Raw genomic sequence first — 49,770 nt, 5'->3', positions numbered from 1 at the left:
GGACCGAGGAGGATTCGAACCCCCGACCCCTTGATTCGTAGTCAAGTACTCTATCCAGCTGAGCTATCGGTCCACTGCTGCGGGATTAAGGCTCCCGGCGTGGCCTGCATTTCGCGTGCCACCTGGCCTATCCGAACCTGCCGCGACCGGCGATTCGTGTAGTGGCGGACCGAGGAGGATTCGAACCCCCGACCCCTTGATTCGTAGTCAAGTACTCTATCCAGCTGAGCTATCGGTCCACTGGAGGCGGGGTTTAATCCTACCCGGTGAGACGCGCAACCCCAAAAACGAATTTAGTTTACAGCCGCCCGGCGCGGTGCAGAGGTTCCCATATAGGTGCCGTCACCTTTTGGCAGGCAGATCTCGAAAACCGTGCCCGACGGCCCGGTTTGCCGCATGTAGACCGCACCGCCATGGCCGCGCGCCAGCTCCTGGGCAATGGCAAGGCCAAGGCCGCTGCCCCCCTTGCGCGCCCCGCCCTGAAAGGGCGTAAAGAGATTGTCCTGCGCCTTCTTGGGCAGGCCCGGCCCGGTATCCTCGATTCGGATCAGCCAGGATTCCTCCTCGTCGCGCGCGGTGATGGTGATCAGCCCCGGCTTACCGGTGGCCGAAATGGCCTGGCGCGCGTTGCGAACCAGGTTCATCACGATCCGGAACAGCTGCTCGTGATCGGCACGCACCATCATGTCGCTTGGAACCGCAGCCGCGATTTCAACCTCGGTTCCACTGGCGGCCAGTGTTTCACTTTCGGCCACATCGCTCGCGATTTCATGCAGAGCCACCCTGGAAAAGGTCGGCGCCGGTTCTTCGGCGCGGCCAAAGGCCAGCGTGCCCTCGCACAAGGACACCGCGCGGGTGATCGAGTTCACCAGCTTGGGCGCCAGCCTGCGCACCAGGGGATCCTCGCTGGTTTCAATGCGGTCGGTGAACAACTGCGCCGAAGTCAGGATATTGCGCAGATCGTGGCTGACCTTGGCCACGGCGCCCCCAAGCTGCGCCAGCCGTTCCTTTTGCTTCAGCGCATGAGTCAATTCGGTCTGCAGCTGCATCAGCGCCTCTTCGGCCTCGCGCAGCTCGGTCACGCCGGCATTGGGCTGGATGATACCACGGGCATCCTCGGGCGCGGCTGCATAGCGCTGCATATAGCCCACGACCCCCTTGATCGGGCGCACCAGGAACACCCGCACCGCCATGAACAAGAGCAGCGCCGTGAAGACCGAGATCACCGCCGACAGCACCAGGATGCGCAGGCCATAATCGATCATCGCCGCGCGCAAGGGGGCCGTCTCCATGGTGATCTCGATCAGCAACCCCGCCTCGCGCACCGGCGCGCCGATCACACGGATGATGCGGTTGCCCGGTGTCACCATGCGTTTCATCGCATCGGCAATCAGGGTAAACGGCCCCGCCATGCGCAGATCGAAGGTGGCCTCGATGGGCTGCGGAATCGGGGAAGACAGCACCAGCTGCCGCATTTCATCCCGGCGCAGAACCACGTTGAAGACCCCGGCATTCTCCAGCAGCTCGGCCTCCAATTCCGTCTCCAGCATATCGTCGGCCAGTAGCGCAAGCGAGGCGATCTGCGCCCGCTCCAGCCGGTCCGCCAGGTAATCGAGGCGGAAACGGGAGACGGAGGGCACAAAGATCATGACTTCGGCCAGCATCACGAAAATCGTGGTCAGAACCAGGAATCTGCCCGACAGCGTATTCAGCATTGCGCCCCTTTCGGACTAGGGGATCCAGCGTTGCACGAACCGGACCACGCGTTCAACCTTGGGATTATCAAATAGACGGGGAGAGAAATAGGCACCGGCCGCCCGTTTGTTAACCTCTCCGATCGTCGGATAGGGCGAGACCATCGCCGCGACCTGGCTCATCTTCATCCTATTGGCCAGAACCAGGGACCAAAGATTGATCAGCTCCCCCGCTTGATGGCCCACGATTGTCACCCCGACAGGGCGCCCCTTGAGCACCATCACCTTGATGAACCCCTTGGCCTTGCGCTCGGCCAGGGCGCGGTCGTTGTGGCTGAAATCGAACCGCGTGACCTCAAGCCGTTCGCCATGTTGCGCGCGCGCTTCGGCCTCGCTCAGGCCGACCTGTGCCAGTTCCGGATCGGTATAGGTGGCGCGGGGGATATGGGCGGTCCTGGCCTTTGACGGTAGGCCAAACAGGCTGGAGCGGATAATCACCCCGGCATGATAGCCCGCCACATGGGTGAACTGCAGCCCGCCCGCCACATCGCCAATGGCATAGACCCTGCGATTGGTGGTGCGCAGGCTGTCATCGACCTTGATGCCGGTCTTGGTCCGGTCGATCCCGGCCTTCGTGAGATCCAAGCGTTCTACGTTGGCCTTGCGCCCGACCGCGACCAGAAGATGCGTCCCCTTGAAGAGGCGCCCGTCCCTGGTTTCCACCTCAAGCGCACCCGCCCGCCCGCGCACCTCGGCGGCAAGGGCCTGCTCGGCAATCTCGACACCTTCGCCGCGCAGATGATCCAGCACGACCTTGGCGGCCTCGGGATCATCCCGGCCCAGCGCGGCGCCGCCTTCAATCACGGTGACCTTGCAGCCGAGCCGCACATGGGCCTGCGCCATCTCCATGCCGATGGGACCACCGCCAATGATCAGCAGATGATCCGGGCGCTCGCGCAGGTCGAACAGGGTTTCGTTTGTCTCATAAGGCACCTGATCGAGGCCGGGAATCGGCGGCACCAGCGGCGCGGATCCCGTTGCGATCACCACCCTCCGCGCTTTGATAACATGGTCGCCCGCTTCCACTTCGCGCGGAGAGATGAACCGGCCGAATTCCCGGATCACCCGCACGCCGAAGCCCTCGAACCGCTCCTGGCTGTCCACCGGAGCAATGGTTTCGATGACGTCGCGCACGTGATCTTTGGCGGCCGCGTAGTCCACCTGCGGCAGCTGATCGGCAACTCCAAAGGCGCTGGACTGCGCCTGACCATAGGCCGCCTTACCACTGGCCAAGAGCGCCTTGGAGGGCACGCAGCCATAGTTCAGGCAATCGCCACCCATCTTGTGCCCTTCCAGCAGGACCACATCAGCCCCCATCTGGCTGGCCCCGGCGGCGACGGACAGCCCCCCGGACCCGGCGCCGATCACCAGAAGATCACATGTGATACGGCTCATGATCAGGCCTCCGGTGTATTGCGGGGCGGTTTGCAGCGCAGGGATTTCACGATGATCGGCATGGCGGCCAGCACGCAGAGGCCCAGAATCGGGCCAATCACATGCGGCTCCCACAGAAGCGACAGGTCCGGGTCTTCGCCGCGATCAAAGACCGCGCCGACGCCGACCCCGATCCAGGTAAAGACGATGGCGCCCGGAATGATCCCCACCGCAGTGGTCCACAGGAAGTTGCCGAACTTCACCCCCACCATGGCGGGCAGCAGATTCGCCACGAAGAACGGCACCGCAGGCACCAGCCGCAACAGCAACAGCACTTCGACCTCGTTCTGGCGCAGCGCATTCTTCAGCATCTGCACCCGGCCTTCGGCGGCCTCGAACCGGGCCGAGAGCATCTCTCCCAATCCCCAGCGCGCCGCCAGGAAGATCCCAGCCGCCCCGATGGTGGCCGAGACGACATTCAGCGCGGTGCCCGTGGCGAGACCAAAGAGGAAGCCCCCGGTCACCGAGGCAACCGCGGCCCCCGGCAGCGAGAAGACGACCATCACGATGTAGATGACGGCAAAGGCTGCAGCGAGGCCCAGCAAGTTCTGATCACGGAACCCCAGCAGCGCCTCGCGATTGTCGCGCAGCGTGTCAAAGGTCACATAGTCTTTCAGCGTCGCCGCACCGATGACGGCAACGATGACCACAAGGATCAGGGGCAAATGCCGGGCCAGGCCGGTCTTCTGCACGCCGGTTTGTGGATCATTGTCGTTGCTCATGGCCTTGCCCTTGTTGTCTCGTCTCGTTTCATAGGGCCAATATGGCGCCTGTGCACGTCCGAGGCATAGCAGTTCACGCCCGCTTGATCACCGGGCATCGTTTTTGTGAGGTTTTCCGCCATTGGCGCCGCTGTTCTGAAATATTCTGTGCCACCGCCGCCCGGCGCGGGCTATGCCCGGAGGCTTTTTTGACATAAATATTGCAATCGGGTGCGAAAAGCCGCGAAAAACCCGACCAATGGGTTTGACTTGCCGCCCGATCCCTCCTAAAGACCGGGCTTCGAGATTTGACCCCGGCAGGCGATTCCGCGCCGCGCCCGATGACATGATGTGGAGACCGGAGCGATGAAACGCACCTATCAGCCTTCGAACCTGGTTCGCAAACGCCGCCACGGCTTCCGTGCGCGCATGGCCACCAAAGCAGGCCGCAAGATCCTGAACGCACGCCGCGCACGCGGTCGCAAAGAGCTGAGCGCATAATAGCGCCACACAAGCTCGCGTTGACGGAATGACACCGCCGAAGGCCCCCAATGTTGGTTCTGCCGACAAGAGGGATATGCCTTCGGCGGTTTCCGTTTGCCCGGATCAATCCGGCTCCCTCCCCGACATCAAGGTTCTGACCAAGCGCCGCGACTTCCTTGCGGCCGCCCGCGCACGCCGCCAGGGCAGCAAGGGCATGATGGTGCAGGGCAGCAATCGCCGTGATGAAGGCGGGATTCGCGTCGGCTTCACCTGTTCCAAGAAGGTCGGAAATGCGGTCGCCCGCAACCGTGCCAAACGCCGCCTGCGCGAAGTGGCCCGGATGGTGCTGCCCACCCATGGCCGCCCCGGCTGGGACTACGTGCTGATCGGCCGCGCCGAAGATACCGCCCAGCGCCCGTTCGAAGAGCTGAAACGTGATCTGATCTACGCGCTGCGGAAAATTCACGGCTAAGCGGCGCCGCGCGGGCTTTTGCTCTGCCAGCGCCACACCTATCTAAGCGTCATGTCGCCCTTTGCCCGCCTCCTTGCCCTGCCCGTGCGCGCCTATCGGCTGCTGTTCAGCCCCTGGGTTGGGCACAACTGCCGTTATCAGCCCACCTGTTCGGCCTATGCGCTGGAAGCGCTGGAAAAACACGGCGCCATCAAGGGCGGCTGGCTGACGCTGCGCCGAATCGGGCGATGCCACCCCTTGGGCGGCGATGGCTATGACCCGGTGCCGGGCAGTGATCCCGAGCACGACAGCAAGACCTGATACGCAGCACCAGTCCGCCATCTCCTTACCACAGCGCCAAACCTCCCGAGGTGGTGGGCGCGCGGGTCGGGATCACATGCCGGTCCAGCTTGCCCAACAAGGTATGATAGAGATCCTCGTAGAACCGAGGGCTGTCGAAATGCCAGCGATGGGCAATGCCCGGATCCTCTCCGAAATCGTCGCGGTTCACCTTGTAATACTCGCCACAATAAAGGTTCACGGCCTTGTCCGGCGTATCCTCGGGAAGCCCCACCCGCCCCAGACGTCGGGACAGGCCCACGCGTTTGACCTCGGAAATCGACAGCACATCGTCGAACGGGCTGAAATAGCTGGTGATCCTGACGGATCTGCGGAACAGGGACGAGGTCGACGGGCTGCCCGTTTTCATCGATTTCTGCGAGATATCGGCCGCCACCATCGCGACCTGGCTGACAATCCAGGCGTTCTGCGCCGTGGCGTGATCGTCATCGGCATAGTCAAACGCCTCCCGCAACAGGAAGCAGCCCATCGAATGGGCCAGCGCATGGATGTTGTAGGCGCAATCGGGCCGCTGCAGTCGCGACAGCGGCCTGATCCCATGGGTGAACAACTTGTCCGCTGCAAGGCGCGCATCGCGGCGGTCCGAGCAATAGCCCAGGACCGATCCGTCGCTCGGCCAATCATAGCTGATCAATGTCCCTTGAAACCCATGCGCTTCCAGCCCGGCCCGGATTTTCCGGTGACGCTCCAGCATGTCGAATTGATCGGTATTGAACCCGTGTACGAAGACGACGATATGCCCCTTTTCAACCAGCTCCCCCGCGTCGTTGCGGATGGCCCCCGCACTCTCCTGCACCGCAGCCATCCAGGCTGCGGACCTGATCTCGTGATCGCGATGCAGCTTGTCTGCACCCGCAGGCACCGCCAGATATTTGACGCCGCCAAGGGCATTTGAATAGGCATCGCCATTGCGTCCGCGCACCGAAAGCAAATAATCCATCAATCATTCTCCCTGAAAATGCGCATAGGGTAGCACAATTTTAACGTGCGGCCGAGCCTGCGGTGCACTCACGCTTGCTTTTTCCTTGGCAAAACCACCTTCACAGGCTAGGGGGCCATCATGCTGGACACTGATCTTGACGAAATCCACCCGCTGTTTGCCGGTGCCCCATCCACCACCGAGTTCAAGAAGCTGCGCAAGCGCATCGTGCGCTACGCGCGCGAGGCGATTGACCAATACGGTATGGTGGAGCGTCGCGCCGATGGCAGCACACCGCGCTGGCTGGTCTGCCTGTCGGGCGGCAAGGACAGCTACACGCTGCTGGCGGTTCTTTACGAGCTGAAGTGGCGCGGGCTGTTGCCGGTGGACCTTCTGGCCTGCAACCTGGATCAGGGCCAGCCGGGGTTTCCGGCAACCGTGCTGCCGGAATTCCTGGAAAAGATGGGGGTACCGCACCGGATCGAATACCAGGACACCTACAGTATCGTCGTCGACAAAGTGCCGCAGGGGCGCACCTATTGTGCGCTCTGTTCCCGTCTGCGACGCGGCAACCTCTACCGGATTGCCCGCGAGGAAGGCTGCTCGGCTGTGGTACTGGGACACCACCGCGACGACATTCTGGAAACCTTTTTCATGAACCTGTTCCACGGCGGCCGCCTCGCGACCATGCCGCCCAAGCTGGTCAATGAAGAGGGAGATCTCTTCGTGTTTCGCCCGCTTGCCCATGTGGCCGAAGCCGATTGTGAAAAGTTCGCGAAAGCAATGAATTACCCGATCATTCCCTGCGATCTTTGCGGCAGCCAGGATGGCCTGCAGCGCCAGCAGGTGAAACAGATCCTCGACCAGTGGGAATCAAACAGCCCCGGTCGCCGTCAGGTGATGTTCCGGGCGCTGATGAATGCCCGTCCCTCCCACCTTCTGGACCCGAAGCTGTTCGATTTTGCGGGGTTGGACCTGAAAAACCCCCGTGAAACCGCAGAATCCGACGAAATTCCCTTGCTGCGTTAACTCCGCGGTCAGAAGCAGCCCCTAATCTCAGCCTGCACACCCGTGCTGAAGGTGAAAGGTCTGCTCATGCCCAATATCCACTCAGGTCTGCTGGCCCGTATGCGGAGAAAGATTGCACCGGCGCTGTTTACGCCTCCCGTGCTGGCCTTTCTCCCTGCGTTGACGCTTGCGACCTTCTGGCTTGGCGGTGAAGCGGCCCTGCTCTGGGTTGCCTTGGGTCTTCCGGTCCTGTTTGCCGCACTTGGTGGCTTTGATCGCTCCCGCAGCCTCGGCACGCCCCGCGACAGCATCACCGGCATGATCCTGCGCGAAGGCTTTGAACATGAGGTCTCCCAGGTGTTCGAGGACACCGCCGATACCGGGTTGCGCTCGGTTCTCTACCTGGTCGAAATCGACGATTTCAAGGATCTGGTGGATCGCTACGGCCAGGAAGCCGGGGATCAGATCATTCAGCGCTGCGGTGATCGCATTGCCAGCACCCTGCGCAACAAGGACACCGTGGCGCGGATCGGCGACAGCAAGTTCGGGATCTGCCTGACACCGGTGTTGCAGCTTGATCTGGAATCCTGCGTGCAGCTGTCCGGCCGCATGCAATCCGCCGTGGAAGAGCCGATTTCGCTCGACGGCACCTCTGTCTACGTGTCCTGCTCCATCGGCTTCTGCCTGCGCAGCCGCGCCCCCGGTGCCAAACCTGCAGATTGGACCGCTGCCGCCGCAACCGCGCTGGCCGATGCACAGCAGAACGGTCCTTCGGGTATCCGGGTCTATTCGGCCGATATCTATCACCGCAACAAGGCGCGCTGCAATCTGCGCGACGAGGCGGCAGAGGCCCTGGAAAGCGGCCAGATCGTGCCCTGGTTCCAGCCGCAGATCTTGACCGATACCGGCCGCGTGTCGGGGTTCGAGGCGCTGGCCCGCTGGATGCACCCGGTACGCGGGCTGATCCCGCCGAACAGCTTCATGCCTGCGCTGGAAGAAGCCGGGCTGATGGAGCGGCTGAGCCAGGTCATGCTGTTTCACTCGCTGACCGCGATCAAGGCCTGGGATGCGGCGGGCGTCGAAGTCCCCTCGGTTGGCGTGAACTTTGCCACCCAAGAACTGCGCAACCCCGGTCTTGCCGACAATATCCGCTGGGAGCTCGAGCGATTTGACCTTGCCCCCGACCGCCTGTCGGTGGAGGTACTGGAAACCGTGATGACCGACCAGCCCGACGATGTGGTGACCCGCAATATCGCCGCGCTCAGCGCCATGGGATGCCGCATCGAACTGGACGACTTTGGCACCGGCCATGCCTCGATTTCGGCAGTGCGGCGCTTCAATATCTCGCGGATCAAGATCGACCGTTCCTTCGTGATGAAATCGGACCGCGACCCCGAACAGCAAAAGCTGATCGCAGCGATCCTGACCATGGCCGAGCGGCTGGAGCTGGAAACCCTGGCCGAAGGGGTAGAGACCGTGGGCGAACATGCGCTCCTGTCGCAACTGGGTTGCGATCACGTTCAGGGCTTCGGGATCGGGCGACCGATGCCCTTTGAGCAGACCCTGGACTGGATCACCGCGCATCAGGCAAAACTGCAGGACGCCCCGGTGATCGGACGCCAAAACCCCTGATCCACAGGAAATCTGGGTGAATCCCCGCATCGGCGGCGCTATGACGCCGCCGATTTTCCCGATTCCACTTGACCTTTGGGGTCCACCCCTGTTGAACCACACCCTGTCATTCCATGCACGAGGTGGCGGTCCCCAATGGACGATCAGAACAAGAATCTCATTCTCGCAACAGCGCTCAGCTTCCTGGTGATTCTGGGTTGGTACAGTTTCTTCCCGCCGCCCGAGCCGGAGCAAACGCCAGAACCGGTCGCAACTGAGACCGCGCCCGCCAGCGCAGCCGCCCCCGCGGCAGGTATCGCGCAAGGCGACAACACCGTCCCCGCGCAGGCGAGCGAAGAGGCCACGGCCCCACGTGCCGCACGCCTTGCGATCGACACCCCCCGCCTGGCCGGCAGCATTTCGCTCCAGGGTGGGCGCATCGACGACCTGGCGCTGAAGGACTACCGGGTCTCGCTGGAAGAGAATGCGGATATCGTTCACATCCTGTCCCCCGTGGGGGAACCGGAAGCCTTCTATGCGCTTTACGGCTGGGCACCGGGCACCGGGCTTGGCTTTGATGACGTGCCGGGCGCCAATACCATTTGGTCTGCAGATGAGGGCCAGACCCTGACGCCGGACAGTCCCGTCACCCTGACCTGGGACAACGGCAAGGGCCTGACCTTCGCCCGGACCATTTCGGTGGATGAGGATTACCTGTTTTCCGTCACCCAGTCGGTTCAGAACGCCAGCGGCGCCACCGTGGCGCTTGCCCCCTATGGAACGCTGGCGCGCCATGGAGAACCGGCCGAGCTGAAGAACTTCTTCATCCTGCATGAAGGCGTCGTCGGCATGGCCGATGGTGAGCTGGCCGAGATCGACTATGACGACATGGTCGATTTCGAGCCCGATCCCCGCGACGGATCCCGTGCGCAGATCAAGCAGATCGAAACCAACGGCTGGATCGGCTTCACCGACCACTACTGGATGTCGACGCTGGTGCCCGCTCCCGGTCAGGGCTTCCGCTCGATCGCAAAATATGACGAGCGCCGCGAGATCTATCAGACCGACATCGTGCTGCCGACGCAGACGCTGGCCGATGGTCAATCCGCCGAAGTCACCACCATGCTGTTCTCCGGTGCCAAGGAATGGGCCACCATCCGCGGCTACCAGAAGGACGGGATCGAAGGCTTCCTGGACAGCATCGACTGGGGCTGGTTCTTCTTCCTGACCAAACCGATCTTTGCGGTTCTGCACTGGCTCAACGCGATGATCGGCAACATGGGCTGGGCAATCATCGGGCTGACCATCTTCATCAAGATCCTCGTCTTCCCGCTGGCCTATAAATCCTACGCCTCGATGGCGAAGATGAAGGAACTGCAGCCGGAGATGGAGAAGCTGAAGGAGCGCGCCGGTGATGACCGCCAAAAGCTCCAGAAGGAGATGATGGAGCTCTACAAGAAGGAGAAGGTCAACCCCGCCGCGGGCTGTCTGCCGATCCTGATCCAGATCCCGATCTTCTTCTCGCTCTACAAGGTGATCTTCGTCACATTGGAGCTGCGTCACGCGGCCTTCTTCGGTCCGTTCCAGGATCTGAGCGCGCCGGACCCGACCTCCTTCATGAACCTCTTTGGCCTGCTGCCCCTGTCTGGCCCCGAGCCGGGCAGCCTGCTGGCAACCGTCTTCATCGGCATCCTGCCCATCCTCTTGGGTGTCTCCATGTGGCTGCAGCAGAAGCTGAACCCCGCGCCCACCGATCCGACGCAAAAGATGATCTTTGCCTGGATGCCTTGGGTCTTCATGTTCATGCTGGGCGGTTTTGCCTCCGGTCTGGTGGTCTACTGGATCGCGAACAACACCATCACCTTTACCCAGCAGTATCTGATCATGCGCAGCCACGGCTATAAGCCCGACGTTTTTGGCAACATCAAATCAAGCCTGAAGCGTGGCCCAAAAGCGGATGAGAAATGACGCAGACCGTCACTGAAATCTGGCGCCACCCGATCAAATCACATGGACGGGAGGCGCTGGAGAGCGTCAAGCTGACCGCCGGGCAGACCATGCCCGGCGATCGCGTTTGGGCGGTAGCCCATGAGGCGTCATCGGCCGATGGCTCCGAATGGGTGCCCTGCTCGAACTTCAGTCGCGTCGCCAAGGCCCCGCAATTGATGGCCATCACAGTGCATTATGATGCGGATGCAGGTACGGTGTCCTTGAGCCACCCGGAGCGTGGCGCGCTGTCGTTCAATCCCGATGCGCCCGAAGACCTGCCCCGTTTCCTGGATTGGGTGCGGCCGCTGATGCCCGAGGATCGTGCAGCCTCGGCCCGGATCCTGCGTGTGCCGGGGCGCGGCATGACGGACACCGATTTTCCCTCGGTGACCCTGTGCAACCTCGCCTCTCACCGCGCGGTGGAGGCCGCGATGGGGCAGGATCTGTCCCCCTTGCGCTGGCGCGGCAATATCTGGTTCGACCTGGGTGAGCCCTGGTCCGAACACGACTGGCTTGGCCGCGAGGTGCAGATCGGCGATGCGGTTTTCGCGGTACGCGAGCGCACGCGGCGCTGCCTGGCAACGACGGCGAACCCGAATACGGGCCTGCGTGACGCCGACACATTGAAGACCCTGAACGGCGCCTTTGGCCATCAGGATTTCTCGGTCTATGCAGAGGTCGTGCGGGGCGGTGATATCCGTCTTGGCGATCCGGTAAAGGTGCTCTGATGCAATTGCAATTTCCCCTGGCCGAGGCGCCGGATGATCTGTCCTCCGAAAAAGGCCGCAAGCTCTTTGCCGGGCAATCGGAATTCCTGAAAGGCGTTGTCGCCATGTCCGGCCTGCCCGATCCTGACCGGGTCGAGGTCTGTTTTGCCGGTCGCTCCAACGTTGGCAAATCGAGCCTGATCAACGCGCTGACCGGCACCAAGGGGCTTGCGCGCGCTTCCAACACGCCGGGGCGGACGCAGGAGATCAACTATTTCACCCAAGGGCCCGACCTCTACCTCGTGGACCTGCCCGGCTATGGCTATGCCAATGCGCCGCTGGCGGTGGTGGAGAAATGGCAGAAACTGCTGAAGCGCTACCTCAGCGGTCGCCAGACCCTGCGCCGCGCCTTTGTGCTGATCGATAGCCGCCATGGCATCAAGAAGGTCGATGAAGAGATCATGGCGCTTCTGGACAGCGCCGCGGTGACCTTCCAATGCGTGATGACCAAGGCCGACAAGGTCAAGGCCAAGGATCTCGACAAGGTGCTGGATCAGGTGCGCGGCGCGCTCTCGAAACACCCCGCAGCCTACCCGGAAATCGTCCTCACCTCCTCGGAGAAGGGCGACGGGATCGCCACCTTGCGGTCTATCATCGCGGGTATCGACTAAAGCGGTCGGCGCCCGTCAGACATGCTGGGCGCCATTCACCTCGATCTCGGCCCCCGAGATATAGGAACTGCCCCCTGAGCACAGGAAGTAGATCGCGGCCGCGACCTCTTCCGGCTGGCCCAGGCGCTGCATCGGCAGCTTTTCCACGATCTGCTCAGTACCCGGTGACAGGATCGCCGTTTCCACCTCGCCCGGCGCGATGGCATTGACACGCACCCCCAGCGGGCCGAAGTCATGGGCCATTTCCCGCGTCAGCGCCGCCAGGGCCGCCTTGGAGGTGGCATAGGCCGCGCCTGCAAAGGGATGCACCCGGCTGCCCGCGATCGAGGTCACGTTGACCACCGACCCCTTGGCGGCGGCCAGCTCATCCTTCAGCCCGCGCGCCAGCACCACCGAGGCAAAGAAGTTCACATGGAACACCTTGCCCCAGGTCATCAGATCCGTGTCCAGCGTGTTCAGCCGCTCGCCGTTCGGCCCCTTGGGCGAAATTCCCGCATTGTTGACCAGCGCATCGAGACGCCCGTTCAGGCGCTCCTGGATCACCCCCACCGCGTTGATGGTGTCACTGGGATCCGACAGATCCAGTTGCACATGGTTTTCCTCCCCGCCGCCCCAGGGGCATTCGCGCGGAAAGGGCTGGCGTGAGCAGGTGATGACCCGCCAGCCTTCGGCATTAAAATGGCGCACGGTGGCATGACCAATGCCACGGCTGGCTCCGGTGAGCAAAAGCGTCTTCTGGCCCATGGGCTGTGTTCCGACCTGATGGAATGGATGCTGCGACCCTATCATTCCCATCCCTCGCTGCAACGGCACACTTGGCAGAAGGCGCAGAACCGCGTAACACGCTTTGCCAAAGGGATCCCAGCAATGAAGAAACAAGATATGAACCGCGATTGGATTGCCACCGCCGAGACTTTGTCCAGCGCCCTGCCCTATATGCAGCGCTACGACGATGCCATCGTCGTCATCAAGCTGGGCGGTCACGCCATGGGCAGCGACGAGGCGATGGAGACCTTTGCCCGCGATGTGGTGCTGCTGCGCCAGGTCGGGGTAAACCCGGTGATCGTGCATGGTGGCGGCCCGATGATCAACGCGATGCTGGAGAAGCTGCAGATCCAGTCGGAGTTCGTGAACGGCAAGCGTGTGACCGATAAGGCCACCATGGACGTGGTGGAGATGGTGCTGTCCGGCCTGGTGAACAAGCGCATCGTGCAGGCGATCAACGCGCAAGGCGGCATGGCCGTGGGCCTGTCGGGCAAGGATGCCAACCTGATCACCTGCGAGGTCACCAACCCGGACCTCGGCTTTGTCGGAACCCCGGTCGAGATGAACCCGACGGTGCTGCGTCATCTCTTTGAAAAAGAGATCATCCCCGTGATTGCCCCCATCGGCGCAGGCCGCGACGGGGAGACCTTCAATATCAATGGCGACACCGCCGCCGGGGCGGTTGCCGAATCGCTCAACGCGGATCGCCTGTTGCTTCTGACCGATGTCTCGGGCGTGAAAAACGCCGATGGAGAGGTGGTCACCGAACTCAAGGCCGCTGATGTCGAGGCGATGACCCAATCGGGCGTGATCGCGGGTGGGATGATCCCCAAGACGGAAACCGCCCTGTCGGCGGTGCGCAACGGGGTGCGGGCCTGTACCATCGTCGATGGCCGCGTGCCCAATGCGGTGCTGCTTGAGCTGTTTACCGATCACGGTGCAGGATCGATGATCCGCGCCTGAGCCCAAGCCGAAATGGCGACTGACCAGAAATGCCCCCCCCCGGGGCGGTTTTTCTTTTGCCGGATCCCAAGGCGGCGCTAGGCTAAAACACCTGCAAGCAAGGACAGGCGATGACGGCTCCCCCACGGTTCCAGGACATACTGAGCGCCGCACAGGGCGTGGATCTGGACGTTTTGGGCACCGTGCATCCAGAGCGCGTACCGGTACAGGGGCTGACGGGTGGCACCCTGATCCTGCTGGGCCTCAAGGGAACACCCACATGGCGCCGCATCGCCGCTGCGCCGGAATTCGCGGACAGCGCCCCCGATCCGCTGGACCGCTGGTCCCGCCGCGTGGTTGACGGGCTTGCGCGCCGGTTTGACGCCGAGGCGCACTACCCCTTTGGCGGGCCACCCCATGCGCCATTCGTGAACTGGGCGCTGGCCTCGGGGCGGGCCTTCACATCCCCGTCGCAAATGATGGTCCATGATACGGTTGGCATGCTGATCTCATATCGCGGAGCGCTCCATTTGCGGCAGGACATTGAAACGCCAACGCCCAGCTTGCGACGGTCTCCCTGCGAGAGCTGTGCACAAAGGCCCTGCCTGAGCGCCTGCCCGGTACACGCATTGATTGACGGAGGCCCCTATGACCTGTCAGCCTGCCACAGTCACCTGGCGGCCCCGGACGGGGTCCCTTGCCTTTCAAACGGCTGCCTTGCCCGGCTTGCCTGCCCCCTCAGCCGGGGCGCAGAGCGCGATCCTGCACAGTCAGCCCATCACATGAGCTATTTTCATATCACATGACCTGCACCTTGATCCTAACCCGTCACGCCAAATCCGCCTGGGACACCAGCGCCCCCAGCGATCACGCCCGCCCGCTGAACAAGCGCGGGCGCGCCTCGGCCAAGGCGCTGGGAGACTGGCTGGGGGATATCGATCAGGTGCCGCAGCAGGTGCTGTCCTCCTCGTCGCAGCGGACGCGGGAAACCTATGAGCTGATGGATCTGCAGGCCCCGGCCGTCTTTACCGAGCGGCTGTATCACGCCAGCTCGGACATCATCTTTCAGGTCCTGCGCGAGGCGACACACCCCAAGACGATGATCCTGAGCCACAATCCCGGCATCGCCGCCTTTGCCCATGCCATCGTGAACCATCCCCCCGATCATTCGCGCTTTGACGACTACCCAACCGGCGCCACCCTGATTGCCCGCTTTGACATCGACAGCTGGGCGGATCTGACCTGGAGCAGCGGCAAGGTGGTGGAGTTCACCGTCCCGCGCGAACTGCTGGGCGCCTGAACGCCCCCCGAAACAAAAAGACCCGCCGGATGATACCGGCGGGCCATTACTCTTCGCAGTGATCCCGGGCGTCAGTGGCCGAGGATCTGGCTCAGGAACAGCTGGGTCCGCTCGCTCTGCGGGTTGTTGAAGAAGGCCTCAGGCTCGTTCTGTTCGACGATCTGGCCCGCATCCATGAAGATCACCCGGTTCGCCACCTGGCGGGCAAAGCCCATCTCGTGGGTCACGCAGAGCATGGTCATGCCCTCTTCCGCCAGTTCGATCATGGTGTCGAGCACCTCCTTGATCATCTCGGGGTCGAGCGCCGATGTCGGTTCATCGAACAGCATGATGCGCGGCATCATGCACAGGCTGCGCGCGATGGCCACACGCTGCTGCTGACCGCCCGACAGCTGACCGGGGTACTTGTTGGCCTGATCCGGGATCTTGACCTTCTCAAGGAAGTGCATCGCGCGTTCTTCGGCTTCCTTCTTGGGCGTCTTGCGCACCCAGATCGGCGCCAGCGTGCAGTTCTCCAGGATAGTCAGATGCGGGAACAGGTTGAAGTGCTGGAAGCACATGCCAACCTCGGAGCGGATCTTGTCGACATTCTTCAGATCCGACGACAACAGCGTCCCATCCACGGTGATCGTACCCTGCTGGTGTTCCTCCAGCGCGTTGATGCAGCGGATCAGCGTCGATTTACCCGAACCGGAGGGGCCGCAGATCACGATCCGCTCGCCCTGGTAGACGGTCAGGTTGATGTCGCGCAGCACGTGAAAGGAGCCGTACCACTTGTTCATTCCGTCGATGGTGATCGCAACCTCGTCGGATACTTGCATTTGTGAAGTGCCAGTCATGTCTTGGCCTCCTTATCGATGATCGGTCGCAAGGCGGCGTTCTAGCCATTGCGAGTATTGAGAGATGCCGTAGCAGACGATGAAGAACAGGAAGGCCGCAAAGCCCAGGAGTTCCCAGTAGACGCCGTTCCATTCGGTCGAAGCCAGGATCGGCCCGCGGATCATGCCCACAAGGTCGAACATCGAGATGACCGAAACCAGCGTAGTGTCCTTGAACAGGCCGACGGCCACGTTCACGATACCGGGGATCGAGATCTTCAGCGCCTGCGGCAGGATGATCAGGCGCATCGCCTGCGGGTAATCCAGACCCAGCGAATCCGCCGCCTCGTACTGCCCTTTGGGCAGGGCTGCCAGACCACCCCGGATCACCTCGGCGATATAGGCCGCCGAGAAGAGGGTGATCATGATCACCACCCGCAGGAACAGGTCCACGGTGGCATCAGGCGGGAAGAAATAGGCCAGCATCACCGAGGCCACGAACAGCAGCGTGATCAGCGGCACGCCCCGCACGAACTCGATGAAGACCACGCAGATCCACTTGATCAGCGGCATGTCCGACTGTCGGCCCAGCGCCAGGGCAATGCCCAGCGGGAGGGACAGGGACACACAGGTCACCCCCAGCATCAGGTTCAGCATGAAGCCGCCCAGATCCCGCGAGGGCACGGCCTGCAGCATGGCATTGTCCGAAGCGCCTTCCGGGATCAGCATCCCGCCCAGCGTCCAGACGATCAATGCCGTCGCAATGCCTCCGAAGAACCCCAGGGCAAAGGAACCACGACCATAGATCTGGAACACCGCGCCAGCGGCCACGAAACCCACGAGGGCAACGATCGGCGCCATGATGGTGCCGCCCCAGATCAGCCAGAAGGCGATGAAGGGGTAAAGGCCGGTGAAGATCAACAGCTTGCGCGGCAGGTCGAAGAACAGCACCGGCGCGGCGGCGACCAGCAGAAGCACCAGCGCCAGGTTCGGACGCCAGTATTGATCAGCGGGGTATTTGAACCCGTAAAGCAGCTGATGCCAGCGTTCGGTCAAGACCGAGAAACAGGCGCCGACCCTGCCATCCAGCACCTCGCGGCACTCGTTCAGCGAGGAGGTCGTCCAGACGCCGTTCACCAGCCAGGGCACGGTTTTCTGCAACAGCAGATAGATCACCGCCAGTGCCACCAGGGTCAGAACCCCGTTGGGAACGCTGGAGAACAGGTTGTCCCGCACCCACTTGACCACACCGGCCTGGCTGGCCGGGGGTGGTGCGGGCGGAATGGTGCCCTTGGCGACAAAGGCAATCGGATTGGTTGTCTTGTCACTCATGGCTCAGCGCTCCTTCAGCTTCACGGAGGCGTTGTAGACGTTCATCACCATCGAGATGACCAGCGACGCAGTCAGGTAGAACAGCATCAGCAAGAGCACGCATTCAATCGCACGGCCCGTCTGGTTCAGGGTGATGCCGCCCAGGGTCGCGGTGATATCCGCATAGCCCACGGCAATCGCCAGCGAGGAGTTCTTGGTGATGTTGAGATACTGCGAGATCAGCGGCGGGATGATCACCCGCAGCGCCTGCGGCAGCACCACCAGGTTCATGATCCGGCCCGGACGCAGGCCCAGCGCGGCCGCGGCCTCGGTCTGACCTTTTGAGATCGCCTGGATACCGGCCCGCACGTTCTCCGCGATGAAGGCACCGGTGTAGATCGACAGCGCAAACCACAGGGCGATCAGCGGCCCGCCGATCTTGATGCCGCCCTGGAAGTTGAAACCCTTCAGCGCGGGCACTTCCCAGGACAGGCCCATGATGACCATCAACAGCAGGAACGGCACCAGCCAGACGCCCAGCACCATGAACAGGGTCTTGGGGCGGACACCGGTCTCTTCCTGCTTGTGGCTCGCCCAGGCCTCGATCTTGCGGGTGGCCACGAAGGAGCCCACCAGAACCGCCAGAACCAGCAGCCAGTTCAGGGCGGCGGATGCAAAGATGCCGCTCTCGAACCAGGGCATCGGGATGTAGACACCCCGGTTGGTAAAGGCAAAGAGATCCAGCACCATGGTCGAGGCGGGGTCATCGCCGCGGAAGGCCCGCGGCCCCGGCAGCGCCGCCGTCATGATGGTGAAGATGATGATGATCCAGATCAGCACCGGGATGTTGCGGAAGATCTCCACGTAGACGGCCATCAGCTTGGAGACCAGCCAGTTGTTGGAGAGCCGCAGAACACCGGCGATCACCCCGAATATGGTGGCGGTGATACAGGCCAGGAAGGCGACCAGAAGCGTGTTCAGGATACCGACAAGTGCTGCACGCCCGTGGCTGTCCTGGTTGTCATATTCGACAAGGCGCTGGTTGATATCGTAGCCAGCCGGATTGCCGAGAAAGTCATAAGAGATATTGAGGCCTGCCGCACGCAGGTTCTGGATCAGGTTGTTGCCCAGATACCAGATCGACAAGGCTAGCAGGAGCGCGGCAATGGCCTGGAAGGTCAACGAGCGATAGCGGGTATCGTTGACCAACATGGACAGCCGAAACTGCTCCTGTGGAGGGTCGGAAAGAGTTGACATGTAAAGAGATCCCCGAGGCAGCGGATTTCATCCCGGCGGGGTTCTTCCCCGCTCCGCAAGATCCGAAGCTTTAAGATGGTTAGGAAAAGGGCGCGGGGTGATCCCGCGCCCTCTCCTTGATGTGTTTAGCGGAAGGGCGGCGAGTACAGCAGGCCACCTTCGGTCCACTGTGCGTTCAGGCCGCGTGCCAGACCGATCGGAGTGTCTTCGCCGATGTTCTTGGCAAAGACTTCGCCGTAGTTGCCGCCGCTGGCGATTGCGTTTTTCGCCCAGTCAGCCGACAGACCCAGCATTTCGCCCAGGGTGCCTTCGGTACCCAGCAGGCGGTTGATTTCCGGGTTGTTGGTGCCTGCGGACATTTCCGCCAGGTTGGCAGAGGTCACGCCCAGTTCTTCGGCTGTGATCAGCGCGTTCAGAGTCCAGCGCACAACGTCACCCCACTCGTGGTCGCCGTGACGGACCAGCGGGCCGAGCGGCTCTTTCGAGATGATCTCGGGCAGCAGCACGTGGCCTGCCGGATCGTCGAAGGTGGCGCGGGTTGCCGCCAGGCCGGAGGCGTCGGTGGTGTAGACGTCACAGGCGCCAGCCAGGTACTGCTGCTGCGCTTCGGCGTTGGTTTCGATCGGAACCGGCTCGTAGGAGATGTTGTTGGAGCGGAAGAAGTCCGCCAGGTTCAGCTCGGTGGTGGTGCCGGTCTGGATACACACGGTGGCGCCGTCCAGTTCCTTGGCGGAGGATACACCCAGGTCCTTGGGAACCATGAAGCCCTGACCGTCGTAGTAGTTGACGCCGGTGAATTCGAACTTCAGGTCAACATCGCGCGAGAAGGTCCAGGTGGTGTTGCGCGCCAGCATGTCGATCTCGCCCGAGGCCAGAGCCGTGAAGCGAGTCTTGCCGGTGGTCGGCACGAATTCAACAGCGGTCGAATCGCCCAGAACGGCCGCAGCAACGGCACGGCAGACGGCGACGTCAAAACCTTCCCATTCCCCGTTCGCATTCGGAGCAGCAAAACCGACCAGGCCGGTGGTGACGCCGCAGTTCAGTTTGCCGCGGGCTTTCACGTCGTCCAGCGTGCCGGCAGCAGCTGCGCCAGCTGCGATGCCAGCAACGGTCAGCGCGCCCAAAAATACGGATTTGTTCATTTTTACCTCTTCCTGATGTTCCGCCTATTGTGGCGGTTTTATTACCGGCAGCGATTGCACCGGAATAGCGTGACCTAGGGAAAACTCCTAAATCGTAAGGGATTTTGGGCGGATTCATAAACAAACGTCAAGGGCACGATCACCAAATTCGATGGACGCATAGCGAACACGCGGGACGATTGGTAAAATTTTTCGCTTTCCGGCAGGCTGCGGCGGTTTTTCGTCTCAAGATGAAAACACGTAGAACTGCTGAGCATGCATGAAGGCAGCGCGCTTCACCTCGGACGATTCCCGGGCTTCCTCATCGACGCCCCACTGCTCTTCCTGCCAGCGCTCATCCAGGCGCGACATCTGCCAGATATCGGCCGCATCACGCCACCCATGGGCCGCCGCAAATCCCAGGATCAAGGATCCGGACATGCAAACGAGATCGTGAAAAGCCGCCATCTGAAAAGGGGTTAGCCCGTGAACACGGCTCCGCAACCCAGCCAGCACCTGCGGATCCTGAGGCGCATGCAGGATACCGCTGCGCAGCTGCAACCGTGCGCCCAGCACCTCATCCGCCCAGTCCAGAGCGGGATCCCATTCCTGCGCTTGCCGGGTCACCAGTTCCTTGGGGCTGTCGGCCCGATAGCACAGCAGATCCGCATCGCCGTAATCCGCCAGCATATCGGCGACTTCGCTGTGCTGATGTGTCACCTTGTCAATTGCCGCATTGGCAGAGCGCGTGAACGGCATGGTCCCGGGATCAACTGATTCGGTCTGTGCCTCCCACTCTGCCGCCACCGCTTCGGCCATCTGCCGGGAGGGCACCACCAGGGCCGCCTTTGCCGGGGTCCGCACGCGCCGCCCGTCCAGCTCCACCGTATAGCCGTCGTCGAGTTCAGCGACAGTGGTTGTCTTCCAGAACCGTTTCGGTGCCCATTCGCTCATACCGTCATACCTTCCAGATCTGTTGCAGCAGCGGGGCCAGTTCCGAGAAACTGCCAATCCTGTGATCCGCCGCCAGCCGTTCCGCCGGGTGGTAGCCCCACTCCACGGCAATTGTGGTCACGCCCGCAGCCCGCCCCATGTCCATGTCAAAGCTGGTGTCACCGATCATCACCGCATGCTGCGGCTCCACCCCGGTTTCAGCCAGCGCCGTTAGCACCATCGAGGGATGCGGCTTGGAGGGGTGATGATCCGCCACCTGGCGGGTCACGAAACAGTCCAACCCATGCGCCGCAATCAGCGCATCCAGCCCGCGCTGGGATTTCCCTGTGGCCACGCCCAGCAGGTAGTCCGGCACCGCATGAAGCGCCTCCAGCGCCTCCCGGGCTCCGGGAAACAGCGGCGAATGCCCGGCACCTGACTGTTCACGCGCGGATTTATAAGCCTGTTTATAGCCTTCAACCAGCGCCGCCTGAACCCCAGCGCCCGCCTGCGGAGCCAGCTCTGCCATCGCCTGCGGCAAGGACAGGCCCACGATCGACAGGATCGCCGCGCGGGAGGGCAAGGGCAGCTCCACGCCCGCAAATGCTGCGGCCATGGCGCCGGTTATGGCGCCCTGACTGTCCGCCAGGGTGCCATCCACATCAAAAAGCACCAGCCGCAGGGGCGCGCTCATAGCAGCCCCTCGAAGGGATCCTCCGCCGCCAGATCCTCGGTCCAGCCGAAGGTCTCCCAGCTGTCCTTCATGTGATCGGGCAGATCGGCGGTCACCGAAATCGTCTTCTTCGTCGTGGGGTGTTCGAACGCCATGCGGCGGCAATGCAGGTGCAGCTTCTTGCTGATGATGCCGCCCAGCTGGGCACCCCAACCATCGCCGAGGTTCTCCTGCCCCGAGCCACCGTATTTGCCATCGCCCACGATGGGATGGCCGATCTCTGCCATATGCGCGCGCAGCTGGTGGGTACGGCCGGTGACCGGCTCCATCGCCACCCAGGAGGCACGCCCCGCCACCCGGTACAGCGTCGCATAAAGCGTATGCGCGCGTTTGGCGCCGGGGGTGCTGTCGATCTCGGAGGGGTGAATGGCGATCATCTTCTCGCCTTCGCCGCTGCGGCCATGGCCGCCTGCCTTCACCAGGCCCGCCTTGATCTCTCCCAGGTAGGGGGTGGGCACGCCGGCGACCAGCGCCCAGTAGATCTTGCGGGTGTTGCGGTGGCGAAAGGCCGCCGTCAGCGCCTGCGCCGCTGCGCGGGTACGCGCCAGCACCAGCACGCCCGAGGTGTCCTTGTCCAGCCGGTGCACCAGGCGCGGTTTCTCGTCATAGTCAAAGCGCAGCGCCTCGGCCAATCCATCCACATGTTTCGTGGTACCGCTGCCGCCCTGCACCGCCAGCCCATGCGGCTTGTTCAGGACGATCACATCGTCGTCCTTGTAGATCACGCAAGAGCGAATCATCTTGGCATCCGCATCCGAGACGCGCCGCTTTTCCGGTTGCGGCGGCTGATGGTCGGCAGAGGGCAGCGGCGGCACCCGCACCGATTGCCCGACCTCGACCCGCGTGCTGGCCTTGACGCGGCCGCCATCAATGCGCAACTCGCCCTTACGGCACATCTTCTCGATCCGGCCCTGGCTCACATGCGGGAACAGGCGGCGCAGCCAGCGATCCACCCGCTGACCTGCGTCCTCTTCGGAAACGGTAATGGTCTGAACGCCGCTCATGCGAATACTCCTCTGGCGGCCATCAGGCCAAGAAACAGACCGCCGACAGACAGCCCCACAGACAGCAAAATATAGAGAGCCGCCTGTCCCATTGCACCCCGTTCGACGAGGTTCGCCGTCTCCAGCGAAAAGGCCGAGAAGGTGGTGAACCCGCCCAGCACGCCGGTCATCACGAAGGGGCTGAGATGGGTCAGCCCCTTATGCGCCGCAGCCGTCGCGAAGACCCCCATCAGGAAGGAGCCCACCACGTTCACGGTGATGATCGCGAGCGGAAACTCTCCATGCCCGAACAGGCGCACCACGCCCAGCCCGGCAAGATAGCGCAAGGCAGCGCCGATAGCCCCGCCAAGGGCAACGTATAAGACGGTTGGATACATGGGCGGTCTGTCGCGCGGCTGGCACGGGATGTCAAGTTTTCCACGTCCTGCCGCGTGCAGGGCCGTACTGCGCAGGAAACATGGCAACCTTCCAGTGGGTAGAAATCTTGTCATGGGCAAAGGGCTCTCTACCTTGATCTGAACACCACCCACAGGAGAGACCATGCCGACCCGTAGATCCCTGCTTGCCGGACTTGCCACTCTGCCGCTACTGCCGCGCATGGGCCTGTCCGCCTCTGCCCCTCACCGCCTGCGACTGGCGCCCGCGCCAATTCAGATTGCGCCTGCGCAATATGGAAAGACGGATCTCTGGGGGGTGAACGGAAGCGTCCCCGGCCCCGCCCTGCGCGCCCGCCGGGGCGAACGGCTGCGGGTGGAGATCGAAAACGCCCTGCCCCAGGCCACCTCGATGCATTGGCACGGCATTCGGATCGAAAACGCGATGGATGGGGTCCCGGGCCTGACGCAGGATCCCATCGCAACCGGAGAGGTCTTCACCTACGACTTTGCCCTGCCCGATGCGGGCACCTATTGGTATCACTCCCATGCTCAATCCGTCGAACAGGTGGAGCGCGGGCTGCAAGGCCCCTTGATCATCGCAGAGGACGAGGCGCCCGATGTGGATCAGGACCTTGTGTTGATGCTGGACGACATCCGCCTTGCTGGTGATGCCAGCGTCGATGCGCAGTTCACCCACCCCCATGACCGATCCCACGCCGGGCGGCTCGGCAACGTGATGCTGACCAATGGGCAGATGGAGGCCAGCTTTCCTGTGATCCAGGGCGAGCGGCTTCGCCTGCGCCTGATCAACAGCGCCAATGCCCGCATCTTTGCCATGGGTCTCCAGGGGCTGACCGGCTGGATCATGGCCTATGACGGGATGCCGCTCCCCACGCCCGAGGCGATCCCCGAGCGGATGCTGCTGGCGCCCGCGCAACGGATCGATCTGATTGTCGATGTGAGTGCCAGCGCCGGAGAGGACGCGTTCCTGATCCAGTTCGAACGCGACGGCGGCTATGCCCAGGCCATCTTCCCGGTCTCTGCCGGAACCTCAACCACGCGTGGCACACCCGCGCCGCTGCCGCCCAATCCGGATCACCCGATCGAGCTCAGCGATGCGGACACGGTCACCCTGCGTATGGAGGGCGGCGCCATGGGCGGGATGCAGTCGGCGCAATGGCAGGGAAAGGCGCAAGGCATGCGTGCCCTGGCGCAGGCCGGGCAGTTCTGGGCCTTCAACGGCGTTGTCGGTCGCCCGGACAAGCCCTTGGTGCGGGCATCGCTGGGGCAGACCGTCAAGATCGCCATGGTCAATGACACTGCATTCCCCCACGCCATGCACCTGCACGGGATGCATTTTGCCGAAGTCCTGCCGGATGGCAGCCTTGGACCCCTGCGCGACACGCTGTTGATGATGCGCGGCGAGACGCGCACCGTGGCCTTCAACGCCCATAACCCCGGTAAATGGCTCCTGCATTGCCATATGCTGTCGCACCACGCGGCAGGCATGGGCACCTGGGTCGAGGTCGTCGCCTGAAAGGGCTCAGCTGCCCCGCTGAAGGCGCAGCTTGGCAAAGAACTCGGTCCGCCGTTTCAGCTCGCGCTCGAACCCGCGTTCGACCGGCTGATACAGAACCGGCCGTTTGACACCTTCGGGGAAGTAGTTCTGCCCCGAAAACCCGTCTTCGGCGTCATGGTCATAGGCATAGCCTTCGCCATAGCCCTGCTCGGACATCAGCTTGGTCGGGGCGTTGAGGATATGTTTGGGCGGCGGCGCGCTTCCGGTTTCCTTGGCCAGGCGCCGGGCCGCCTTGTAGGCCATGTAGCCCGCGTTGGTCTTGGGCGCGAGGGCAAGGTAGATCACCGCCTGCGCCAGCGCCAACTCGCCTTCGGGGCTGCCGATACGCTCATAGGTCTCCCAGGCCTGCAGGCACACCGCCTGCGCCTGCGGGTCGGCCAGGGCGATATCCTCCACCGCCATGCGGGTCAGGCGCCGGGCCAGGTAGCGCGGATCTTCGCCGCCCTCCAGCATGCGGGCAAACCAGTAAAGTGCTGCATCCGGGTCCGAGCCGCGCACCGATTTGTGCAGGGCCGAAATCAGGTTGTAATGTTCATCGCCCGATTTGTCGTATTTCGCCGCCCGCCGCATCAGCCGTGTCGCCAGCGCCTCGCGGCCCAAGGGGGTCTCCACCTTCCAGGCTGAGACCTGTTCGATCAGATTGAGGAGTGCCCGCCCGTCGCCATCGGCCATCTCCTGCAAGGCATCGCGGGCATCCCCCGTCAGGGGTAAGGCGCGGCCCAGTTCCTTTTCGGCGCGTTGGGTCAGCAACTCCAGATCCGAAAGCGGCAGACGTTCCAGAACCAGCACCTGGGCGCGGGACAAAAGAGCGGCGTTCAGCTCGAAACTCGGGTTTTCGGTGGTGGCGCCGACCAGGAGGATGGTGCCATCCTCCATATGGGGCAGAAACCCATCCTGCTGCGCCTTGTTGAAACGGTGGATCTCATCCACGAACAAGAGCGTCCCCTGCCCGTTGGCGCGCCGGTGCCTGGCGGCTTCGAACACTTTCTTGAGGTCCGGCACACCGGTGAAGATCGCCGAGATCTGCACGAAATGCAGATCCGTTTCCTTGGCCAGAAGCCGCGCGATGGTGGTCTTTCCCACCCCCGGCGGCCCCCAGAACACCAGTGACGACAACGAGCCGGAGGCCAGCATGACGCCCAGCGGCGCCTCGGGGCCCAGAACCTGGCTCTGGCCGATCACCTCGGACAGCGATTTCGGACGCAGCCGGTCGGCCAGGGGCCGGTTCGGCTCTGGCCCCTTATCCGCCTGCGGCGCGTCGCTGTCGAAAAGATCCGCCATGGGTCAGAGCCGTGCCCGCAGGCTGACGCGCTGACCCCGACGCAGAAGGTCAAGCGCCATCCAGCGACCGCTTTCTTTCAGGATCTCCGCAACATCCGACGGCTGCGTGACCGCATCCCCATTGATCGCCAACAGGACATCGCCCCGCTGCAGACCGACACGGGCGCCATAGGGGCCGGGATCGGCAACCGCCACCCCTTCGGCCGACAGGGGCAACTGCAGTTCGGTGATCGTCTTTGGATTGATCCGCGCGACCGTCAGCCCCGGCAGACGGCTCTTCTCGCCCAGTTGTACAGGCTCTGCGGCAGGCTCGTCCGGGGCGCTGTACATCGCAACCGCGATCACCTCGCGCTTGCCATCACGCAGGCGCACCACCTCGGAGGTGTCGCCAAGCCCGGCGATGGTCATGCGAAACACCATTTCCGAGGGCGAATTCACCGGCTCGCCATCCACCGCGATCACCACGTCGCCGACACGGAACCCGGCCTCGGCAAAGGGGCTTTCAGGATGCAGTTCGGAGATCACCATACCTTCGGGCAGGTCCATCCCAAGGGAGGCCGCCAGGTCGCCATCCAGCGGCTGACCGCTCATCCCCGCCCAGGGACGCTGGAATGCCTCCGCGCCATCGCGCGCCTGGTGCAGGAACTCCCGCACCAGATTGGCGGGGATCGCAAAACCGATCCCGTTGGAGCCGCCCGAGCGGCTGAGGATCCGCGTGTTGATGCCGATGAGATCGCCATTCACGTCAATCAGCGCCCCGCCGGAATTGCCCGGATTGATCGGCGCATCGGTCTGGATGTAATAGCCGAAGCCTTCACCGGTGCCGGTACCGGTACGCGCCAACCCAGAGATGATGCCAGAGCTGACGGTCTGCCCCACACCAAAGGGGTTGCCGATGGCCAGGGCCAGTTCCCCGACCTCGACCTCATCACTGTCGCGCAGGTTCAGATAGGGGAGATCCTCTGCCCCCTCCAGCCGCAGGATCGCCAGATCGCTGGCCTGATCGGCCAAGACCACCTGAGCGCCATATTCGCGCCGGTCGGTTGTCACCACCCGGATTTCGGTCGCCATGCCGACCACGTGATAGTTGGACACCACGATCCCATCCGCAGAGAGAATCACCCCCGAACCGAGCGAGTTCTGCACGCGCGGGCGTGGATTGGCAAAGTTCCGAAAGAAATCATCAAAGAAGGGATCGTTGGAAAAGGGCGTTCTGGCGCGGGCCTGGGTGACGATCTTGGCATAGATATTGACCACTGCCGGGGCCGCCTGTTTGACCAGCGGCGCAAACCCCAAAGAGATCTCTGCCTGCGACTGTGGCACCCGGGTTTCGGCCGTGGCCTGGCTGCCCAGAACCAGGGTCAATGCAATCAAGACTGCGCGGATCATGTTGCCTCCGTATCCGTTCTGAAACAGGATATGCGAAGGCAGGCGGCGGAATGCAAGCATTGCGCAAGCCCCGCAGATAGGCAGCAGCCGCCAGACCACGCCAGGCGACTGCCTTTGGCTCAGCTAGAGGGTCAACTGGTCAGCAACAGGGCTTGATCTCGCGTCACGCCTTCGATCTGGACGCGGGATTCCGTCAGGAAGGACTTGGCGTCGGCCGAGATGGCGACTGCAATCTGCGCCGGGCTGAGATTGGGGTTCTCAACACCCACGGCGACAAAGAAGTCCGACAGCATCGTGTAGGCGGCGTCCATCGGGATATCGAAAATGGTGCCATCGGGCCGTCCGTCGCCGTCCAGATCGACCGTGGCGATGATGCCAGACGATTTCTTGCCTCCAAAAAGCTTTTTGAAGAATTTCACAACCGATTTTGCACCTTTGGCCACGCCCTTCGCGACCGTGGCGGCCACGTTTGCAAAGAGGTCGGAAAAGACCGCAACCGTGTTGATCACCGCGGCCGTGATCCGGTGAATCGCATCACCAAACCGCTCTACCAGGCCCTGGATCTTCTCCAACGTGGTGGCTAGCTTTTCCAGCACGTTGACAACTTTCTCGAATAGCTCGGCGAAGTCGGTCAGAATCTCATGAGCTTTGGTCAGGGTATCCAGGATATCCCGGCCAAGCTTGCGCACCTTGTCATAGGTTTCAGCCCCCGGCATACCCGTGCCGCCAACCATCATGGCATAGCCCTGCGGCATCACCAGGGGTTTGGCCCCCAAAAGCCCGCCCATCGGATCCGAGCCGAGGCTCACCTTGAAGCCGCTTGCGCCCGCGTTCTTCAAGTTCGCATCGATCAGACCGGCGGTGAGCTTCATCACATCGGGATCACCGGGGTGAACACCTGCGGCCTGTGCCCGCGCAATCATGGGAAAGAAAGGAGAGACAAGAAGGGAAGACAAAGAGGCCGCAAGGGCCTGGCGTCGTGACATGGACATAATCGTATCCTTTTAAAATTGACATAGCGGACACCGCTCCACCTCTGTTGTGGATCTCCTCGGGCCGCACCCGGATCGGTCAAAAACGCACCGATCAAACAGCTGGCAACACAATCCTGAATTGCCAGCTGCGGGAAAGCATCACCCCAATGGGGTATGCGCGCAAAAAAAGACCCCCGCCTGTTTCCAAGCGGGGGCCAAATCACCAGACCTTGCGGTCTGCAGTCTTCTTATTCTTCGTCAGCTGCCGCTTCGGCTTCGGCAACGCGTGCCTTATCGGCAGCGCCCTTGGCGTTCACGTCACGATCAACGAATTCGATGATCGCCATCGGGGCCATGTCGCCATAGCGGAAACCGGCCTTCAGGATGCGAATGTAGCCGCCCTGACGGTCCTTGTAGCGGGGACCCAGCACGTCGAACAGTTTGGTGACATACTGGTCTTCCTTCAGACGCGACGCAGCGTTGCGGCGCGAATGCAGGTCGCCTTTTTTCGCCAGGGTGATCAGTTTTTCAACGATCGGGCGCAGTTCTTTTGCCTTGGGCAGAGTGGTTTTGATCTGCTCATGCTCGATGAGCGAGCCCGCCATGTTTGCAAACAGAGCCTTGCGGTGCTCATGGGTGCGGTTCAGGCGGCGGTATCCACGTGCGTGACGCATTTTCTAGTTCCTTCTAAAGGTTTTGCTTTGTCTGGCGGCCGATGCGTGTCAGCCGCTCTCCTTGGGGCGGATCTGCCCGGGTTTCCCCACCAACGTGGGCATTTGTGGCTGGGGAGGGCCGTGGCCCTCCCCCAATTCTCAGAACGAGTCTTCGAATTTCTTGGCCAGATCTTCGATGTTGTCCGGCGGCCAGTCCTCGACGTCCATGCCCAGGTGCAGGCCCATGCCCGACAGCACTTCCTTGATCTCGTTCAGGGACTTGCGGCCGAAGTTCGGGGTGCGCAGCATTTCTGCTTCGGTTTTCTGGATCAGATCGCCGATGTAAACGATGTTGTCGTTCTTCAGGCAGTTTGCCGAACGCACGGACAGTTCCAGCTCGTCCACTTTCTTCAACAGAAGCGGGTTGAACTCGAGACCGTCGTCTTCGTCCTGGCGGCCAGCGGATTCGGGCTCTTCGAAGTTCACGAAGATCGACAGCTGGTCTTGCAGGATGCGCGCGGCATAGGCCACGGCGTCATCCGGGGTGACGGAGCCGTCGGTTTCCACTTTCATGGTCAGCTTGTCATAGTCCAGAACCTGACCTTCACGGGTCGGCTGCACGTCATAGGAGACCTTCTTGACCGGCGAATAGATCGCATCGATCGGGATCAGGCCGATGGGTGCATCTTCCGGCTTGTTCTTCTCGGCAGAGACGTAGCCCTTGCCGGTGTTGACGGTCAGCTCCATGAACAGGTCGGCGCCATCGTCCAGGTGGCAGATGACGTGATCGCGGTTCAGAACCTCGATGCCCGCGGATTCGGAAATGTCGCCAGCGGTGACAACAGCCGGACCCTTGGCATTGATCGACAGGCGCTTGGGACCTTCGACTTCCATGCGCAGGGACACGCCTTTGAGGTTCAGGATGATGTCGGTCACGTCTTCACGCACACCGGCAACGCTGGAGAATTCATGCAGAACGTTGTCGATCTGAACGCTGGTGATGGCGGCGCCTTGCAGCGAGCTCATCAGAACGCGACGCAGCGCGTTGCCCAGTGTCAGGCCAAAGCCACGCTCCAGCGGTTCGGCAACGATGGTTGCCTGACGCGCGGGATCATTGCCCGGCTTCACTTCAAGCTGTGTCGGCTTGATCAGCTCTGCCCAGTTTTTATGGATCATGCAGTCCCTCCATTCCTGTCTGTACCCCATGTCCTAAGGTGCAGACGCCCGAGGTTTAAAATGACGGACTGGGGCCCGACAAATCAAGCGGGGCCCCAGCGATAGTCTGAAAAAATTAGACGCGGCGACGCTTCGGCGGGCGGCAGCCGTTGTGGGCGATCGGGGTCACGTCACGGATCGAGGTGATGTTGAAACCGATTGCAGCCAGGGCGCGCAGCGCGGATTCACGGCCCGAACCGGGACCCTGAACTTCGACCTCAAGGGTCTTCACGCCGTGTTCCTGAGCTTTCTTGCCTGCGTCTTCGGCGGCCATCTGAGCTGCGTAGGGCGTGGACTTACGGGAGCCCTTGAAGCCCATGGTGCCGGCAGAGGACCAGGAGATCGCATTGCCCTGAACGTCGGAGATCAGGATCTTGGTGTTGTTGAACGAGGAGTTCACATGCGCAACACCGGAAGCGATGTTCTTGCGCTCTTTGCGCTTAATGCGGGATTTATCGCGTGCCATGTTCCGGATCCTCCCTTATTTCTTCTTACCGGCAATGGCCTTTGCGGGGCCTTTGCGGGTGCGTGCGTTGGTGTGGGTCCGCTGACCGCGAACCGGCAGGTTGCGGCGGTGGCGCAGGCCACGGTAGCAGCCCAGGTCCATCAGACGCTTGATGTTCATCTGCACTTCACGACGCAGGTCACCTTCAACGGTGTAGTTCGCATCGATGTGCTCGCGGATGGCCAGAACTTCGGAGTCGGACAGCTCGTTGACGCGACGGGTTGCGTCGATGCCCACTGCTTCGCAGATGGCCTGAGCGGAGGTTGTGCCGATACCGGTGATATAGGTGAGGGCGATGGGGACCCGTTTGGCAGTCGGGATGTTAACGCCGGCAATACGTGCCACGTGTCACTTTCCTTTTCGTTGCGGTTCCGTAGCTCCAGAACCTTTTTTCACAACGCTTGACACTGGCGGGATCGCCGGATCGTCAAGCTTGTCTCGAGGTGATCAAACGACGGACGAATCCTGTCGTCTGGATTGATTCCCATTGGGGATGGGCTTCCCTATTGAGATTTGGACAATGCGTCAACCCGGCCCCGGCAGAAACATCAAAGTTTAGCCACGCATGAGAAGGATCTGTTCGACTTGGCCGTGATCGCGACCGTTTTAAACCCGGTTACGACCCAAGAAACGCCCATCCCTGAAACGCAAGAAGCCGGGACCAGGCCCGGCTTCTCATCTCATAAACTCGCTTGGTCGCGCTTAGCCCAGCACCTTGGCGATTTCGGCCTGTACATCGGTGATCGAGGCCAGACCGTCGACCTTCTCCAGCTTGCCCTTGGCATAGTAGTAGCCAATCAGCGGCGAGGTCTTCTTGTAGTACTCCATCAGACGGGTCTTGAGGCTTTCCTCATTGTCGTCCGCACGGCGCTTGATCTCGGTGCTGCCGCAGTTGCTGCACTTACCGTCCGCAGGCCAAGGTTTTGTTTCGTCGTGATAGACTTCGCCGCAGTCGCCACAGGTCGAGCGACCGGTGATCCGCGCCACCAGTGCCGCATCGTCCACCGCCATCTCGATCACCGCATCAAGGCTCTGCCCCATGTCGGACAGCAGCACCGTCAGCGCATCGGCCTGGGCCAGAGTGCGCGGGAAACCGTCGAAGATGAAACCACCCTCGGCACCTTCGGCGATCTTTTCGCGGATCAGGCCGATCACGATCTCATCCGTGACCAACTCGCCACGGGCGATCACCTCGGCAACCTTCTTGCCCATCTCGCTGCCGCTTGCTTGCGCGTCGCGCAACATGTCACCGGTGCTGAGCTGCACCATTCCACGGGTTTCGACCAGATGGCGGGCCTGAGTGCCCTTACCGGCGCCCGGCGGGCCCAAGAGAATAATATTCATCGACGAGCAGGTCCCCGTTTCGTGCGTTTCTTGCCGCGACCGCGCAGCTGGCTTTTCTCGATCAGACCCTCATACTGATGGGCCAGAAGATGGCTTTGCGCCTGCTGGATCGTATCCATCGTCACCGAGACGACGATCAGAACCGAGGTGCCGCCAAAATAGACTGGAATGGCGAACTGGCCGCGCAGGATCTCGGGCAGGAGGCAGACAGCCGCCAGATAGGCCGAGCCGAGAACCAGGATACGGTTCACCACATACTCGATATATTCCGCTGTCTTCTTGCCGGGGCGGATACCCGGAACAAACCCGTTCTGGTTCTTCAGGTTGTTCGCCACTTCCTCAGGCTTGAAGGAGACGTTGAACGTGTAGAAATAGGCGAAGAACACGATCATGGCGACGAAGAACAGCAGGTAAAGCGGCTGGCCGGGGCCAAAGTTGGCCAGAAGCCAGGACATCACCGGACCCGTTGTTGCACCCGCAGAGAAGGTGGAGATCGTCACCGGCAGCAGCAGCAGCGAGCTGGCAAAGATCGCCGGGATCACGCTGGCCGGGTTCACTTTCACCGGCAGGTGCGAGGAACCGCCGTCATAGACCTTCATGCCCACCTGGCGGCGGGGATACTGGATGTGGATCTTGCGCAGTGCGCGTTCCATGAAGACCACGAACATAATCACCGCAATCACCATCACGATGACACCGATCAGCACCGCGGGGCTGATGGCACCCGAACGGCCCGAGGCGAAGAACTGCGCGATGGCAGCGGGAACCTCAGCAATGATGCCGACGAAGATGATCAGGGAGATACCGTTGCCGATGCCGCGCTGGGTGATCTGCTCGCCCAGCCACATCAGGAACATGGTGCCGCCCACCAGGGTGATCATGCAGGCGAGGCGGAAATACATGCCGGGATCGGTCGCCAGATCGCCGGACTCCAGCGACACCGCCAGACCATAGGCCTGCGCCGTTGCCAGCGCGACGGTGCCATAGCGGGTGTACTGGTTGATCTTCTTGCGGCCCTGCTCGCCTTCTTTCTTCAGCTGCTCAAGCGCCGGAACCATCGAGGTCAACAGCTGCACGATGATCGAGGCCGAGATATAGGGCATGATCCCGAGGGCAAAGATCCCCATCCGGCCAAGCGCGCCACCGGTGAACATCGACACCATGCCGCCAATGCCCTGCCCTGCCGAATCCATGAATTCGCGCAACGCCGAAGCGTCAATGCCCGGAACCGGAATGAAGGTGCCAAGGCGGTAGACGATCAATAGGCCGAGGGTGAACAGGATGCGATTGCGCAGATCCGTGGCCTTGCCAAGCGCGGACCAACTGGTGTTCGCCGCCATTTGTTCTGCTGCTGATACCATGAAATGGGTCTCTTCTTGCGAAAACGCCGCCCGGAACCGTTTTCCGGCTCGGACGGCGTATTGGAAAACTGATGACCTATGTAAGCGGCATCGTCGCCGCTCACAAGGCGTTACTCAGCAGCAGCTGCAGTTGCCACGGTCAGGGTGCCGCCCGCTTTTTCAACTGCCTCGACAGCAGCCTTGGAGGCGCCGGTGACAGTGATGTTGGACTTCGCGGAGAACTCACCCTTGGCCAGGATGCGCACACCATCCTTCTTGCGGCGCAGCAGGCCCGATTCGACCAGGCTGTCTTCGGTGATGGTTGCGGCGTCCAGCTTGCCCGCGTCGATGAACTTCTGGATCAGGCCCAGGTTCACAACGGCATATGCCTTGCGGTTCGGCTTGTTGAATCCACGCTTGGGCAGACGCTGGTAGAGCGGCATCTGGCCGCCTTCGTAGCCATTGATGGCCACACCCGAACGGGATTTCTGACCTTTGATACCACGGCCACCCATCTTACCCTTGCCGGAGCCGGGGCCACGGCCAACACGGGTGCGTTTCTTGGCGGCGCCAGGATTGTCGCGCAGTTCGTTGAGTTTCATGTCGCTTCTCCTTGCCGGATGTGACCCCTGAAGCGTAAGCGGGCCAACCACGGCGTTTCTTGGTTTTGATTCTGTGGCACGGAATGCCACCGGGGGCGTATAGCCCTAGAGAGCAGCCGTTTCAACCCCGCTGAAAAGGTCGAGACGCATGCCGGTCAATTCAGCGTTTCACAGGCAAGTGACATTGCAACGGGCAACCCGCGCGATGTCGCAGCGGTTGAGGCCGATATCGGCGAGTTCACGATTGCTGAGGTTCTGCAGGGCGCGGTAGGTGCGGCGATACTCGGCCCGTTGTTTCATCCTCTGCCGCAGCGTCTGGAGGATCTGGCGCAGGCGCCCAAGGCCGGGGACCGCATGTTCGGTTGTCAAAGTAGTATAGGCCATCGGTGTCGTCTTTCTTTCAGCACAACCGGGAACCCTTCCCGGCGCATCTCAATTCGTTTCAGAGCGGCTGAAATAGGGTGCGCCCCCGGGACCAACAACTGACGCTTCTGACATGCTGCTATGCGTTTTTGGAATGCTTGCAGTTTGTGCATCCCTGCATATCCGAGAGGCGTTCTGCCCCAGCCCTTAAGAAAATCACATTGAGACTTACGTTGTGTGACGTAGTTCACATTGCATCTTCGCGCGTTGTCATATCAGCGTTTCTAATTGAAACAGTTTTATGACAAGGCGGGTGCCGGATGATTGCGTCTCATGACTTCAGGGCGGCAACGTCCTACCTCAACTCCGGCGCCTACAAATCGGCGCTGAAAATGGCGAAACGCCTGCAGAGCGCATATCCGCGCGACCCTGCGCCGTGGAACATTGCCGGCATCTGCCTATCGGCGATGAACAAGTTTCCCGCCTCGATTAGTCAATTCCAGCGTGCCCTGAAAATCGACCCCGGCTTTGTCGATGCGCGCCATAATCTGGCGCAAACCCTGATTCTGGCAGGGCGTTTCGAGCACGCCATCCGCATCGTCTCCCCGTTGCGCGAAACCGATCCCAAGGCCTGCTACTTTCTGGCCCAGGCCCAGTCCCAGCTTGGTGCTTTGGATGATGCTGAGGCATCGATTGGCCGGGCGCTGGAATTGCAGCCACGCTTTGCGCCTGCGCTGAACCTGCGAGGGCTTATCCTCACCAGCCTTGGCCGGGAAAACGATGCGCTCATCTGCTATGAGAAAGCGCTGACACTCGATCCTGACAATGTCGAGACCCTTGTGAATATCAGCCTTCCGCTGGCCCGGCAGAACCGACACGCCGAGGGCCACCAGATGGTTCAACGCGCCGTCGATCTGGCGCCGAACCACGTCGGGGCGAGGCTGCGGCTGGGAACCTCCTTCATCGAGGCCGGTGACTACACCCGCGCCAAGGCGCAGTTTCACGAGGTTCTCAAACTGGCCCCGGGGAACTCTCAGGCCTTTGATCAACTGACCCGACTGGCGGATCGTCAGGACATGATCGCGCTGGAAGACCCGGTGAAAAGAGCGTTGAAAAAGGTCGACGCGGAACCCATCGCCGCCGCAGAGCTGCATTTCGCAGCGTCACGGATTCACGAGGCTGCCGCGCATTACGACGCCGCCGCGACCTCCAGGCACCGGGCAAATGGCATCCTCGCACAGATCTTTCCCTATGACGCCGCAGGGGATGCCGAAGAGACCGCCCGGATTCTTGGCCGGTTTCCGACAGCCCCCTTGGCGCAGACCGCGGCAACCACAGGCCCCTGCCCGATCTATGTCCTGGGCCTTCCGCGCTCAGGCACATCGCTGGTCGAAGCCATGTTGAGCCGCCTGCCAGATGTTGCCCCGCTCGGAGAACGCACGGCGACCGGTGTGCTTGTTCAAGACATCCTGGCCAGCGATCTGCCGTTTGATGATAAAGCCGCCCGGAGCTTTGCCCGCCACGACCAGGCCCTGTTGCCCGATCTTCCGGGCAGCACCCTGGCCTATGTTGACAAGATGCCGGAAAACTATCGCTACATCGGCTTTCTGTGCACCGCCTACCCGCAATGCAAGATCGTGCATGTCAGGCGCGACCCGCGCGATGTGGCGCTGTCGATGTGGCGCACCCTGTTTTCTGGCCGCGCCCTGGCCTATACCTATGATCTCACCGCGATGGCGCAGCGCTTTGGGTTATACGCCCGCCTCATGGCGCACTGGGAAAAGCTATTCCCGGAGCAGATCCTGACCATCGACTATGAGGCCATCGTCGCTGAACCGGTTGCTGCAAGCCAATCGATCGCTGGATTTTGCGGGCTGGAATGGACCCCTGACATGAGCGCCCCAGAGGCAAGCGATGCGCCGACGCTGACGGCAAGTGCGTCGCAAATTCGCCAACCGGTCCATCAACGGTCGGTGGGCGCCTGGCGCCAGAACGCGGATGAACTCGCGGAATTCCTGGGGGCTCTTGATAGGGCCTATTGGCCGGGCCTTCAGGACTAGGCTCAGGCGCCATTCGACCCTGTGTCGGTTTTCGGCCAGGCCCTAAACACCCATGCCCCAAACGAAAAACGCCCCCGCATTGCGGAGGCGTTTGTCAGACTATGCCGCTGAGGGCTTAGTCTTTTTCTTCGATGATCTCGACCATGTGGGGGATCTTGTTGATCATGCCACGCACGGAAGGGGTATCTTCCAGCTCACGGGTCTTGTGCATCTTGTTCAGGCCCAGGCCGATCAGCGTCTGGCGCTGTTTGGCGGGGCGGCGGATCGGGGAGCCGATCTGCTTTACGACGATGGTCTTGGCCATGTGTCCGTCTCCTTACGCTTCAGCGGCTTCGGCAGCCGGTGCTTCGTCCCGCTTGGGCAGGATGTCGGCAACCTTTTTGCCACGACGCTGGGCAACCGAACGCGGGCTCTGCTCTTTGGTCAGGCCGTTGATGGTTGCGCGGATCATGTTGTAGGGGTTCTGCGAACCGATCGACTTCGAGACAACGTCCTTGACGCCCAGCATCTCGAAAACGGCACGCATCGGACCACCGGCGATGATACCGGTACCTTCCGGTGCGGTGCGCATGACGACCTTGCCGGCACCGTGACGACCGTTCATGTCGTGGTGCAGGGTACGGCCCTCTTTCAGCGGCACGCGGATCATCTGACGCTTGGCCTGCTCGGTTGCCTTGCGGATGGCCTCGGGCACTTCTTTCGCCTTACCCTTGCCAAAGCCGACGCGGCCTTTCTGATCGCCAACGACGACGAGCGCGGCAAAGCCGAAGCGCTTACCGCCCTTAACGGTTTTCGAAACGCGGTTGATCGCGACCAGGCGATCTGCGAATTCCGGTGTTTCCTCTTCGCGGCGGCCACGGCCACGGCGGTTTTCACGTTCTGCCATGAGGCATTCCTTTCTGACTGGCGCGTCCAATAGGCAGGGGCGCCTGTTATCTCAATCCTGGTGAGAGGTCCCGGACGGGACCCTCCCGGATCATCGGGGCGGCGCGAACGCCGCCCGCAGGTCTTAGATCTTCAGACCACCTTCACGCGCGGCGTCGGCCAGAGCCTTCACCTTGCCGTGGAACAGGAAGCCACCACGATCGAAATAGGCCTCGGAGACGCCAGCCGCCTTGGCACGCTCGGCGATCACCGAACCCACTTTGGTGGCGGCTTCGATGTTGTTCTTGCCAACAAAGCCGAGATCTTTTTCCAGGGTCGAGGCCGCTGCCAGGGTCTTGCCCGCAACATCGTCGATCAGCTGAACCGAGATGTTCTTGTTCGAGCGGTGCACGGAAAGACGCACACGACCGGCGTTGACCTTGCGAAGCTTGTTCCGGACGCGCAGGCGACGCTTCAGAAACAGGGTACGTTTGCTGTTTGCCATTTTGCTGGTCCTTACTTCTTCTTGCCTTCCTTGCGGAAGATAAACTCGCCCTTGTAGCGGATACCCTTGCCTTTGTAGGGCTCGGGACGGCGCCAATCGCGGATTTTCGCCGCAACTTCGCCAACCTGCTGCTGGTCGTTACCTTCCACAACGATTTCGGTCTGCTTCGGAGCGGTGATGGTGACACCTTCCGGAGCAACGAAGTCAACGTCGTGGCTATAGCCCAGGTTCAGCTTCAGGGTGTTGCCCTGCATGCTTGCCCGGTAACCCACACCCTGGATCTCCAGCTCTTTCTTGAAGCCGGTGGTCACGCCTGCAACCAGGTTTGCAACCATGGTGCGGGACATGCCCCACTGCTGACGGGCACGTTTGGACTTGCCGCGCGGCTCGACCTTAACAACGTTGTCCTCGACAGTCAGGGTGACGTCGTCGGTCGCGGTGAAGCTACGGGTCCCCTTGGGGCCTTTCACTTCGACGGTCTGGCCGGACACGCTTGCGGAAACACCGCTGGGCAGTTCGACCGGTTTCTTACCAATACGGGACATCTGATAGCCTCCTTAGAAGACGGTGCAGAGCACTTCGCCGCCGACGTTGGCTGCGCGTGCGTTTGCGTCCGACATCACACCCTTGGGGGTGGAGACAATCGACACGCCCAGGCCCTGACGGACCGACGGGATGTCATTGACGCCCATGTAAACGCGACGACCGGGTTTGGAGACCCGCTTCAGTTCGCGAATGACAGGTTCGCCATCGAAGTACTTGAGGCTGATTTCGATGGCCGGGTGGCCATTTTCACCAGTGGTTTTCTCATAGCCGCGGATGTAACCCTCGTCCGCCAGCACATCCAGAACCCATGCCCGCAGCTTGGAAGCCGGGGTCATGACGGTGGATTTGCCGCGCATCTGCGAGTTACGGATACGGGTGAGCATATCGCCGATAGGATCGTTCATATCTGTCTCTCCCTTACCAGCTCGATTTCACCATGCCGGGGATCTGGCCATTGGAGCCCAGTTCCCGCAGAGCGATACGGCTGATCTTCAGCTTACGATAGTAAGCGTGCGGACGGCCGGTCAGCTGGCAGCGGTTGTGCAGACGGGTTGCCGACGAGTTGCGCGGCAGTTTCGCCAGTTTCAGACGCGCCTTGAAGCGCTCTTCCATCGGGCGGTTTTCGTCATTTGCGATTTCTTTCAGCTCGGCGCGCTTTGCGGCATACTGAGCCACCAGGCGCTCGCGCTTCTTCTCGCGTTCGATCATGCTTTTCTTAGCCATGTCTCTTCCTTCCCGCGCTTAGCTGTTGAAGGGCATGTTGAAAGCTTTCAACAGCGCCTTTGCTTCCGCGTCGGTGTTCGCGGTGGTGGCAATCACAATGTCCATGCCCCAGGGTTCGTCGATCTTGTCGAAGTCGATCTCGGGGAACACCATGTGTTCTTTCAGGCCCATGGCGTAGTTGCCACGACCGTCGAACGAGTTACCCGACACACCGCGGAAGTCGCGGATACGGGGCATTGCGATGGTGATCAGACGATCCAGGAATTCGTACATCCGGTCGCCGCGCAGGGTCACCTTGGCGCCCATCGGCATGCCTTCGCGAACGCGGAAGCCGGCGATGGAGTTCTTGGCGACGGTGGTCAGCGCCTTCTGGCCCGCAATGGCGGTCAGGTCGGCCTGAGCGGACTTGGCTTTCTTGCTGTCTTTGACGGCAGCACGGCCACAGCCGATGTTCAGAACGATCTTGTCCAGCTTGGGGATCATCATCTCGTTCTTGTAGCTGAATTCCTCTTTCAGGGCGCCACGGATGGTGTCCTTGTAGAGATCCTTCAGACGCGGGGTGTAGTTTGCGGAATCAAGCATCGATCACGTCCCCCGTGGTCTTGGCAAAACGCACTTTCTTGTCGCCTTCCATGCGGAAGCCAACGCGGGTTGCTTTGCCGTTTGCGTCCAGCAGAGCCAGATTCGACAGGTCGATCGGCAGGGCCTTGGGCAGGCGGCCGCCTTGGCTTGTCTGGCTCTGACGGGTGTGGCGGATCGCCATGTTCACGCCGTCGACAACAGCTTTACCGGCTTTGGGGTCAACGGAGGCGATGGTGCCTTCCTTGCCCTTGTCCTTACCGGCCAGCACGACGACCTTGTCGCCTTTGCGGAGTTTAGCAGCCATGATTACAGCACCTCCGGAGCGAGCGAGATGATTTTCATGAAGTTCTTCGCGCGCAGTTCACGAACAACCGGGCCAAAGATACGGGTACCGACCGGCTCGTTGTTGTTGTTCAGGATGACGGCGGCGTTGCGATCGAAACGGATCGCGGTACCGTCTTCGCGGCGGACTTCTTTGGCGGTGCGCACGACGACGGCCTTACGGACGTCACCTTTCTTTACGCGACCGCGCGGGATGGCTTCCTTGACCGAGACGACGATGATGTCGCCAACGGATGCGTATTTACGCTTGGAACCACCCAGAACCTTGATGCACTGAACTCGGCGAGCGCCGGAGTTGTCAGCAACATCCAGATTGGTTTGCATCTGGATCATGTGGTTTCTCCCGACCTTTGGGGCAGCGATGCGTGCTGTTACCCCCCAGGGTTTCGACTGTGCTAAAAAGCCTAGTCGCCAGGAGCCTTGTTACAGGCTCTTAGGCTTCCAGAACTTCCCAGCGTTTCGTTTTCGATTTCGGCGCGCATTCGATGATGCGTACGGTGTCGCCGACCTTGAAAGCGTTCTTTTCATCGTGAGCCCGGTATTTCTTGGACTTACGGATGGTTTTCTTCAGAACCGGATGCGTAAAGCGGCGCTCTACGGAGACAGTCACGGTCTGTGCGTTTGCGTCGGAGGTCACGACGCCTTGCAGGATACGTTTGGGCATCTGAGTAGCTCCTTATTCAGCCGCTGCGGCGGCTTTTTCGTTCAGGATGGTTTTCACCTTGGCTGCGTTACGGCGCGCGTTGCGCACTGCAGCGGTGTTTTCCAGCTGACCGGTTGCCTGCTGAAAGCGCAGGTTGAAGCTCTCTTTTTTCATGGATGCAAGCAGATCGCGGAGCTCGTCCACGGTCTTTTCGCGCAGATCATTGGCGTTCATCGCCTTTGTTCCTTTTCCTTGGCACCAGAGGGCCCCTTTTGTTGGGTCACCCTTGGGTCTGGTGGGTTATGTCGCCCGTGCCCGGAGGGATCCGGACACGAAAAATGGATCACCGCGACTCATCACTGAGCGCGGCGATGGGTCCGTATAGGAGAGTTGGCGGATGGGGGCAAGGAAAAGATTAGGGACTACTCGCCGGAACCGCCCCCCCCTTACGACTATCGAGCCGTCTTCAAGCGGAGCCGAAACCATTCAGACGTTTGGTCGAATGAGCAACTTCCGTCAGCGACACCGACAACCAGATCATCGATCGGTTCATCGTCGGGGATATCCAAGTAATATCCGCTTCTCTCAATAAGGATCTCGGTAACCAGCCACGCGGTTCGCTTGTTGCCATCTACGAACCCATGATTTGCAACCATGCTTTCCAGCAAGGCTGCAGCCTTTCGGTGGATCCTCAAATGATATCCAGAATATGGGCGTCCAAGGGCAGACTCGATCAAATCCAGACTGCTTATGCCAGAACGTCCACCGTAGCTGAGCGCCTCGTCATGCGCGGTAATCGCATCAGCAAGTGTCACCCGGTAGTGCCGCCTACCGATTGACCAAACGCTTCATCGCCTCTTTTCGTTTTGACGAAGCCCCCTTCACCACACTTTCGGTAAGCGGACTGGCTTTGTCGTTGCCTCGGGCAGTAGACACCATCACGAAGCGCCCGGTCTTGGCGCTGCGACCAATCTTACCACCCTTGACCGTTTCGTGTTTCAGTTTTTCCGCCACAGCCTTCGCCCTTATGATCCGATGGTTGGTACTCTAGACCTCAAATAGTATCTTAGATGGTACATTGAAAGTGTGAGGAAATCACTCCCACTTATAATTGAAGCTCACCGAAATCCGTTCGTCCTCGGCCATGTTCAGCGGCACCTCGTGGCGGATGAAGCTTTCCCACAAGAGCACATCGCCCACCTTGGGGGACTGGTAGACGAAGGTCTTCAGCTCCTGGCGGCAGTCCTTGCGGCGCGGGGGGTGGGCCATCATCATCGCGTGGCGCGGATCTTCCAGCTTCAACGCGCTGGCGCCTTCGGGCATCGACACATAGGTGGTGCCCGAGATCACCGAATGGGGGTGAATGTGGCTGGCGTGGGTGCCGCCCTCGGGCAGGATGTTGATCCAGAGATCCTCCAGCACTAGCTTGCGGTCATCGAGATCCAGCTCCAGGTCCTCGGCAAAGGCCGCCACATGGGCATCCAGCGATTTCACCAGATCGGCGAAGATCGGGAACCGCCAGGGCAAATCCGTCAGCGAGGCATAGGAGGTATAGCCGGGATAGCCATTCTCCTCGCACCAGTCCTGGCCGGCCTCGTCATCCTCCGCGATGACAAGGCAGGAGTTTTCAAGTTCGCCCGTGTCGATCTTTGGTCCGTGTTCGGACAGTTCAGCGCGATAGAGACGGGTTACGAAGAGAGAGTCGATCTGTGCCATGGTCCCGTTCATACTCCAGTCAAGGCGAGAGGGCGAGAGGGCACGCGGCCCAAAAGAAAAAACCCCCGCCGATTGCTCGGCGGGGGTTTCTATTTCTTGCGACAAAACCGGGCTTACCAGTCTTCGCGGACCACGACGCGGGTCTTGATCGGCAGCTTCATCGCGGCCAGGCGCAGGGCCTCGCGGGCGATGTCGTCATTGACGCCGTCGATTTCGAACATCACGCGACCGGGCTTTACCTTGCAGGCCCAGAAGTCCACGGAGCCCTTACCTTTACCCATACGAACTTCGACGGGCTTGGAGGTCACAGGGGTGTCCGGGAAGATGCGGATCCAGACGCGGCCCTGACGCTTCATGTGACGCGTCATGGCACGACGTGCAGCTTCGATCTGGCGCGCGGTGACGCGCTCGGGCTCAAGAGCCTTCAGACCGTAGGTGCCGAAGTTCAGATCGGAACCACCCTTGGCCAGACCCTTGATCCGACCCTTCTGCATCTTGCGGAATTTCGTACGCTTGGGTTGAAGCATCTCATACCCTCCTTAGCGACGACCGCCACCAGCACCACGGGGTGCAGGGCCGTCCTGGATTTCCTGAGACTTACGATCACGCGCCTGCGGGTCATGCTCCATGATCTCGCCTTTGAAGATCCAGACCTTGATCCCGATGATCCCATAGGGGGTCATGGCTTCGGAGTGAGCGTAATCGATGTCGGCGCGCAGGGTGTGCAGCGGCACACGGCCTTCACGGTACCATTCGGTACGGGCGATTTCGGCACCACCCAGACGACCCGCGACGTTCACCCGGATACCCAGGGCGCCCATGCGCATTGCGTTCTGAACGGCACGCTTCATCGCGCGACGGAAGGAGACACGACGTTCCAGCTGCTGGGCGATGCTCTCGCCGACCAGCTGAGCGTCCATCTCGGGCTTGCGGACTTCAACGATGTTGAGGTGCAGTTCCGACTCGGTCATCGCGGCGATCTTCTTGCGAAGAACCTCGATGTCGGCGCCTTTCTTGCCGATGATCACGCCCGGACGCGCGGTGTGAATGGTCACACGGCACTTCTTGTGGGGGCGCTCGATGATCACGCGGGCAACACCTGCCTGCTTGCACTCTTCCTTGATGAACTCGCGGATTTTCAGATCTTCCAGCAGAAGATCGCCGTAGTCCTTGGTGTCGGCGTACCAACGGCTGTCCCAGGTGCGGTTGACCTGAAGGCGCATGCCGACCGGATTGACTTTATGTCCCATTAGGCTTGCTCCTCAACTTGACGCACCTTGATGGTGATCTCGGCGAACGGCTTCAGGATCTTGCCGAAGCGACCACGGGCCCGCGGACGACCGCGTTTCATGGTCATGTTCTTGCCGACCCATGCCTCGGCGACGATCAGTTCATCGACGTCCAGGTTGTGGTTGTTCTCGGCGTTGGCGATGGCGGACTGAAGGCATTTCTTCACGTCCTGCGCGATCCGCTTGTTGGAGAAAGTCAGGTCCGTCAGGGCCTTGTCCACTTTCTTGCCACGGATCATCTGAGCCACCAGGTTCAGTTTCTGCGGGCTGGTGCGAAGCATGCGGGTTTTCGCCATTGCTTCGTTGTCGGCCACGCGGCGGGGATTCTTTTCCTTACCCATGACTTACTTCCGCTTCGCTTTCTTGTCCGCAGCATGACCATAGTAGGTCCGGGTCGGCGAATACTCACCGAACTTCTGACCGATCATGTCTTCCGAGACGTTGACAGGGATGTGCTTCTGGCCGTTGTAGACACCAAAGGTCAGACCCACGAACTGGGGCAGGATGGTGCTGCGACGCGACCAGATCTTGATCACTTCATTGCGGCCCGATTCACGTGCAGCTTCGGCTTTCTTAAGCACGTAGCTGTCAACGAAAGGACCTTTCCATACAGAGCGAGACATAGATTAACGCCCCTTCTTCTTGGCGTGACGCGAGCGGATGATAAGCTTTTGCGACGCTTTGTTTTTGTTGCGGGTACGCTTACCCTTGGTCGGCTTACCCCAGGGGGTCACCGGGTGACGACCACCAGAGGTACGACCTTCACCACCACCGTGCGGGTGATCGATCGGGTTCATGACCACACCACGCACCGAAGGACGCTTGCCCTTGTGGCGCATACGGCCAGCTTTACCGTAGTTCTGGTTGCTGTTGTCGGGGTTGGAAACCGCACCAACGGTTGCCATGCATTCCTGGCGGACCATGCGAAGTTCACCCGAGGACAGGCGGATCTGAGCGTAGCCACCGTCACGACCAACGAACTGAGCGTAGGTACCGGCTGCACGGGCGATCTGGCCGCCTTTGCCGGGCTTCATTTCGATGTTGTGGATGATGGTACCGATCGGCATGCCCGAGAACGGCATCGCGTTGCCCGGCTTGATGTCTGCCTTTGCGGAGGCGATGACCTTGTCACCAACTGCCAGACGCTGAGGGGCCAGGATATAGGCCTGCTCGCCGTCCTCGTACTTCACCAGGGCGATGAAGGCAGTCCGGTTGGGGTCATATTCAATGCGCTCGACGGTTGCGGCGACATCAAATTTGTTCCGTTTGAAGTCAACGATCCGGTAAAGACGCTTTGCGCCACCACCACGGCGGCGAGAAGTGATCCGTCCGGTGTTGTTCCGGCCGCCCGATTTGGTCAGACCCTCAGTGAGAGACTTGACCGGACGCCCTTTCCAAAGCTCCGAACGGTCGATCAGAACCAGCCCACGCTGGCCCGGCGTCGTCGGTTTATACGACTTAAGTGCCATGCTTTCTGTCTTCCGTTTAGCGTGCCGGGTCTTAGGTTCTTGTCTTTGACCCAGCTATGTTAAAGCCCCCTGATGTGCCGCATGCGGCGGGTCAGGTGACCGATCTGAAGGGCCCCGAAGGTCCCAGGTTATTCAGTATCCCGACAAAAGAGACAGCCCCGGACGAATCCGAGGCCTTCAGGATTGGTGCCGTTTAGCAGAGGTTGCTGGGGGTGGCAATGGGTTTACGATGAATCATATAGGCCGCCCCGTCGGCATCGTTCAGTGAACGCAGGAAACCCAGTTGCAAGCTCGCGACTAGCATGTGCCTTTAATCTCACCCAATAATCATAATCGATGAATCCAGCAGAAAGGGAGCCTTCAAAAGTCCTCACCAACAGTTCATCGCCGTCTACCCAACATCTTAAGCCTCCGGAGTTGGCGACAGGTAGTGGGAGGTTCACCCGCCTTTTTCTAAGATCCGATATTTTGAGTTTGATGTGATTTTCGTCGGAAAGCCCCATAGCAAAATCGGCTATGAGGATTGGGCGTGGCCCTCCAACATCCGCAAGTAAGCCGCAAAGCAACTTCGCAAAATAGCGAAACACATCCAGCGGAACGCCCCCAACTTCTTCCACTACCTGATGCGCGGGCGCTTCATTTAGAGCGGAAGTTTTCACATCACTCCAAAATCTATGGAGCCTCTGATGGAATTCATCGAACGCAAGGTCGGCTGGCTGTGTACGGGATGAATTGCAGGTACGACAAATCCTCGACTTAAAGTGGAACACCTTTGATTTTGGGCTTTGAGCCAAAAGTGGTCGTGCATTCATCGAGCTATGAAATTCTGTTTTGTCCCCAAGGGCATGAGCCTTTATGAGAGACCGCTTGACTTTGTGTTCACCGCAAAGGTCTTCCGCAGACCCACAAAGGAAACATGTTTCACTTTCAAATTCGTCAAAAGTTCTCATTCTGCAACTGCTTAGATACATTAACGTCGGCAGACTAGTTGAGCACCGACCATTGCGTCAACGTGCCCGGCCGCAGGCCGGGCTGCGCCCGACCCTCCCCCCAGGAGGGCGCTTCACGCCCGCCTAGGGTCAGGCGCCGCCCTTCGTGGTTTGAACGCAACCCAACGAAAAAGGCCCCCGCTTTCGCGAGGGCCTTCGATCTTTTCAAAAGGAACAGATCTCAGAGTCCGGTGGACACGTCGATGGTGTTGCCTTCTTCCAGGGTCACATAGGCTTTCTTGACGTCCTTGCGACGGCCGATCTGGCCGCGGAAACGCTTGACCTTACCCTTGGTGATGGTGGTGTTGACCGCTTTGACCTTCACACCAAAGAGCGCCTCGACGGCCTCCTTGATCTGGGGCTTGTTGCTGTCGATCGCCACTTCGAAAACCACTGCACCGGCTTCCGATGCCATGGTGGATTTCTCGGTGATGATCGGCTTGCGGATCACGTCGTAGTGTTCTGCCTTCGCGCTCATTTCAGTCGAGCCTCCAGTGCTTCGACACCCGCCTTGGTGATCACCAGCGTGTCACGCTTGAGGATGTCATAGACGTTTGCACCCATCGTCGGCAGGATATCCAGACCTTCGATGTTGCGCGATGCTTTGAGGAAACCCTCGTTCACCGAGGCACCGTCGATGACCAGCGCGCGCTTCCAGCCCAGGTTCTTCACCTGTTTGGCCAGCAGTGCGGTCTTGCCTTCTGCGGTTGCGTCCTCGATCACGACCAGCTCACCGGCTTTCGCCTTGGCGGACAGCGCGTGGCGCAGGCCCAGCTTGCGGAACTTCTTGGTCAGCTCGTGGCCGTGGCTGCGCGGGGTCGGACCCTTGTAGATACCACCCTTGCGGAAGATCGGCGCGTTACGGTCACCATGGCGTGCGCCACCGGTGCCCTTTTGGCGGTAGATCTTCTTGGTCGAGTAGGAGGTCTCCGAGCGGGTCTTGACCTTGTGGGTACCGGCCTGCGCGTTGTTGCGCTGCCAGCGGACCACACGGTGCAGGATGTCCGCACGCGGCTCCAGACCGAACAGGTCTTCGGACAGTTCGATGTCGCCTGCCTTGCCGCCGTCGAGTTTGATCACATCAAGTTTCATGCTTCACCACCTTCCGCGGGCGCTTCTTCCGCCGGTGCTTCGGTTGCTGCTGCCTTCAGAGCCGCCGGGAAGGGCAGACCTTCGGGCGCTTTCTTCTTGACGGCATCCTTGACGGTTACCCAACCGGATTTCGGACCGGGCACGGCGCCTTTGATGAACACCAGGCCACGCTCGGCGTCGGTTTTCACGACTTCGAGGTTCTGGGTGGTCACGCGGGCAGCACCCATGTGGCCGGCCATCTTCTTGCCTTTGAAGACCTTGCCGGGATCCTGACACTGGCCGGTGGAGCCGTGCGAACGGTGGGAGATCGACACACCGTGCGAGGCGCGCAGACCACCAAAGTTCCAGCGCTTCATGGCGCCTGCGAAACCTTTACCGATCGAAGCGCCGGTCACGTCCACTTTCTGACCTTCCAGGAAGTGCTCGGCCGAGATTTCGGCGCCGACTTCGATCAGGGCATCCGCGGGGACGCGGAATTCGACCAGCTTCCGCTTGGGTTCAACCTTTGCAGCGGCAAAGTGACCGCGCATCGCCTTGGAGACGCGCTTTACCTTGGCCGAGCCTGCGCCCAGCTGAACGGCGGTGTAGCCGTCTTTGTCTTCGGTGCGTTGCGACACCACCTGCAGACCGTCCAAGTGAAGAACGGTAACAGGGATCTGCTTGCCGTCTTCCATGAACAGCCGGGTCATGCCGACTTTCTTTGCGATAATACCAGAGCGCATATTCATTACCCTCCGATCTTACGACTGCAGCTTGATCTCGACGTCCACGCCAGCCGCCAGGTCGAGCTTCATCAGCGCGTCCACGGTCTGGGGGGTCGGATCAACGATATCCAGCATACGCTTGTGCGTACGGATCTCGAACTGGTCACGGGATTTCTTGTCGACGTGGGGACCACGCAGAACGGTGAATTTCTCGATCTTGTTCGGAAGCGGGATCGGGCCACGAACCTGCGCGCCGGTGCGCTTTGCAGTGTTCACGATTTCCTGGGTGCTGGCATCCAGCACGCGGTAATCAAAAGCCTTCAGCCGAATGCGAATGTTTTGACTTTGCATTTCGTCAGCCTTTTGTAGGCGTTGGAGTTGAGAGGAGGGTCTGCGACCACCGCACACCCTCATCGAACCCAAAGGGCGGGAATCACCCCGCCCTGTTCCCGACATGCGGGATGGGGCCTGTTACACCCGTTGGGCAGAGGTGGCAAGGGGGATGGTAGCAAATCTGGGGTAGCCAGTCCGAAGCGAACTTCGCTACATTCAATCTATGATTTCGATAAGGGATTATCGCAATATGCCGTTAACAGGAAAAACGAGTACTGAAATAGACCAACTCAAAGCCTCACTGATAGACAAGGTTCCAGAGGAAGAAAGCATTGGAAACAAGTCTCTCCGCGAGGCTCTGGGCTGGGACAATGACTTGTATTTGGCTGTGCGCAGCAAACTAATCGAAGATGGTCAAATCACAACCGGGAAAGGCCGAGGTGGAAGTATAAGGCGCGTAACCCTCGCCTCCACCACAGATCCTACCCACGACGGCGATTCATCAAGTGCCCCTGAAACACTAGCTGACGAAAAGTTTCCAAATGAATTGTCTCTATACCCTCCGATTCTCGACGTGCTGAGAGACCGCTGGGTAAAAGATCAACCGTTTGACCAGTTTATTGTTGAAAACACTGCACAGGGCGGGCGTCGCGCTGATGGAGTCTGGACAAGGCCAGATGTAACCGTCGCGTCTATGACCACTTACACCTATGTTCCAGGGAGACATCTGGACATAGTGTCTTTTGAGATAAAGCACTACAGCGGCTTCAATGTCACCGCAGTATATGAAGCGCTGGCCCACAGACGATCCGCAACGAAAGCCTACGTTCTTGTTTACATTCCAGATGATAAAAGCTCGATGTATGAAGACAGTATTTTGTCTGACGTACAAGATGAAGCCGCCAGACATGGCATCGGACTAATCGTTGCTGGCGATCCTACCGATTTTGACACGTGGGACATCCGAGAAGAAGGAATAACACACCAACCGGACCCATCCCGCCTAAACAGCTTTATTCGCAACCAATTGAGTGAAGGAACACGAGACCAAATTGTGCGTTGGTTCAGATAGCGTTCAACAATTGAAATCGCTCTTCCCAAATGTCCAAAAAATTTTTTCAGTGATTTTGGAAGCAGTCCTGATGGTGCGTCTAGGGGTCATCGCGTTCAAACAAAAAAAGGGCGCCGCGGGGGCGCCCTTTCCGTTTGATCATTCGCGCGTGCGAATTACTCGATGATCTTCGACACAACGCCGGCGCCGACGGTGCGGCCGCCTTCGCGGATGGCGAAACGCAGACCGTCTTCCATCGCGATCGGTGCGATCAGCTCAACCGAGAACTTCAGGTTGTCGCCCGGCATCACCATCTCGGTGCCTTCCGGCAGGGTCACGGTGCCAGTGACGTCGGTGGTGCGGAAGTAGAACTGCGGACGGTAGTTCGCAAAGAACGGGGTGTGACGACCGCCTTCTTCCTTGGTCAGGATATAGGCTTCGGCTTCGAACTTGGTGTGCGGGGTCACGGAGCCCGGCTTACACAGAACCTGGCCACGCTCGACCGACTCACGGTCGATACCACGCAGCAGCGCGCCGATGTTGTCGCCTGCTTCACCGCGGTCCAGCAGCTTGCGGAACATTTCAACGCCGGTGCAGGTGGTCTTGGTGGTGTCTTTGATGCCGACGATTTCGATTTCGTCGCCAACGTTGATCACGCCACGCTCAACACGACCGGTCACAACGGTACCACGGCCAGAGATCGAGAACACGTCTTCGATCGGCATCAGGAACGGCTGGTCAACAGCGCGCTCAGGAGTCGGGATGTACTCGTCCACGGCCGCCATCAGTTCTTTGATCTTGTTCTCGCCGATTTCCGGGTCACGGCCTTCCATCGCCGCCAGGGCGGAACCTGCGATGATCGGGATATCGTCGCCGGGGAAGTCGTAGGAGGACAGCAGTTCGCGGATTTCCATTTCGACGAGCTCGAGCAGCTCTTCGTCATCGACCTGGTCAACCTTGTTCATGAA

The 49,770-nt window shown here is 60.8% G+C and carries 63 protein-coding genes and 2 tRNA genes; 14 read left to right on the top strand and 51 right to left on the bottom strand.

Going from position 1 to position 49,770, the window contains the following annotated elements; translation table 11 throughout:
* From PXK07_RS16600 to PXK07_RS16580, 5 genes are all read right to left on the bottom strand, one after another.
* Nucleotides 1–73: transfer RNA gene (locus PXK07_RS16600), tRNA-Arg, on the bottom strand.
* Between the two features lie 89 nt (nt 74–162).
* A tRNA-Arg gene (locus PXK07_RS16595) sits at nt 163–239 on the bottom strand.
* Nucleotides 240–293: 54 nt separating this feature from the next.
* On the bottom strand, nt 294–1,715 hold the full coding sequence (locus tag PXK07_RS16590; protein ID WP_274849467.1) for a sensor histidine kinase: 1,422 nt from the start codon (nt 1,713–1,715) through the stop codon (nt 294–296).
* A gap of 15 nt (nt 1,716–1,730) precedes the next feature.
* Nucleotides 1,731–3,149, bottom strand: a complete 1,419-nt coding sequence (locus PXK07_RS16585) for a dihydrolipoyl dehydrogenase family protein (RefSeq protein ID WP_274849466.1) — start codon at nt 3,147–3,149, stop codon at nt 1,731–1,733.
* A gap of 2 nt (nt 3,150–3,151) precedes the next feature.
* Nucleotides 3,152–3,910 carry a TVP38/TMEM64 family protein gene (locus PXK07_RS16580; protein ID WP_274849465.1) on the bottom strand — a complete coding sequence of 253 codons (759 nt, stop codon included), beginning with the start codon at nt 3,908–3,910 and terminating at the stop codon, nt 3,152–3,154.
* A 345-nt stretch (nt 3,911–4,255) separates the two neighbouring features.
* On the opposite strand from PXK07_RS16580, the gene rpmH reads away from it, so the two are divergent.
* The 3 genes from rpmH to yidD are packed head-to-tail and all read left to right on the top strand — an operon-like array spanning nt 4,256 to nt 5,144.
* Complete coding sequence (gene rpmH, locus PXK07_RS16575; protein ID WP_008554144.1) at nt 4,256–4,390, top strand: 50S ribosomal protein L34; 135 nt, start codon at nt 4,256–4,258, stop codon at nt 4,388–4,390.
* Nucleotides 4,391–4,418: 28 nt separating this feature from the next.
* Nucleotides 4,419–4,844 (top strand): ribonuclease P protein component, encoded by a 426-nt coding sequence (gene rnpA, locus PXK07_RS16570; RefSeq protein WP_274849464.1) that lies wholly within the window; start codon nt 4,419–4,421, stop codon nt 4,842–4,844.
* 51 nt (nt 4,845–4,895) lie between these two features.
* Nucleotides 4,896–5,144 (top strand): membrane protein insertion efficiency factor YidD, encoded by a 249-nt coding sequence (gene yidD, locus PXK07_RS16565; RefSeq protein WP_274849463.1) that lies wholly within the window; start codon nt 4,896–4,898, stop codon nt 5,142–5,144.
* 25 nt (nt 5,145–5,169) lie between these two features.
* Here yidD and PXK07_RS16560 read toward each other — a convergent pair whose 3' ends face one another.
* On the bottom strand, nt 5,170–6,123 hold the full coding sequence (locus tag PXK07_RS16560) for an alpha/beta fold hydrolase (RefSeq protein WP_274849462.1): 954 nt from the start codon (nt 6,121–6,123) through the stop codon (nt 5,170–5,172).
* Between the two features lie 120 nt (nt 6,124–6,243).
* Between PXK07_RS16560 and ttcA the strand changes: the two genes are divergently transcribed.
* The 5 genes from ttcA to yihA all read left to right on the top strand — a co-directional run bounded on the left by ttcA (nt 6,244) and on the right by yihA (nt 12,088).
* Nucleotides 6,244–7,131, top strand: coding sequence for a tRNA 2-thiocytidine(32) synthetase TtcA (ttcA, locus tag PXK07_RS16555; RefSeq protein WP_274849461.1), 888 nt, complete (start codon nt 6,244–6,246; stop codon nt 7,129–7,131).
* Between the two features lie 66 nt (nt 7,132–7,197).
* Nucleotides 7,198–8,742, top strand: a complete 1,545-nt coding sequence (locus PXK07_RS16550) for a putative bifunctional diguanylate cyclase/phosphodiesterase (protein ID WP_274849460.1) — start codon at nt 7,198–7,200, stop codon at nt 8,740–8,742.
* 135 nt (nt 8,743–8,877) lie between these two features.
* The gene (yidC, locus tag PXK07_RS16545; protein ID WP_274849459.1) at nt 8,878–10,689 is read left to right on the top strand and encodes a membrane protein insertase YidC; all 1,812 of its coding nucleotides are present in this window, start codon (nt 8,878–8,880) and stop codon (nt 10,687–10,689) included.
* Nucleotides 10,686–11,438: an MOSC domain-containing protein gene (locus tag PXK07_RS16540; RefSeq protein ID WP_274849458.1), complete on the top strand. Its 753-nt coding sequence runs from the start codon at nt 10,686–10,688 to the stop codon at nt 11,436–11,438. Before yidC ends, PXK07_RS16540 begins: the two co-directional genes overlap by 4 nt.
* Nucleotides 11,438–12,088, top strand: coding sequence for a ribosome biogenesis GTP-binding protein YihA/YsxC (yihA, locus tag PXK07_RS16535; RefSeq protein WP_274849457.1), 651 nt, complete (start codon nt 11,438–11,440; stop codon nt 12,086–12,088). Before PXK07_RS16540 ends, yihA begins: the two co-directional genes overlap by 1 nt.
* A gap of 15 nt (nt 12,089–12,103) precedes the next feature.
* Here the strand turns inward: yihA and PXK07_RS16530 are convergent, their stop codons facing one another.
* The gene (locus tag PXK07_RS16530) at nt 12,104–12,832 is read right to left on the bottom strand and encodes an SDR family NAD(P)-dependent oxidoreductase (protein ID WP_274849456.1); all 729 of its coding nucleotides are present in this window, start codon (nt 12,830–12,832) and stop codon (nt 12,104–12,106) included.
* Nucleotides 12,833–12,955: 123 nt separating this feature from the next.
* On the opposite strand from PXK07_RS16530, the gene argB reads away from it, so the two are divergent.
* The 3 genes from argB (at nt 12,956) to PXK07_RS16515 (ending at nt 15,095) form a co-directional block, all read left to right on the top strand.
* Nucleotides 12,956–13,816 carry an acetylglutamate kinase gene (gene argB / locus PXK07_RS16525; RefSeq protein ID WP_274849455.1) on the top strand — a complete coding sequence of 287 codons (861 nt, stop codon included), beginning with the start codon at nt 12,956–12,958 and terminating at the stop codon, nt 13,814–13,816.
* Between the two features lie 110 nt (nt 13,817–13,926).
* Nucleotides 13,927–14,601: a ferredoxin gene (locus PXK07_RS16520; RefSeq protein ID WP_274849454.1), complete on the top strand. Its 675-nt coding sequence runs from the start codon at nt 13,927–13,929 to the stop codon at nt 14,599–14,601.
* Nucleotides 14,598–15,095: a SixA phosphatase family protein gene (locus PXK07_RS16515; protein ID WP_274849453.1), complete on the top strand. Its 498-nt coding sequence runs from the start codon at nt 14,598–14,600 to the stop codon at nt 15,093–15,095. Before PXK07_RS16520 ends, PXK07_RS16515 begins: the two co-directional genes overlap by 4 nt.
* Nucleotides 15,096–15,166: 71 nt before the next feature.
* On the opposite strand, the gene PXK07_RS16510 is transcribed toward PXK07_RS16515, so the two are convergent.
* The 8 genes from PXK07_RS16510 to crcB form a co-directional block, all read right to left on the bottom strand.
* Nucleotides 15,167–15,916 carry an amino acid ABC transporter ATP-binding protein gene (locus PXK07_RS16510; RefSeq protein ID WP_446728391.1) on the bottom strand — a complete coding sequence of 250 codons (750 nt, stop codon included), beginning with the start codon at nt 15,914–15,916 and terminating at the stop codon, nt 15,167–15,169.
* A gap of 30 nt (nt 15,917–15,946) precedes the next feature.
* Nucleotides 15,947–17,245, bottom strand: a complete 1,299-nt coding sequence (locus tag PXK07_RS16505) for an amino acid ABC transporter permease (protein ID WP_274849451.1) — start codon at nt 17,243–17,245, stop codon at nt 15,947–15,949.
* Nucleotides 17,246–17,248: 3 nt separating this feature from the next.
* Entirely contained in the window at nt 17,249–18,481 is a 1,233-nt protein-coding gene (locus tag PXK07_RS16500; protein WP_274849450.1) for an amino acid ABC transporter permease, read from the bottom strand.
* 125 nt (nt 18,482–18,606) lie between these two features.
* Entirely contained in the window at nt 18,607–19,623 is a 1,017-nt protein-coding gene (locus tag PXK07_RS16495; protein WP_274849449.1) for an amino acid ABC transporter substrate-binding protein, read from the bottom strand.
* Between the two features lie 225 nt (nt 19,624–19,848).
* A complete protein-coding gene (locus PXK07_RS16490) occupies nt 19,849–20,556 on the bottom strand; it encodes an ATP12 family chaperone protein (RefSeq protein ID WP_274849448.1) in 708 nt (235 codons plus the stop codon).
* A 4-nt stretch (nt 20,557–20,560) separates the two neighbouring features.
* On the bottom strand, nt 20,561–21,229 hold the full coding sequence (locus tag PXK07_RS16485) for an HAD-IA family hydrolase (RefSeq protein ID WP_274849447.1): 669 nt from the start codon (nt 21,227–21,229) through the stop codon (nt 20,561–20,563).
* Complete coding sequence (locus tag PXK07_RS16480) at nt 21,226–22,272, bottom strand: RluA family pseudouridine synthase (RefSeq protein WP_274849446.1); 1,047 nt, start codon at nt 22,270–22,272, stop codon at nt 21,226–21,228. The genes PXK07_RS16485 and PXK07_RS16480 overlap by 4 nt, the downstream gene beginning before the upstream one ends.
* The gene (gene crcB, locus PXK07_RS16475; protein WP_274849445.1) at nt 22,269–22,649 is read right to left on the bottom strand and encodes a fluoride efflux transporter CrcB; all 381 of its coding nucleotides are present in this window, start codon (nt 22,647–22,649) and stop codon (nt 22,269–22,271) included. Before crcB ends, PXK07_RS16480 begins: the two co-directional genes overlap by 4 nt.
* A gap of 163 nt (nt 22,650–22,812) precedes the next feature.
* Here crcB and PXK07_RS16470 point away from each other — a divergent pair, with 163 nt between their 5' ends.
* On the top strand, nt 22,813–24,186 hold the full coding sequence (locus PXK07_RS16470) for a multicopper oxidase family protein (RefSeq protein ID WP_274849444.1): 1,374 nt from the start codon (nt 22,813–22,815) through the stop codon (nt 24,184–24,186).
* A 6-nt stretch (nt 24,187–24,192) separates the two neighbouring features.
* Here PXK07_RS16470 and PXK07_RS16465 read toward each other — a convergent pair whose 3' ends face one another.
* The 11 genes from PXK07_RS16465 to PXK07_RS16415 form a co-directional block, all read right to left on the bottom strand.
* Nucleotides 24,193–25,509: a replication-associated recombination protein A gene (locus PXK07_RS16465; RefSeq protein ID WP_274849443.1), complete on the bottom strand. Its 1,317-nt coding sequence runs from the start codon at nt 25,507–25,509 to the stop codon at nt 24,193–24,195.
* A gap of 3 nt (nt 25,510–25,512) precedes the next feature.
* Nucleotides 25,513–26,898, bottom strand: a complete 1,386-nt coding sequence (locus PXK07_RS16460; RefSeq protein ID WP_274849442.1) for a trypsin-like peptidase domain-containing protein — start codon at nt 26,896–26,898, stop codon at nt 25,513–25,515.
* A gap of 131 nt (nt 26,899–27,029) precedes the next feature.
* Nucleotides 27,030–27,890 (bottom strand): hypothetical protein, encoded by an 861-nt coding sequence (locus tag PXK07_RS16455; RefSeq protein WP_274849441.1) that lies wholly within the window; start codon nt 27,888–27,890, stop codon nt 27,030–27,032.
* A gap of 230 nt (nt 27,891–28,120) precedes the next feature.
* On the bottom strand, nt 28,121–28,546 hold the full coding sequence (rplQ, locus tag PXK07_RS16450; protein WP_274849440.1) for a 50S ribosomal protein L17: 426 nt from the start codon (nt 28,544–28,546) through the stop codon (nt 28,121–28,123).
* A gap of 138 nt (nt 28,547–28,684) precedes the next feature.
* Nucleotides 28,685–29,701, bottom strand: coding sequence for a DNA-directed RNA polymerase subunit alpha (locus tag PXK07_RS16445; protein WP_274849439.1), 1,017 nt, complete (start codon nt 29,699–29,701; stop codon nt 28,685–28,687).
* A gap of 115 nt (nt 29,702–29,816) precedes the next feature.
* Nucleotides 29,817–30,206: a 30S ribosomal protein S11 gene (gene rpsK, locus PXK07_RS16440; protein ID WP_192965437.1), complete on the bottom strand. Its 390-nt coding sequence runs from the start codon at nt 30,204–30,206 to the stop codon at nt 29,817–29,819.
* Nucleotides 30,207–30,221: 15 nt separating this feature from the next.
* Complete coding sequence (rpsM, locus tag PXK07_RS16435; RefSeq protein ID WP_274849438.1) at nt 30,222–30,590, bottom strand: 30S ribosomal protein S13; 369 nt, start codon at nt 30,588–30,590, stop codon at nt 30,222–30,224.
* Nucleotides 30,591–30,947: 357 nt separating this feature from the next.
* Nucleotides 30,948–31,589: an adenylate kinase gene (locus PXK07_RS16430; RefSeq protein WP_274849437.1), complete on the bottom strand. Its 642-nt coding sequence runs from the start codon at nt 31,587–31,589 to the stop codon at nt 30,948–30,950.
* Nucleotides 31,586–32,950: a preprotein translocase subunit SecY gene (gene secY, locus PXK07_RS16425; protein WP_274849436.1), complete on the bottom strand. Its 1,365-nt coding sequence runs from the start codon at nt 32,948–32,950 to the stop codon at nt 31,586–31,588. The genes PXK07_RS16430 and secY overlap by 4 nt, the downstream gene beginning before the upstream one ends.
* A gap of 110 nt (nt 32,951–33,060) precedes the next feature.
* On the bottom strand, nt 33,061–33,531 hold the full coding sequence (gene rplO, locus PXK07_RS16420; protein WP_274849435.1) for a 50S ribosomal protein L15: 471 nt from the start codon (nt 33,529–33,531) through the stop codon (nt 33,061–33,063).
* A gap of 168 nt (nt 33,532–33,699) precedes the next feature.
* Nucleotides 33,700–33,915: a DUF1127 domain-containing protein gene (locus PXK07_RS16415; protein ID WP_274849434.1), complete on the bottom strand. Its 216-nt coding sequence runs from the start codon at nt 33,913–33,915 to the stop codon at nt 33,700–33,702.
* 299 nt (nt 33,916–34,214) lie between these two features.
* Here PXK07_RS16415 and PXK07_RS16410 point away from each other — a divergent pair, with 299 nt between their 5' ends.
* A complete protein-coding gene (locus PXK07_RS16410; RefSeq protein WP_274849433.1) occupies nt 34,215–35,954 on the top strand; it encodes a tetratricopeptide repeat-containing sulfotransferase family protein in 1,740 nt (579 codons plus the stop codon).
* Between the two features lie 115 nt (nt 35,955–36,069).
* Here the strand turns inward: PXK07_RS16410 and rpmD are convergent, their stop codons facing one another.
* The 24 genes from rpmD to rpsJ all read right to left on the bottom strand — a co-directional run bounded on the left by rpmD (nt 36,070) and on the right by rpsJ (nt 47,769).
* Nucleotides 36,070–36,258, bottom strand: coding sequence for a 50S ribosomal protein L30 (gene rpmD, locus PXK07_RS16405; protein WP_274849432.1), 189 nt, complete (start codon nt 36,256–36,258; stop codon nt 36,070–36,072).
* A gap of 12 nt (nt 36,259–36,270) precedes the next feature.
* Complete coding sequence (rpsE, locus tag PXK07_RS16400) at nt 36,271–36,840, bottom strand: 30S ribosomal protein S5 (protein WP_274849431.1); 570 nt, start codon at nt 36,838–36,840, stop codon at nt 36,271–36,273.
* A gap of 123 nt (nt 36,841–36,963) precedes the next feature.
* Entirely contained in the window at nt 36,964–37,323 is a 360-nt protein-coding gene (gene rplR, locus PXK07_RS16395) for a 50S ribosomal protein L18 (protein ID WP_274849430.1), read from the bottom strand.
* Between the two features lie 11 nt (nt 37,324–37,334).
* The gene (gene rplF, locus PXK07_RS16390) at nt 37,335–37,868 is read right to left on the bottom strand and encodes a 50S ribosomal protein L6 (protein WP_274849429.1); all 534 of its coding nucleotides are present in this window, start codon (nt 37,866–37,868) and stop codon (nt 37,335–37,337) included.
* Between the two features lie 12 nt (nt 37,869–37,880).
* The gene (gene rpsH / locus PXK07_RS16385; RefSeq protein ID WP_008554600.1) at nt 37,881–38,273 is read right to left on the bottom strand and encodes a 30S ribosomal protein S8; all 393 of its coding nucleotides are present in this window, start codon (nt 38,271–38,273) and stop codon (nt 37,881–37,883) included.
* A 13-nt stretch (nt 38,274–38,286) separates the two neighbouring features.
* Nucleotides 38,287–38,592, bottom strand: coding sequence for a 30S ribosomal protein S14 (gene rpsN, locus PXK07_RS16380; protein WP_065271461.1), 306 nt, complete (start codon nt 38,590–38,592; stop codon nt 38,287–38,289).
* A gap of 18 nt (nt 38,593–38,610) precedes the next feature.
* A complete protein-coding gene (gene rplE, locus PXK07_RS16375; protein WP_274849428.1) occupies nt 38,611–39,174 on the bottom strand; it encodes a 50S ribosomal protein L5 in 564 nt (187 codons plus the stop codon).
* Entirely contained in the window at nt 39,167–39,478 is a 312-nt protein-coding gene (rplX, locus tag PXK07_RS16370) for a 50S ribosomal protein L24 (protein ID WP_274849427.1), read from the bottom strand. The genes rplE and rplX overlap by 8 nt, the downstream gene beginning before the upstream one ends.
* A 2-nt stretch (nt 39,479–39,480) precedes the next feature.
* Nucleotides 39,481–39,849: a 50S ribosomal protein L14 gene (gene rplN / locus PXK07_RS16365; RefSeq protein WP_005621870.1), complete on the bottom strand. Its 369-nt coding sequence runs from the start codon at nt 39,847–39,849 to the stop codon at nt 39,481–39,483.
* A gap of 100 nt (nt 39,850–39,949) precedes the next feature.
* Nucleotides 39,950–40,180: a 30S ribosomal protein S17 gene (rpsQ, locus tag PXK07_RS16360; protein ID WP_008555996.1), complete on the bottom strand. Its 231-nt coding sequence runs from the start codon at nt 40,178–40,180 to the stop codon at nt 39,950–39,952.
* A 12-nt stretch (nt 40,181–40,192) separates the two neighbouring features.
* Nucleotides 40,193–40,393 carry a 50S ribosomal protein L29 gene (gene rpmC / locus PXK07_RS16355; protein WP_274849426.1) on the bottom strand — a complete coding sequence of 67 codons (201 nt, stop codon included), beginning with the start codon at nt 40,391–40,393 and terminating at the stop codon, nt 40,193–40,195.
* A 218-nt stretch (nt 40,394–40,611) separates the two neighbouring features.
* Nucleotides 40,612–40,974, bottom strand: coding sequence for a type II toxin-antitoxin system death-on-curing family toxin (locus PXK07_RS18615; RefSeq protein ID WP_446728390.1), 363 nt, complete (start codon nt 40,972–40,974; stop codon nt 40,612–40,614).
* 13 nt (nt 40,975–40,987) lie between these two features.
* Entirely contained in the window at nt 40,988–41,173 is a 186-nt protein-coding gene (locus PXK07_RS16350) for a hypothetical protein (protein ID WP_274849425.1), read from the bottom strand.
* Nucleotides 41,174–41,254: 81 nt separating this feature from the next.
* Entirely contained in the window at nt 41,255–41,875 is a 621-nt protein-coding gene (locus tag PXK07_RS16345; protein ID WP_274849424.1) for a TIGR02466 family protein, read from the bottom strand.
* A 113-nt stretch (nt 41,876–41,988) separates the two neighbouring features.
* Entirely contained in the window at nt 41,989–42,402 is a 414-nt protein-coding gene (gene rplP, locus PXK07_RS16340; RefSeq protein WP_192965371.1) for a 50S ribosomal protein L16, read from the bottom strand.
* A 12-nt stretch (nt 42,403–42,414) separates the two neighbouring features.
* On the bottom strand, nt 42,415–43,125 hold the full coding sequence (gene rpsC, locus PXK07_RS16335; protein WP_274849423.1) for a 30S ribosomal protein S3: 711 nt from the start codon (nt 43,123–43,125) through the stop codon (nt 42,415–42,417).
* On the bottom strand, nt 43,125–43,505 hold the full coding sequence (rplV, locus tag PXK07_RS16330; protein ID WP_274849422.1) for a 50S ribosomal protein L22: 381 nt from the start codon (nt 43,503–43,505) through the stop codon (nt 43,125–43,127). Before rplV ends, rpsC begins: the two co-directional genes overlap by 1 nt.
* 3 nt (nt 43,506–43,508) lie before the next feature.
* Complete coding sequence (gene rpsS, locus PXK07_RS16325) at nt 43,509–43,787, bottom strand: 30S ribosomal protein S19 (RefSeq protein WP_058335693.1); 279 nt, start codon at nt 43,785–43,787, stop codon at nt 43,509–43,511.
* A gap of 3 nt (nt 43,788–43,790) precedes the next feature.
* The gene (gene rplB, locus PXK07_RS16320; protein WP_274849421.1) at nt 43,791–44,633 is read right to left on the bottom strand and encodes a 50S ribosomal protein L2; all 843 of its coding nucleotides are present in this window, start codon (nt 44,631–44,633) and stop codon (nt 43,791–43,793) included.
* Between the two features lie 224 nt (nt 44,634–44,857).
* A complete protein-coding gene (locus PXK07_RS16315; protein ID WP_274849420.1) occupies nt 44,858–45,583 on the bottom strand; it encodes a hypothetical protein in 726 nt (241 codons plus the stop codon).
* 220 nt (nt 45,584–45,803) lie between these two features.
* Complete coding sequence (locus tag PXK07_RS16310; protein WP_192965366.1) at nt 45,804–46,100, bottom strand: 50S ribosomal protein L23; 297 nt, start codon at nt 46,098–46,100, stop codon at nt 45,804–45,806.
* Nucleotides 46,097–46,714 (bottom strand): 50S ribosomal protein L4, encoded by a 618-nt coding sequence (rplD, locus tag PXK07_RS16305; protein ID WP_274849419.1) that lies wholly within the window; start codon nt 46,712–46,714, stop codon nt 46,097–46,099. Before rplD ends, PXK07_RS16310 begins: the two co-directional genes overlap by 4 nt.
* A complete protein-coding gene (gene rplC, locus PXK07_RS16300) occupies nt 46,711–47,436 on the bottom strand; it encodes a 50S ribosomal protein L3 (protein ID WP_274849418.1) in 726 nt (241 codons plus the stop codon). The genes rplD and rplC overlap by 4 nt, the downstream gene beginning before the upstream one ends.
* 18 nt (nt 47,437–47,454) lie before the next feature.
* A complete protein-coding gene (rpsJ, locus tag PXK07_RS16295) occupies nt 47,455–47,769 on the bottom strand; it encodes a 30S ribosomal protein S10 (protein WP_058289455.1) in 315 nt (104 codons plus the stop codon).
* Nucleotides 47,770–47,974: 205 nt separating this feature from the next.
* On the opposite strand from rpsJ, the gene PXK07_RS16290 reads away from it, so the two are divergent.
* Entirely contained in the window at nt 47,975–48,823 is an 849-nt protein-coding gene (locus PXK07_RS16290) for a hypothetical protein (RefSeq protein WP_274849417.1), read from the top strand.
* 155 nt (nt 48,824–48,978) lie between these two features.
* On the opposite strand, the gene PXK07_RS16285 is transcribed toward PXK07_RS16290, so the two are convergent.
* On the bottom strand, nt 48,979–49,770 hold a 792-nt coding region (locus PXK07_RS16285; protein WP_274849416.1), incomplete at its 5' end, for an elongation factor Tu.

The organism is Phaeobacter sp. QD34_24, from assembly GCF_028890115.1.
Taxonomy (GTDB): domain Bacteria; phylum Pseudomonadota; class Alphaproteobacteria; order Rhodobacterales; family Rhodobacteraceae; genus Phycobacter.
The sequence above is the reverse complement of the archived record's forward strand: the minus strand, read 5'-3'. Positions and strand labels throughout refer to the sequence as shown.

What these genes read in the sequence shown, in the direction of transcription:
- PXK07_RS16430 (WP_274849437.1), bottom strand. Translation starts at nt 31,589, where the DNA reads ATGAATATTATTCTCTTGGGCCCGCCGGGCGCCGGTAAGGGCACTCAG.
- PXK07_RS16415 (WP_274849434.1), bottom strand. Translation starts at nt 33,915, where the DNA reads ATGGCCTATACTACTTTGACAACCGAACATGCGGTCCCCGGCCTTGGG.
- PXK07_RS16515 (WP_274849453.1), top strand. Translation starts at nt 14,598, where the DNA reads ATGACCTGCACCTTGATCCTAACCCGTCACGCCAAATCCGCCTGGGAC.
- PXK07_RS16410 (WP_274849433.1), top strand. Translation starts at nt 34,215, where the DNA reads ATGATTGCGTCTCATGACTTCAGGGCGGCAACGTCCTACCTCAACTCC.
- PXK07_RS16585 (WP_274849466.1), bottom strand. Translation starts at nt 3,149, where the DNA reads ATGAGCCGTATCACATGTGATCTTCTGGTGATCGGCGCCGGGTCCGGG.
- ttcA (WP_274849461.1), top strand. Translation starts at nt 6,244, where the DNA reads ATGCTGGACACTGATCTTGACGAAATCCACCCGCTGTTTGCCGGTGCC.
- argB (WP_274849455.1), top strand. Translation starts at nt 12,956, where the DNA reads ATGAAGAAACAAGATATGAACCGCGATTGGATTGCCACCGCCGAGACT.
- PXK07_RS16580 (WP_274849465.1), bottom strand. Translation starts at nt 3,910, where the DNA reads ATGAGCAACGACAATGATCCACAAACCGGCGTGCAGAAGACCGGCCTG.
- rplO (WP_274849435.1), bottom strand. Translation starts at nt 33,531, where the DNA reads ATGAAACTCAACGAACTGCGCGACAATCCTGGCGCCGCCAAGAAACGC.
- PXK07_RS16460 (WP_274849442.1), bottom strand. Translation starts at nt 26,898, where the DNA reads ATGATCCGCGCAGTCTTGATTGCATTGACCCTGGTTCTGGGCAGCCAG.
- rpmD (WP_274849432.1), bottom strand. Translation starts at nt 36,258, where the DNA reads ATGGCCAAGACCATCGTCGTAAAGCAGATCGGCTCCCCGATCCGCCGC.
- PXK07_RS16480 (WP_274849446.1), bottom strand. Translation starts at nt 22,272, where the DNA reads ATGAGCGGCGTTCAGACCATTACCGTTTCCGAAGAGGACGCAGGTCAG.
- rpsJ (WP_058289455.1), bottom strand. Translation starts at nt 47,769, where the DNA reads ATGCAAAGTCAAAACATTCGCATTCGGCTGAAGGCTTTTGATTACCGC.
- PXK07_RS16455 (WP_274849441.1), bottom strand. Translation starts at nt 27,890, where the DNA reads ATGTCCATGTCACGACGCCAGGCCCTTGCGGCCTCTTTGTCTTCCCTT.
- rpsS (WP_058335693.1), bottom strand. Translation starts at nt 43,787, where the DNA reads ATGTCTCGCTCTGTATGGAAAGGTCCTTTCGTTGACAGCTACGTGCTT.
- rpsE (WP_274849431.1), bottom strand. Translation starts at nt 36,840, where the DNA reads ATGGCAGAACGTGAAAACCGCCGTGGCCGTGGCCGCCGCGAAGAGGAA.
- rplF (WP_274849429.1), bottom strand. Translation starts at nt 37,868, where the DNA reads ATGTCCCGTATTGGTAAGAAACCGGTCGAACTGCCCAGCGGTGTTTCC.
- rplV (WP_274849422.1), bottom strand. Translation starts at nt 43,505, where the DNA reads ATGGGTAAGGAAAAGAATCCCCGCCGCGTGGCCGACAACGAAGCAATG.
- PXK07_RS16345 (WP_274849424.1), bottom strand. Translation starts at nt 41,875, where the DNA reads ATGGCACAGATCGACTCTCTCTTCGTAACCCGTCTCTATCGCGCTGAA.
- PXK07_RS16550 (WP_274849460.1), top strand. Translation starts at nt 7,198, where the DNA reads ATGCCCAATATCCACTCAGGTCTGCTGGCCCGTATGCGGAGAAAGATT.
- PXK07_RS16470 (WP_274849444.1), top strand. Translation starts at nt 22,813, where the DNA reads ATGCCGACCCGTAGATCCCTGCTTGCCGGACTTGCCACTCTGCCGCTA.
- PXK07_RS16290 (WP_274849417.1), top strand. Translation starts at nt 47,975, where the DNA reads ATGATTTCGATAAGGGATTATCGCAATATGCCGTTAACAGGAAAAACG.
- PXK07_RS16530 (WP_274849456.1), bottom strand. Translation starts at nt 12,832, where the DNA reads ATGGGCCAGAAGACGCTTTTGCTCACCGGAGCCAGCCGTGGCATTGGT.
- rplP (WP_192965371.1), bottom strand. Translation starts at nt 42,402, where the DNA reads ATGCTTCAACCCAAGCGTACGAAATTCCGCAAGATGCAGAAGGGTCGG.
- rpmC (WP_274849426.1), bottom strand. Translation starts at nt 40,393, where the DNA reads ATGAACGCCAATGATCTGCGCGAAAAGACCGTGGACGAGCTCCGCGAT.
- PXK07_RS16465 (WP_274849443.1), bottom strand. Translation starts at nt 25,509, where the DNA reads ATGGCGGATCTTTTCGACAGCGACGCGCCGCAGGCGGATAAGGGGCCA.
- rpsQ (WP_008555996.1), bottom strand. Translation starts at nt 40,180, where the DNA reads ATGCCCAAACGTATCCTGCAAGGCGTCGTGACCTCCGACGCAAACGCA.
- rplE (WP_274849428.1), bottom strand. Translation starts at nt 39,174, where the DNA reads ATGCTTGATTCCGCAAACTACACCCCGCGTCTGAAGGATCTCTACAAG.
- rpsH (WP_008554600.1), bottom strand. Translation starts at nt 38,273, where the DNA reads ATGAACGATCCTATCGGCGATATGCTCACCCGTATCCGTAACTCGCAG.
- PXK07_RS16445 (WP_274849439.1), bottom strand. Translation starts at nt 29,701, where the DNA reads ATGATCCATAAAAACTGGGCAGAGCTGATCAAGCCGACACAGCTTGAA.
- PXK07_RS16485 (WP_274849447.1), bottom strand. Translation starts at nt 21,229, where the DNA reads ATGAGCGCGCCCCTGCGGCTGGTGCTTTTTGATGTGGATGGCACCCTG.
- PXK07_RS16310 (WP_192965366.1), bottom strand. Translation starts at nt 46,100, where the DNA reads ATGAGCGCGAAGGCAGAACACTACGACGTGATCCGCAAGCCGATCATC.
- rplR (WP_274849430.1), bottom strand. Translation starts at nt 37,323, where the DNA reads ATGGCAAACAGCAAACGTACCCTGTTTCTGAAGCGTCGCCTGCGCGTC.
- rplX (WP_274849427.1), bottom strand. Translation starts at nt 39,478, where the DNA reads ATGGCTGCTAAACTCCGCAAAGGCGACAAGGTCGTCGTGCTGGCCGGT.
- PXK07_RS16510 (WP_446728391.1), bottom strand. Translation starts at nt 15,916, where the DNA reads ATGCAAGTATCCGACGAGGTTGCGATCACCATCGACGGAATGAACAAG.
- crcB (WP_274849445.1), bottom strand. Translation starts at nt 22,649, where the DNA reads ATGTATCCAACCGTCTTATACGTTGCCCTTGGCGGGGCTATCGGCGCT.
- PXK07_RS16505 (WP_274849451.1), bottom strand. Translation starts at nt 17,245, where the DNA reads ATGAGTGACAAGACAACCAATCCGATTGCCTTTGTCGCCAAGGGCACC.
- rpsN (WP_065271461.1), bottom strand. Translation starts at nt 38,592, where the DNA reads ATGGCTAAGAAAAGCATGATCGAACGCGAGAAGAAGCGCGAGCGCCTG.
- PXK07_RS16495 (WP_274849449.1), bottom strand. Translation starts at nt 19,623, where the DNA reads ATGAACAAATCCGTATTTTTGGGCGCGCTGACCGTTGCTGGCATCGCA.
- PXK07_RS16500 (WP_274849450.1), bottom strand. Translation starts at nt 18,481, where the DNA reads ATGTCAACTCTTTCCGACCCTCCACAGGAGCAGTTTCGGCTGTCCATG.
- PXK07_RS16490 (WP_274849448.1), bottom strand. Translation starts at nt 20,556, where the DNA reads ATGAGCGAATGGGCACCGAAACGGTTCTGGAAGACAACCACTGTCGCT.
- yihA (WP_274849457.1), top strand. Translation starts at nt 11,438, where the DNA reads ATGCAATTGCAATTTCCCCTGGCCGAGGCGCCGGATGATCTGTCCTCC.
- PXK07_RS16560 (WP_274849462.1), bottom strand. Translation starts at nt 6,123, where the DNA reads ATGGATTATTTGCTTTCGGTGCGCGGACGCAATGGCGATGCCTATTCA.
- rplB (WP_274849421.1), bottom strand. Translation starts at nt 44,633, where the DNA reads ATGGCACTTAAGTCGTATAAACCGACGACGCCGGGCCAGCGTGGGCTG.
- rpsK (WP_192965437.1), bottom strand. Translation starts at nt 30,206, where the DNA reads ATGGCACGCGATAAATCCCGCATTAAGCGCAAAGAGCGCAAGAACATC.
- PXK07_RS16590 (WP_274849467.1), bottom strand. Translation starts at nt 1,715, where the DNA reads ATGCTGAATACGCTGTCGGGCAGATTCCTGGTTCTGACCACGATTTTC.
- rplC (WP_274849418.1), bottom strand. Translation starts at nt 47,436, where the DNA reads ATGCGCTCTGGTATTATCGCAAAGAAAGTCGGCATGACCCGGCTGTTC.
- yidD (WP_274849463.1), top strand. Translation starts at nt 4,896, where the DNA reads ATGTCGCCCTTTGCCCGCCTCCTTGCCCTGCCCGTGCGCGCCTATCGG.
- PXK07_RS16520 (WP_274849454.1), top strand. Translation starts at nt 13,927, where the DNA reads ATGACGGCTCCCCCACGGTTCCAGGACATACTGAGCGCCGCACAGGGC.
- PXK07_RS16315 (WP_274849420.1), bottom strand. Translation starts at nt 45,583, where the DNA reads ATGAGAACTTTTGACGAATTTGAAAGTGAAACATGTTTCCTTTGTGGG.
- rplN (WP_005621870.1), bottom strand. Translation starts at nt 39,849, where the DNA reads ATGATCCAGATGCAAACCAATCTGGATGTTGCTGACAACTCCGGCGCT.
- secY (WP_274849436.1), bottom strand. Translation starts at nt 32,950, where the DNA reads ATGGTATCAGCAGCAGAACAAATGGCGGCGAACACCAGTTGGTCCGCG.
- rpmH (WP_008554144.1), top strand. Translation starts at nt 4,256, where the DNA reads ATGAAACGCACCTATCAGCCTTCGAACCTGGTTCGCAAACGCCGCCAC.
- rplQ (WP_274849440.1), bottom strand. Translation starts at nt 28,546, where the DNA reads ATGCGTCACGCACGTGGATACCGCCGCCTGAACCGCACCCATGAGCAC.
- PXK07_RS16540 (WP_274849458.1), top strand. Translation starts at nt 10,686, where the DNA reads ATGACGCAGACCGTCACTGAAATCTGGCGCCACCCGATCAAATCACAT.
- rpsC (WP_274849423.1), bottom strand. Translation starts at nt 43,125, where the DNA reads ATGGGACATAAAGTCAATCCGGTCGGCATGCGCCTTCAGGTCAACCGC.
- yidC (WP_274849459.1), top strand. Translation starts at nt 8,878, where the DNA reads ATGGACGATCAGAACAAGAATCTCATTCTCGCAACAGCGCTCAGCTTC.
- rplD (WP_274849419.1), bottom strand. Translation starts at nt 46,714, where the DNA reads ATGAAACTTGATGTGATCAAACTCGACGGCGGCAAGGCAGGCGACATC.
- rnpA (WP_274849464.1), top strand. Translation starts at nt 4,419, where the DNA reads ATGACACCGCCGAAGGCCCCCAATGTTGGTTCTGCCGACAAGAGGGAT.